This window comes from Kitasatospora xanthocidica (assembly GCF_014656195.1).
Taxonomy (GTDB): domain Bacteria; phylum Actinomycetota; class Actinomycetes; order Streptomycetales; family Streptomycetaceae; genus Kitasatospora; species Kitasatospora xanthocidica.
This window is the reverse complement of the sequence record NZ_BNBY01000043.1, coordinates 1-52,557: the sequence shown is the minus strand read 5'-3', so window position 1 is coordinate 52,557 and position 52,557 is coordinate 1. Positions and strand designations below refer to the sequence as shown.

Sequence of the window (52,557 nt, the reverse complement as noted above, 5' to 3'; positions counted from 1 at the left end):
GACGCCTCGACCAGCTCGGTCGCCGCGTCACCGTCACGACGGCCCCGCACCACACCGCCCTCCACCGAGACCTCCGACAGCAGCGTCACCTGCGGCACACCCAGACGCTCCGCCAGCAGCGCCGGCAGCACACCCATCGTGCCGTCCGTCGACGCCATACCACCGATCACCAGGTCGAACCCGGTCTTCTCCAGCGCCTTCGCCAGCACCGCCGACGTCCCGATCACATCCGAACCGTGGATGTCGTCGTCGTTCACGTGCACGGCCTTGTCCGCACCCATCGACAGCGCCTTGCGCAGCGCGTCCTTCGCGTCGTCCGGCCCCACCGTCAGCACCGTGACCTCGGAACCCTCGTTCGCCTCCGCGATCCGCAGCGCCTGCTCCACGCCGTACTCGTCCAGCTCCGACAGGAGGCCGTCCACGCCGTCCCGGTCGGTGGTGTGGTCGTCCGCGAAGCGACGGTCACCCGTCGCGTCCGGCACGTACTTCACACAGACGACGATCCTCAAGCTCATGAGCGGTTCTCCTGTCACGGGTGCACGGATGCACTGATCCATGGCCTCAGATCGTGCCGAGGGTACTGAGTGCCAAGTCCGGCCGGGCGCGACCCGCGCGCCGCGAGCGCCACCTGGACCGGCAGACCGTGTCGGCTCTCTTCGACTGGCGTCAGAGGCTCCACCGAGAGAATACGGCACTCAGTACCCCTCGTAAAGGAACTCAGTACCCTTCCCGGTGCCCCGGGGCCCGCGGGCCGCCCTCGCCCTGCGCCGCACCGCCCAGGGCGACCGCGGCCTCCCCGGTGTAGACCCGGAAGGTGAGGGACTCCTGCAGGTACAGCCGGACCGTCCCGGCGTCGTGGGAGAGGTAGCCGACGGAGACGTCCTGGCCGAGGAAGAGCTCGAAGTCGCCGCCGCGGGTGGACAGCAGGAAGGCGCCCTCGATCGCGGGGGCCCAGATGATGTCGCCGTCGAGGAGACGGGCCAGGTGGTTGTGCACGGGGTAGCCGTGGTCGCTGGTCTCGTTGACGGCGGTGAACGCGGCGGCGCCGAGGAGCAGCGAGTACGGGCCGCCGACACCGGCCAGGCGCAGCGCGGTGAGGGCGCGGCTGACCGCCTCGGGGTACTCGCGGACGTCCTCGGGCAGCGGGACCGGGGCGTTGGTGGAGGCGGCCCGGATGCCGTCGACGGCGGCGGCGCGGTAGCCCTCGAAGACCGCGCGGTCCTCGGCGAGGGCGAGGGTGCGGGCGGCGTCCTTGACCGGCTGCCAGTCGGAGTCCCGGGAGCCGCGCTCGACGTCGTCCACCGCGTCGCGGCCGACGGTGAAGGGGACGCGCAGCTCGACCACCGGCTGGGCGGCGCGGGCGTGCGCCCGGACCCCGTCCACCGGCGGCTCGATGCCGGTCAGGTGGCCGGTGCCGACGGCGGCGAGCTCGGCACCCGCGGGGCCGTTCAGGTCGACCACCCGGCGGCCGGCGATGTGCAGCTTGAAGGTCTGGCGGGCCTCCTCCTCGATCTCCTCCCAGGCGGCGGCGGAGACGGGGGCGAGCTCCCGGTGGAGGTTGTTCATGCGCGGGGTCCTGTTCGGGGCGGCGGTCAGGGGGTCTGCTTGAGGCTGCCGATGCCCAGCGAGCCGTCGGCGGCGGGCGCGGGGGTGCCGGGCGCACGGCTGCCGGGCGCGGGACTGCCGGGCCCGGGGGCGCCCGGCGCCGACGGCGGGGAGCCGAGGAAGTCGGCGGTCGGGACGAAGAACAGCGAGCCGGTGACGGCCGTGGAGAAGTCGAGCAGCCGGTCGGTGGTGCCGGGCGGGTCCCCGACGAACATGTTGCGCAGCATCTCCTCGGTCACCCCGGGGTCCCGCGCGTAGCCGATGAAGTAGGTGCCGTACTCGCCGCCGTGCGCGAAGGAGCCGAACGGCATGTTGAAGCGGACGATCTTCCGTTCCTCGCCGTCCGGTCCGGTGATCACGGTGAGCGCCACGTGCGAGTCGGCCGGTTTGACGTCGTCGGCCAGCTCGATGTCGGTGAGCTTGGTGCGGCCGACCGCGCCCTCCTGCTCCTCGACGCTCAGCGCGTTCCACTTGTCCAGCTGGTGCAGGTACTTCTGGACGACGACGTAGCTGCCGCCGGCGAAGTCCGGGTCCTCCGCGCCGACCAGCGCGGCGCCGACCGCGGCCCGGCCCTCGGGGTTCTCGGTGCCGTCGACGAAGCCGAGCAGGTCCCGGTCGTCGAAGTACCGGAAGCCCTGGACGGAGTCGACCACGGTGGCCGCCCCGGCGAGCCGGCCGGTGAGCTGCCCGGCCAGCTCGAAGCAGAGGTCCATCCGCTCGGCCCGCAGGTGCAGCAGCAGGTCGCCGGGGGTCGCGGGGGCCCGGTGCCGGGGGCCGGCCACCTCCCGGAAGGGGTGCAGCTCGGCCGGTCGGGGGCCGCCGAAGAGGCGGTCCCAGAGCTCGGAGCCGATGCCGGTGACGCAGGTGAGGCCGCCCTCGGGGGCCCGGAAGCCGACCGAGCGGCGCAGTCCGGCGAGGTCGGGCAGCAGCTCGCGGACGGCGTCCTCGCCGCCCGGGCCGACGGTGAGCACCAGGAAGACGGCCGCGCCGGTCAGCGGGGAGAGCACGGCCTGCGGTTCGGGGGCGGCCTGCGGGGAGAGCACGGCCTGCGGTTCGGGCTGGGATTCGGACGGCATGGGTTCGGGCCTCCTCGGGACGCCGGGGCCAGTACACCGCACGGTGGGCGATTCGGCGCGGCCGACGCTCATCCGGACGGCCCCGCCGGGCAGACCGGGCGGCCCCGTCGGACGGTGGGTCCGACAGGGCCGTTCGAGTGAGCGGCCGTCCCTTCGAGGGGACGTCAGGTGCGCCGAGCCGCGCCCGGTTCCGTCCGGCGACACGGCGGGGGCGGGTGCGCCTGGTCGCGCACCCGCCCCCGTCCCGCCGGGCCTGCCTCAGACCTTCAGCGCCGCCAGCTGCTGCGCGAACGGCACCACCTGCTGCGAGGCCGCCTGCGACGGCACCGCCGGCGCCGCCGGGCCGCGGCCGGACAGCAGCGCCGCCAGCTCGCCGGCCGCCCGGTCGATCCGGCGCGGCAGCCCGTCGGTGAGCCCGTCCCCGGCGCCGCCCCAGTCGTCGGTGGCCGCGTAGACGGCGGTCGGCAGCACCACCGCGCGCAGGTAGCTGAACAGCGGCCGGACGGCGTGCTCCAGGGCGAGCGAGTGCCGGGGGGTGCCGCCGGTGGCGGCGATCAGCACCGGCTTGCCGGTGAGCGCGTCGTTGTCGAGCACGTCGAAGAAGGACTTGAACAGACCGCTGTAGGAGGCCGTGAAGATCGGCGTCACCACGATCAGCCCGTCCGCCGCCGTGACCGCCTCGATCGCCTCGCGCAGCGCGGCGCCGGGGAAGCCGGTGACGAAGTTGTTCGCTATCTCCACCGCGAGGTCCCGCAGTTCGACCACGGTGACCTCCACCTCCCGCCCCTCCAAGGCGAGTCGGCGGACGGCCGAGTCGGCGAGCCGGTCCGCGAGCAGCCGCGTCGAGGACGGCTTGCTCAGCCCCGCGCTCACCACCACCAGCTTGTGGACGGTCACTTGGCCGCCACCTCCACCTTCTCCTCGTCGCGGGCCGCGACCAGCGCGGCGTGGGTCGGCCCTTCCGGCACCGCGGCCGGGCGGCCCTTGGCGAACTCCTCGCGCAGCACCGGCACGACCTCCTCGCCGAGCAGGTCCAGCTGCTCCAGCACGGTCTTCAGCGGCAGGCCGGCGTGGTCCATCAGGAACAGCTGGCGCTGGTAGTCGCCGAAGGTCTCGCGGAAGGTCAGCGTCTTCTCGATGACTTCCTGCGGGCTGCCGACGGTCAGCGGGGTCTGCTCGGTGAACTCCTCCAGCGAGGGCCCGTGCCCGTACACCGGCGCGTTGTCGAAGTACGGACGGAACTCGCGCACCGCGTCCTGCGAGTTCTTCCGCATGAACACCTGCCCGCCGAGGCCGACCATCGCCTGCTCGGGCGTGCCGTGGCCGTAGTGGGCGTAGCGCTCGCGGTAGAGGTTCACCAGCTTCTGGAAGTGCTCCTTGGGCCAGAAGATGTTGTTCGCGAAGAAGCCGTCCCCGTAGTAGGCGGCCTGCTCGGCGATCTCGGGGCTGCGGATCGAGCCGTGCCAGACGAACGGCGGGACGTCGTCCAGCGGGCGCGGGGTGGAGGTGAAGCCCTGCAGCGGGGTGCGGAAGCGGCCCTGCCAGTCGACGACCTCCTCGCGCCACAGCTGGTGCAGCAGCGCGTAGTTCTCGATCGCGAGCGGGATTCCCTGGCGGATGTCCTTGCCGAACCACGGGTAGACCGGGCCGGTGTTGCCGCGGCCCATCATGAGGTCGACCCGGCCTTCGGCCAGGTGCTGCAGCATCGCGAAGTCCTCGGCGATCTTCACCGGGTCGTTGGTCGTGATCAGGGTCGTCGAGGTGGACAGGATGATGCGCTCGGTCTGCGCCGCGATGTAGCCGAGCATGGTCGTCGGGGAGGACGGGACGAACGGCCGGTTGTGGTGCTCGCCGGTCGCGAAGACGTCCAGGCCGACCTCCTCGGCCTTGCGCGCGATCGCCACCATGGCCTTGATCCGCTCGTGCTCGGTCGGGGTGCGGCCGGTGGTGGGGTCGGTCGTCACGTCGCCGACGGAGAAGATTCCGAACTGCATGCTGCTCACCACGTCCCAGGTAGTCCAACTTTCAACCACCTTAGCAGCCGGGTGCGGATGGTTATTCCCGCCCACAATGGAAGGCGGGGCATCGGCAAGGGGACGGGGGGTCCCGGAAGGGCGACGGACGATGGCGCCGTACATCGCGGTGAGCGCGCTGAGCCACGAGGGCCTGGTGCGGGAACACAACGAGGACAGCCTCACGGTCGGGCCGTGGACACTCTGCGCCACCGTGACCGCCAACCCGCAGACCCTGCTCTTCCCGCTCGGCCCGCCCTGCGTGGTCGCGGTGGCCGACGGCCTGGGCGGCCACCCCGGCGGCGAGGTGGCCAGCGCCCTCGTCGCCCGCCGGCTCGCCGCCGACGGGGAAGCCCTGGACGGCGAGGAGGCCGTCCGGGAGGAGTTGGAGGAGTGCAACCGGGCCGTCTACGCGGCCGCCGCCGGGGACCCGGAGCTCGCCGCGATGGGCACCACCGTCGCCGGGCTGGTGCTGCTGCCCGAGCGGGCGGTGGCCTTCAACGTCGGCGACAGCCGGGTCTACCGGATCACCCCGGACGGGCTGCTCCGGGTGAGCGTGGACGACAGCCCGCCGCTGCCGCCCGGGCGGCGCACCACCTCGGTGGTCACCCAGACCCTCGGCGGCTCGCTCGGGCTCACCTTCGTCGAACCCCACGTCCGGACCGCCCCGCTGGCCCCCGGCGACCGCTACCTGGTGTGCAGCGACGGCCTGACCGACCCGGTGCCCGACGAGGAACTGGCCGCGCTGCTGGCCCGCTCCCCCGAGGACGGCGAGCGCTCCGACGGCAAGGCCGCGTTCGAGCTGTGGAAGGCCGCGATCGAGGCCGGCGGGCCGGACAACATCACGCTGGCCCTGATCCGGGTCGGCGGCTGAGGGCGCGCGGCCCCTCGGCCCGTCGGCCCCCGGCGCTGTGACCCCCGGCACGGACCCGCCCCGGCGGGGCGCCGAAGCGCTCCGCCGGGGCGGTCACCTGTCCGTTCGCCGTGTCCGGCTCACATCTCGCTCGTGACGGTCACCCCGCTGAAGCCCTGCTGGGCATAGAGGCTGAAGTAGACGTAACCCGCCGGCGGGTTCGTCACGGTCAGCGTCTCGGAGTTGTCCGGGCCGGCCGAGCGGGTGGCGTAGCTGCCGGTGTACGCCCAGCCGCTCGGGTTGTAGTAGAGGTCACCGTTGCCGGTGCCGCCACTGCTGGTGATCTTCACCTGCTTGGTACCGGCCGGCACCAGCAGGTAGAAGTGCGCGTAGTTGCCCGTGGTGGCCGCGACGTTGCTGCGGGCACAGCCGGCGTCCAGCACCCGGGTGTCGGCCGCCGTGCACTCCGGCACCTGCGGGACGGTCGGGGTGGTGGCGCAGGCGCCGTTCGCGCACCTGGTCAGCCAGCTGTCGAAGTCGGCGTCGTAGCGGGTGCCGATGGTGGTCTTCAGCAGGGTGCGGGCGCCGGCCCAGTCGCCGGTCCGGTACTTGGCGAGGACCGCGTCCATGTCGGAGCGGTGCTGCTCCAGCATGTAGCGCACGGCCAGGTAGCCCCAGCGGTAGACCCGGTCCTGGTCGCCGTAGGCGGTGTCGAAGAGGTCGCTCAGCTTGTAGGTGTGCCGGCCGGCGGCCGCGATGGCCGCGTCGTTGCTCACCTTCCGGTACGAGTAGGAGACGTACTCGGCGAAGCCCTCGACCCACCAGACGGTCGGGGTCGTCATGCCGGCGTTGAAGTCGCCGTACATGTCGAACCGGCCGTCGAGGTAGTGGGTGTACTCGTGGTTGAGGTTCCAGATCTGGAAGGCCGGCCGGGCCCACTCGGCCTCGTAGCAGAGGAAGCGCGGCTGGTTGCCGGCCTTCGCCGGGTCGCCCTCCAGGTACATGCCGCCGTTGTTGGTGTCGATGCCGTAGATGGCGGCGGCCAGCACCTGGTAGTCGAGCGAGGAGTGGAAGACCACGACCTCGATCGTGTTGTTGCCGTCGTCCTTGACCGGGCCCTTGTCCTTGGCCACCGAGTGGAAGTACGCGTCCTGGCCGGTCAGGCTGGTGCAGGCGGTGCCCAGCTGGGTGCCGTCCAGCGCCTGGGCGATCAGCTTGATGCTGGGGCTGCAGGTGTAGTTCACCGTCAGCACACCGGCCTTGAGCTGGTCGGCGGCGTTGCAGGTGCCGTAGTACGAACAGTTGGCGGCGTCGTAGTAGCCGACCGCCTCGGCGACCGCGGCCCACTGGAAGACGGTGCGGCCGTTCGGCGCCGCCCCGGCGACCAGCGCCTTGGCCAGCGGACGGACCTTGGCCTGGAGCGCCGGGTCCTTCAGGAAGCGGCCCAGCTCCTTGGTGGCGTTGTAGACCAGCACGCCGAAGTCGCCGCCGAGCAGGGCGTTGTTGCGGGTGGCGAAGGTGGAGAGGGTGTCCAGCAGGCTCGGGTCGGCCTCGACGGCCGCGTCGAAGCCGGCCACCTGGTGGCCGCGGAACAGCACGGTGAACACCGGGTTGACCGACCAGGCCATGCCGGCCGCGTTCCAGCTGGCGCTGTCGTAGTCGGTCAACAGCCGCTTGACCACCGGGAGGTAGCGGACGTTCTCCTGCGCGCTGTCGATCAGGGTGACGGCCTCGCTCAGGATCGGCGCGTTGCCCGCGGCGACGTCGCGCGAGTGGGCGCTGCCGTAGAACGCGTCCAGCCCGGAGCGGATCGCCGTCTGCAGGGCGGTGCCGTACGTACCGACGTCACCCGGGTGGTACCACTGCGCGAAGTAGCCGGCGCGCAGGAAGAGCACCAACTGCTCGACGGAGGTGGAGTTGTCGCCCGGGTAGCTGCCCGCCGCGTCGCGCAGCGCGTACGCCACCGTGGTCATCTGCTCCTCGCGGAACGCGCCGCGCGCGTCGCCGCCGGTGAGCTGGAAGAGGCTGTTGACGCACTGGATGTCGGCGGCCTTGATGTGCTGGACCAGGTCGCTGCCGGTGCGGCCGGTGAAGTCACCGATGGTGCAGGCCTGTTCGGCCGCCGCGCCGAGCCGGAAGGACGTGGCGGCCGGCCGGACCTCGGCGGGCCGGGTGTCCAGCGGCAGCGGGGCGCGCTGGTCGGCGGAGGCGAACTGCCCCTCGCCGTCGCCGCGTTCGGGGGTGGCGGTGCCGGTGGCGGGTTGCGGCGCCGGTCCGGCCGGGCTGGTGGGGGCGGGCGCGCCACCGGGAGCGGCGGCGGGCGCGGCCTGGCTCTGCGGCGCGAACAGGCCGACCGCCAGGAAGAGGGACAGGAACAGCGTCAGCAATCGTGCTGCCTGCGGGAGTCGCAGCAGCCGTGCGGGACTCACGTGGGGGCCTCCGGGCCGTCTTCGGCCGCGATTGGGGCGCGGCCGGTGGGGGTGGCGAGGACCGTTGGCGACGGCGCCGCGTGGGGGCGGTTCCGTCGGGGACACGGTGGGGAGTGTGACATGTACCATGGCACACATCACATGGCCTTGGGAACCCTGGCTGCCGTGCGCGATTCGCGGGGAAAACGCGCGGAGGCCGTGGTGACGGTTCGCCACCACGGCCTCCGGGCCGGTCTGTTGTCGGACCAGGGCGCCCTGAGCGCCCGGCCGGGCTACTTGCGCAGCAGCAGGATCACACCCGCCGTCACCAGGCCGACCACGACCGCGGCCACCCCGTACGCCAGCCGGTGCGCCCGCACCACGGGCAGGAAGCGGTCCACCGCGTAGCGGCCCGGACCGGTCAGCGCGAGCGCGGCGGCACCGGCCGTCAGCAGCAGCTCGTACTCGTTGCCCTTCGGCAGGAAGAAGCCGCCGCCCCAGGTCACGGCGATCGCGTTGACCATCGTGCCGACGATCGCGGCACCGGCCAGCGGGGTCAGCAGGCCGACGGCGAGGGCGAGTCCGCCCAGCGTCTCGGTGAGACCGGCCACCACGGCCATGACGTTGCCCGCCGGGTAGCCGCTCATGGTGAAGAACTGACCGGTGCCGTCGATCCCGCCGCCGCCGAACCAGCCGAACAGCTTCTGGCTGCCGTGCGCGGCCATGGTCAGGCCGAGGACCAGGCGCAGCAACAGGAGGCCCGCGTCATAGGCGTGCGGGGAGGTCGTCGCGGACCCGGCGGACTCCCGGGTCGGGCGGAGGGTGGGACTGGTGGCGGCGGTCGTGCTCGGGCTGCTGCTCGGCATGCGCGTCTCCATCGATCGAGGTCGGTCGTCGCCGGCGGGGCCGGCGTGAGGGGTGCGGGTGTGCGGCGGGCGGGGGTCGTCACCCCGGCGCCCATTGTTCAAATTTGAACCGCCACTCCCCCGACCGTACCTTGGAGTTCGAATTTGAACAACTGACACCCCGTGGGCGACTCGCGGCCCCCGCCCGCACCGGGGCAGGGTGGAGACATGGCTCAACGCAGGCAACACCAGCGGGAGACCCGCACCGGCACCCCGTACCCCGAGGCCCTGGCCGCCTTCGGCGAACGCGTCCGGCTGATCACCCCCGACCAGTGGGACTCCCCCACCCCGTGCAGCGACTGGACCGTCCGCGACCTGGTCAACCACCTCGTCGGCGAGCAGCTCTGGGTGCCCGAGCTGCTGATGGGCGCCACCGTCTCCGAGGTCGGCGGCCGCTTCGACGGCGACGTCCTCGGCGACGACCCCCTCGCCGCCTGGACCGACGCCGCCGAGGCCGCCCGACAGGCCTGGGCCGTCCCCGGCGCCACCGAACTGACCGTGCACCTCTCCTTCGGCGACGTCACCGGCCAGTACTACCTCGACCAGCTCACCACCGACCTCGTCATCCACACCTGGGACCTCGCCGAAGGCACCGGCCGGCTCACCCGGCTCCCGGCCGAACTCGTCGACTTCGCGCTCGGCGAGATCACCGGCTACGGCGACCTCTCCGCCAGCGGACTCTTCGACCCGCCGGTCCCGGTCGCCGACGACGCCTCCCCGCAGACCCGGCTGCTCGCCCTCACCGGGCGGCGCGACGGAGGGTGACCGAAGGCCCACCCCCGCGGGCCGGCCGACCGACCGGCCCGGCGCCGGATACTGGAAGGTAGGGGGCCAGTTTCCGTGCGAGAGGCGGACCCGCCATGAGCAGCAGGCCGGACATCCTCGGCGAATTCACCGCCGACCACCGGGCGGTCACCGAACTGCTCGACGCAGTCCAGGCCGCCCCGGCCGGCGGAACCGAGCGCGCCGACCGGCTGGCCCGGCTCACCGACCTGCTGTTCGCCCACTGCGCCGCCGAGGAGGAACACCTCTTCCCGGTGGTCCAGCACGACGTGCCCGACGGCGGGGCGCTGGTGTTCCGCAGCATCCACGACCACCTGGCGATCGGCCAGTACCTCTCCGACCTGCAGGCGGTCCGAGCCGACGACCCCGCCTTCGACACCCTGCTGCGCGGCCTCGCCGACACCCTCCGGCGCCACCTGCGCGGCGAGGAGAAGCAGCTCTTCCCCGCCGCCCGCAAAGCCCTGCCGGCCGCCGCCCGCACCGCGCTCGGCGACCGGCTGCGGGCGGAGCGCCAGGCGCTCGGCACACCCGACTGACCGGCTCCTCCGGCCCTCCTGCGGCTCAGCTCTTCGGGCCGGTCAGTTCTTCGGGCTGATCACCGCGAACCGGGCGCCCTCGCGGTCCCGCAGCCGGGCCACCCGCCCGTACGGGGAGTCGAAGACCGGGCCCAGCGCCACACCGCCCAGCTCGACCGCCCGGTCCAGCGCCAGGTCCGCGTCCGGGACGGCGAAGGACACCTCCCAGTGCGGCGGCATCCCCGCCGGGCCGCCCGCCTGCTCCTTGGCCAGCGCCGCGACGCTGTTCCCCTCCGCGCGCAGCACCACCCGGTCGTGCTCCCAGCGGACGTCGAAGCGCTGCGGGTCGCGGCCGTCCCAGCGGAACACCTCGCCGTAGAACATCGCCGCCGCGAACGGGTCAGGGGTGCGCAGCTCGATCCAGACCGGCGTGCCGGGCAGCTCCAGCTTCCGGGCCCGGCCCAGCGGCCCCTCCCAGATGCCGAACACCGCACCCGCCGGGTCCGCCGCGAAGGCCACCCGCCCGGCGTCGAAGGCCAGCGGGCCGACCGCCAGGGTCGCGCCGCGCTCACGCACCGCGTCGGCGGCGGCGTCGGCGCTCTCGGTGCCGAAGTAGCTGGTCCAGGCGAGCGGGATCGCCCCGCCGCCGGCGAGGCCGAGCCCGGCCACCGCCTCCCCGTCGACCACCGCGTGCACGTACGGCCCGAAACGGTCCGGCCCGGCCTCGAACTCCCAGCCGAGCAACGGCCCGTAGAAACCCTTCGCCCCCTCCAGGTCCCGGGCGATCAGGCTCACCCAGCACGGAACGGCCGCCACACAGCGCACCCTGGCGGTCTCACCGCTGCCCATCGCGAACCTCCTCGCCCACCCGGCCGCCGGGCCCCTCCCGACTCCCACGGCCCACCGGCCGCCCGGGACGCCCACAGCCTAGGCCGACCGCCGGACAACCCCCGGGAAGCCATGCCCGGGATCAGCGCACCCAGTCCTTCAGCGGCTCGGTGTCCAGCGAGATGCCGACCGGCTCGGGAAGGTGGACGGTCTTGCCGGACGGGAGGGCATGGGCGAGCTCGTACCGCACGCCGTTGGGGCGGCTGAACACGGTGACCTCGGCGGAGTCGCCGGTCGGCCGAGGCCTGACGCCCAGCCGCCCGCCGAGGAGCTCCAGTTCAAGGCCCTCGACCTCCCGAAAGGTGAGGCCGGAGAGTTCCTCGAACTCTTCGGGCAGCAGCTGTGGGCGGCCGGAGGCCGTGTTCATGGCGCTGCTCCTTCGACTGGACGCTCCTCCGTGCGAACGACCGGGCGATTGAGGTGGTCACGGCCGGAGCCGGGCCGCCGTCAGGCGTTGCCCACCGCCTCGCGGGCGAGCTTGAGGGTGGTCCGGATGGCCAGGAGGTAGCCGGCCTGCATGCGGTCGGCGGCGGCGTCCTCCGCCTCGCCTCCGCCGAGGTCGAGTTCGCCGGTGAAGGTGAGGGTGAGGCCCTGCTCGTCCTCGTCGATGTCGTTGTGGATCACCCAGCGGGCGGCCTCGTCGTCGCGGAAGAAGCTGACCCGGGTCTTGGGGTGGAAGACGATCTCCTCGCGGACCCGCTCGCCGTGGAAGACCACCTCGCGGACCAGGCCGTTCTCGGTGCGCTCCAGGACGGTGCACTCGTCCATCGCGGCGACGACGGGCACCGCGTTCTCGGCCTTGCGCTCCAGGGCGGCCCAGACGTCGTCCCGGGTGAGGAACACCTCGTCCGGGTCGGCGGGGTCGTTGACGCGCACGGTCCGGCTGATGACTCGCATGACTGGCTCCCCCAGTTACTTGTTCGGCCAAGCAATGTGCTTGCGCGGCCAAGTAAACGCCTCGGCCCCAGTCGGCGCAAGGCCCCGAGGCATACCGAACGAAAACTGCTTGCCCGTACAATCGGCCGCGTGCGTGACTCAAGGAACCAGCCCCTCGCCGAGGCGGGCGGCACCAGCCAGGCCATCGCCCGGGTCTCCCGGCTGCACCGGGCGAACGCCGAGCGCCTGCTGCGCCCGCACGGCCTGCACGCCGGCCAGGAGCTGCTGATGATGCTGCTCTGGGAACGCGGACCGCAGCCGCAGGCGGCTCTGATCGAGGAGCTCGGGGTGGACGCCTCCACCGTGACGCGGATGGTGCAGCGACTGGAGCAGGCGGGGTTCCTGCGGCGCCGGCGCAGCGAGACCGACCGGCGGGCCGTGGTGGTCGAGGCGACGGCGGCGGCCTGCGCGCTGCGCGATCAGGTCGCGCGGTCCTGGCGGGAGCTGGAGGCGATCACCCTGGCCGGTCTCGACGAGGAGGACCGCGCCACGCTGGCGCGCCTGCTGGAACGCCTGGAGCGCAACCTGGGCCCGACGGCCGGGACGGACGCCCCCGAGGTGTGATGCAGGTCACAGTCCGGAAGGAAATTGCGGGGACAGATTCCCCGTTTCTGAGTACGTTGGCCGAAGCGGGGAAAATTTCCCCGGTACTCTGAAGGAGCAGTCGTCGTGACCACCACCGCCGAGTCGGTCCGTCCCGCCGGGAGCGCCCGTACGCCGAAGCTGCGTGCGGACGCGAGCCGGAACCGGGAGCGGATCGTGCTGGCGGCCCGGGACGCGTTCGTCGAGCACGGTGCCGATGCGCCGCTGGACGAGATCGCGAAGCGGGCTGGGGTCGGCAACGCCACTCTCTACCGGAACTTCCCGGACCGGATGGCGCTGATCCAAGAGGTGGCGGTGCTCGTCAAGAACCGCATCCTGGCTCTCGCCGAGACGGCGACGGTGGAGGCGGACGCCGTCGACGGCGACGGCCCGTTCGACGCTCTGCAGCGGTTCGCGCACGCGACCGTCGCGGAGAAGGTCGGTGGTCTCTGCACCCTGTTCAGCAACCATGTCGACCCGCACGACCCGCAGTTGACCGAGATCCGGGAGCGCCTGCAGTCCGCCGTGGGCGGGCTGATGGAGCGCGCCCGGGCCGCGGGCGAGCTGCGGCCGGACGTCGCGCACGGTGACCTGTTCATCGCGCTGAGCCAACTGACCCGACCACTGCCGAACACCTCCTGCCTGATGCTCGACGACTTCGTCCACCGGCACCTGCAGATCTTCCTGGACGGCCTGCGCACGCCGGTCCGTTCGGTCCTGCCCGGCCGGGCGGCGACCTTCGAGGACCTCCAGCCCAAGAACTGACCGACGCACCAGACCTGATCCGAACCCTGATCCGACACCTGATCCGACCGGCGGCACCGGGCGGCCCGCGCTCCTGAGCCGCGGCTCGCCCCGGCCCGGACCGGCACGCCCCGAAGCACCCGAAGCACCTCTCCCCGTGCGGCAACCCTCCGTTCCCGTACGGGAGTCGACCGCGCCCGCACACCACGCACCGTGAAGTGAGTACCCCCATGTCTCAAACCGACGCCCGACCGGCGACGCTGCCCGATCCCCGGCGCTGGAAGGCGCTGATATTCATCGGCCTCGCCCAGCTGATGGTCGTCCTCGACGCGACCATCGTGAACATCGCCCTGCCCTCCGCCCAGCGGGACCTCGGCATCACCGACGGCAACCGCCAGTGGGTGATCACCGCCTACGCGCTGGCCTTCGGCGGCCTGCTGCTGTTCGGCGGCCGGATCGCGGACCTCTGGGGCCGCAAGCGGACCTTCACCGTCGGCCTGATCGGCTTCGCCCTCGCCTCCGCCCTGGGCGGCGCCGCGGTGAACACCTCGATGCTGCTCGGCGCCCGCGCCCTGCAGGGCGTGTTCGGCGCGCTGCTCGCCCCGGCCGCGCTCTCGCTGCTCGCGGTGACCTTCACCGAGGCCAAGGAGCGCGCCAAGGCGTTCGGCATCTACGGTGCGATCGCCGGTGGCGGTGGCGCCATCGGCCTGATCCTCGGCGGCCTGCTCACCGAGTACATGAACTGGCGCTGGACCTTCTTCGTCAACATCCCGTTCGCCATCGTGGCCGCCGCCGGCGCCGTGCTGGTGATCCGCGAGCCCGCCGAGGGCCGCAACCGCAACAAGCTGGACGTCCCCGGCGTGCTGCTGGTGACCACCGGTCTGGTCTCGCTGGTGTACGGCTTCACCCGGGCCGAGTCCGCCGGCTGGACGTCCGGCAGCACCCTGGGCCTGTTCGCCGCGGCCGCCGTGCTGCTGGCCGCCTTCGTGGTGGTGGAGCTCAAGGTCAAGGCCCCGCTGCTGCCGCTGCGCGTGGTGCTGGACCGCAACCGCGGCGGGGTGTACCTGTCGCTGGGCATGGCCGTGATCGGCATGTTCGGTCTGTTCCTCTTCCTGACCTACTACCTGCAGATCGTGCTCGGCTACAGCCCGGTGCTGACCGGCGTGGCCTTCCTGCCGATGGTGGCGGGCATGATCACCGGCTCGACCCAGATCGGCGCCCGGCTGATGACCCGGGTCCCGGCGCGCTACCTGATGGCGCCCGGCTTCCTGGTCGCCTCGGTCGGCATGTTCCTGCTGACCCACATCGGCCTGGACACCTCCTACCCGGCGCTGATCCTGCCGGGCCTGGTCCTGATGGGCCTCGGCATGGGCACCGCGTTCATGCCGGCCATGAGCCTCGCCACGCACGGCGTCCAGCCGCGCGACGCGGGCGTGGCCTCCGCCATGGTCAACACCTCGCAGCAGGTCGGCGGCGCCATCGGCACCGCGCTGCTGAACACGATCGCGGCCAGCGCGACCACCACCTGGCTGGCCTCGCACGCCACCGCCGCGGCCGCCGCCTCCCCGGAGGCCGCCAAGGCCCTGCAGTTCCAGGGCATGGTGCACGGGTTCTCGACCGCGATCTGGGTGTCCTTCGGGATCCTGGTGGCCGCCGGCGCCGTCGCCTTCACCTTCATCAACGCCGGCCGGCCCGACGCGGGTCCGGGTGCGGGCGCCGGTGCGGACGACGCGCAGAACGACGCGGTGCCGGTGCTGGTGCACTGACGCCCAAGGGGTGACTCGGGTGCGTACGCGGCCCGTCCGGTGTTCCACGACACCGGGCGGGCCGCTCGCCGTTTCCGGGCGGCCCGTGGCTTTGGGACCTCGAGGCCTCGAACGCACCCCCGACTGGAAGTGGGGATCACTCCCCGATTATGGTGGGGCCCAGTGCGAAGCGGGGACATCTCCCCGGTTCCGTTGGACCGAGGTGTGTGCACATGACCCGGAATCAGAGCCCAGGGCGGGGGCAGAAGGCCGCCGACTGGGCGGACGGCCGGCTGGGGATCTACACCCTGGCCAGGACCAACCTGCGCAAGGTCTTCCCGGACCACTGGTCCTTCATGCTGGGCGAGATCTGCCTCTACACCTTCCTGATCATCATCCTGACCGGCGTCTACCTGACCCTGTTCTTCAAGCCCAGCATGGGCGAGGTCGTCTACGACGGCTCCTACGTGCCGCTCAAGGGCATCGGGATGTCGGAGGCCTACGCCTCCACCGTGGACATCAGCTTCGAGGTCCGCGGCGGTCTGCTGATCCGGCAGATCCACCACTGGGCGGCGGTCGTCTTCGTCGCGGCCATGTTCGTGCACATGATGCGGGTGTTCTTCACCGGCGCCTTCCGCAAGCCGCGCGAGATCAACTGGCTCTTCGGCTTCCTGCTGCTCTTCCTCGGCATGCTGGACGGCTTCTTCGGCTACTCACTGCCGGACGACCTGCTGTCGGGCACCGGAATCCGGTTCATCGAGGGCGTGGTGCTGGCGGTGCCGCTGGTCGGCACGTACATCCAGATGTTCCTGTTCGGCGGGGAGTTCCCGGGCCACGACATCGTGCCGCGGTTCTTCACCGTCCACGTGCTGCTGGTCCCGGGCATCATGCTCGGACTCCTGGTGGCGCACCTGATCCTGGTCTTCCACCACAAGCACACCCAGTGGGCGGGCCCGGGCAGGACCGAGAAGAACGTGGTCGGCATGCCGCTGATGCCGGTCTACCTGGCCAAGGCCGGCGGGTTCTTCTTCCTGGTCTTCGGCGTCATCGCGCTGATGTCGGCGGTCGCCACGATCAACCCGATCTGGGCGTACGGCCCGTACCGTCCGGACCAGGTCTCCACCGACGCCCAGCCCGACTGGTACATGGGCTTCGCCGAGGGCCTGATCCGGGTGATGCCCGGCTGGGAGGTCGGCGTCCGGGGCGGCCACACCCTCAACCTCGGGGTGCTGATCCCGTTCCTGCTGTTCCCGGTGATCCTCTTCGCCATCGCCGCCTACCCGTTCGTCGAGAGCTGGGCGACCGACGACCGGCGCGAGCACCACCTGCTCGACCGGCCGCGCAACGCGCCCGTCCGCACCGCGTTCGGCGCCGCCTGGATCAGCCTCTACCTGGTGATGCTCGTGGGCGGCGGCAACGACCTGATCGCCACCCACTTCCACCTGTCGCTGAACACCATCACCTACGCCGTCCGGGCCGGGTTCTTCGTCGTCCCGGTGACCGTCTTCGTGATCACCAAGCGGTGGTGCCTCGGCCTGCAGCGCCGGGACCGCGACAAGGTGCTGCACGGCCGCGAGACGGGCGTCGTCAAGCGCCTGCCGCACGGCGAGTTCACCGAGGTGCACGCCGGGCTCACGCCCGCCGAGCTCCACCGGCTCACCGCACACGAGCAGCCCCGCCCCCTCGAACTGCCCGCCCCGGTGGACGAGAATGGAGTGGCCCGTCCGGCGGGGGCGCTCACCCGCACCCGGGCGCGGCTGTCCCGCGGGCTCCACGGCGAGGGCAGCCGGATCCCCAAGCCGACGGCCGAGGAGTACCGCGAGATCACCGACGGCCCCGGGCACTGACCCGCCGCCGACGCCGACGCCCCGACACGCCCGCCGCCGACGCCCCTGCCCCGACGCCAGAGGGAGGACATCGTGCACCACCGAACCGCCCCCCAGCTCGCCGACAGCAGATACCTCCTGCTCACCACCTTCGACGAGGACGGCACCCGGATCGAGTCCCAGCTCTGGGTGGTGCAGGACGGCACGGCGCTCGGCGTCTGGGCCCCCGCCCACTCGGGCGAGGCCGAACGGATCCGCCGCCGCCCCCGGGTGCTGATCGGCCCCTGCGACGCCCACGGTCGCCCGACCGGGCGCCCCGTCCCGGCCCGCGCCCGGCTCTGCGACGCGGACGCCACCGCGCGCTACCGCACCTCGCTGATCAACAAGTACGGCCTGACGGCGCTGGTCGCGCTCGCCCGCAGCCGGTTCCGGGTCGGACTGGCCGGGACGGTCGGGATCCGGATCACCCCGAACGAGCTGGAGCGGCGGCTGGTCGGGCCGGAGTGGCAGCTGCCAGGCAGCTACTGCGTCAACTGACGGCGGCGGCGGGGCGGCCGAGCCCGTACGTTCGCCGGGCCCGGGGGACGGGGGCCCGGCGAGCGTGCGGGCTCGGCGCTCGGCGCCTCCCGGTGCGCGGCGTCTCAGGCGTGCGGCGCTCGGCGCTCCCGGCGCTCGACGTTCCCGGCCCGGCTCCCTCGTCTCAGCCCTCGTCGTCCGGCGCCTGCGCCAGGTCCCCGGGCTCGCAGGCCTCCCGGCCGGTCCCGACGTGGACGACCTTGACCACCCGCCCCGGGCCACCGGGCACCACCTGCTGCTCGTGGCCGCAGCGCGGGCAGATCAGCGGGATCCGCGGGCGGGCCGGCTCCGATCCGGTGCCGCCGCCCGCGCGCGGGGCGGTCACGACAGCGGGTGGGTCGGGACCGGGCTGACCTCCTGGATCTCACCGTGGGCCTTGGTGAGCAGCTGGGAGGCGAGGTCGTTGAGCGCGCGGGCGCCCGCGACCTCTTCGCCGACCCGCAGCTGGTCCGGATCGGAGGGGTGGCGGCTGCTGTACCCGTGGGCACGCAGTTCCGTCCCGTCGCCGAGCCGGAGCAGGGCGGCGGCGCTGGTGCGCGGACCGTCCTCACGGAACTCCATCTCGATGTGCCAACCGACCAGAGTCTGCATGGCGGATCACCTCCATCGGTTACTCCTCCAGAGTGCGCCGCACCCAGCGTGAACACCAGGCCAGCCGGAACGGGGCCAGGTCAGGGCCGGGTCAGCGGCGGCCCCGGGCCTGGCCGGCGGCCGACCCCGAGCCAAGTTGAACGCGTTCAAGTCCGCGGCGTAGAGTCGGCGGCGAAGCTCATTTGAACGCGTTCAAGGAGGGTCTGTCCACCATGGGAAAGGGCACCACCGAACTGGTGGACCTGCTGGTCCTGCTCGGCATGGGCGCCGTCGTCCCGCTCGGCCTCGCCCTGGTCGACGAACCCGGGCTGGCCCGGATCCGCCGGCTCTGGCCGCTCGCCGCCGTACCCGGAGCGCTCTCGCTCTGGCTGCCGCGCGGCGGCCTCGCCACCGGCCCCGCCGTCGTCTACGCGCTGGGCACCCTGGTCATCGCCCTGCACGCGCCGCTGCGCCTGGCCCGCACCCGCTCGGTGGCACCCGCCGAGATCGCGGTGCTCACCGCGCTCGCCGCGCCCTCGGTGGCCGGGGTCGCACTGGTCGCCGAACGCTCCGGCTACCCGTTGTTCGGCTTCGAACCACACATCCTGGCACTGACCGTCCCGCACTTCCACTTCGCGGGTTTCACCGCGGCCCTGGTCGCCGGACTGGTCTGCCGCGCCGCCGCACCCGGCCCGGCCGCGACCGCGGCCCGCTGCGCGGCGCTCAGCGTCCCGGCCGGCACCCTGCTGGTGCTCGCCGGGTACTTCCTCGGCAACTGGTGGCAGTTCGCCGGCGCCCTGGTGCTGACCACCGGGATGTGGCTGGTGGGCCTGGTCACCTGGCGCGAGCTGCGCCCCCGCGGCGACGCCGTCACCGCCCGGCTGCTCGCCCTCTCCTCGGCCGTCCTCGCGCTCACCATGGTGCTCGCCCTCTGGTGGGCGCTCGGCCGGGCCGCCGGGCTCCCCCACCCCACCCTGGGCTGGATGGCCGCCACCCACGGCGTCGGCAACGCGCTCGGCTTCGCCCTCTGCGCCCTGCTCGCCTGGCGCCGGCTCACCGCCGACCGTCCCGCCCCCGACCGAACCCATGGCCGCCTCATCACCCCCGACCGTCCTACCCCCGCCCCGGAGGCCCGGCGATGAACGACTTCAGCTACCCCGAGACGGGCGCCAGCCGCACCGGCGACCTGCCGCCCGGCTACCACCACCTGCGTCACCAGGCGCTGATCGGCCGCGGCCGGCCCGCCCTGGAGGTCGCCGGCGCCGCCCTGCTCGGCTGGCGGATGCACCGTCTGGCGGGCGTCCGGATCGACGCCGGGGCGGAGCGGGCCGCCCCGGGCGTCGCCGTCCGCTGCGCGATCGGGGTCGGCCCGCTGCGGGCCGGCGCCCCCAACCGGGTGCTCCACACCGTCGAGGGCCCGGACCGCTACGGCTTCACCTACGGCACCCGGCACGGCCACCTGGCGCGCGGCGAGGAGACCTTCCTGGTCGAGCTGGGCCCGGACGGCGGCGTCCGGTTCACCGTCACCGCCTTCAGCCGCCCGGTCGTCTGGTGGGCCCGGCTGGCCGGCCCGCTGCTCCCGCTCGCCCAGCGCGCCTTCGCCCGGCACTGCGGGCGGGTGCTGGCCCGGATCGCGGCGGACGCGGCGTAATCGCTTGGCGGGGCGGGCGGGACGTCCGGCATGATCCCCCGATGATGTCGATGCAGCCCGTCCTGGAGATCTTCGCCCCCGAGGGCTTCACGTTCTGGCCGACGGGCGACCACAAGCCGTTCGACCACCTCGTGCTGAACGGGTCGCTGACGCCGGCCGAGGTCGGCACCGCGGTGTGGCGGCTGGCCGACGTCAACGACGTCGAGCTCGACCCCGAGGCGGACGCCGAGCGCGGCCCCCGCCCGGAGGACCCGCTGGACGGCTTCCTGCACGGGCTGCTCACCGACCCCGACCCGTACGCGCCCGGCGGCCTGCGGGTGACCGACTCCGCCACCGGCACCGTCTTCGTCCCGGGCTGCTGCACCGGCCTGGAGGAGTGGCGCGGCTGGCTGGGCGTGACCGACGGCGGCGGCGCGGCCTGGTTCGGCCACGACCCGGACGCCCGGGTCGAATGGGTCGGCCGGACCGTCAAGCTGACCCAGGACGCCGACGACGCCGACAGCCCGGTGATCGAGCTGCCGCCGGAGGAACTGCGCCGCCTGCTCGCCGGAGCCGAGCGCGACCTGCGCGGTTTCCTGGCCCTCGCCGCGGCCTGGGCCGAGCGGCAGTTGCCCGGCCACGCCGCCGCCCTCACCGCCGCACTCGCCCGCGCCCTCGATCTGGAACCCCCGGCATGACCAGCTTCCACACCCACCGGGCCCGGGTGCACGACCCTTCGCTCCCGGCCCACCGGCGGCACAGCGCGCTGCGGACCTGCCTGACCCTCTTCGCCCCGTACGGCCTGCGGGCGACCTACCACCACCTCACCGTCAGCGCCCGGATGCCCCGGCACCTGGAGACGGACCCGGAGGCGCTGGTCCGCGCGGTGGACGAGCTGCACGAGGCGCGGGAGCTGTGGCGGGCCCGGGCCGAGACGTACGCAGCGGACCGCCGGGCGGAGAAGCGGGCCGGACGGCGGCGGCCGTCGGTGACGCCCTGGTGGGACCGGTACCGGTGGGGGTCGCTGGACGCGGCCTGGCACCACGACCCCTTCCTGCACCCGCCGTTGAGCCTGCCCGACTACGTCCGGCGGCAGAACGCGCTGCTGGACGGGGCCGAGCTGCCCGGCTGCCCGGCCTGCGGTGAGGAGGGCCCGCCGGTGTCGCTCCCGGCCTGCGACGACCGGGCCGAGCTCTGCCGCTCCTGCGCGCGGGTGCTGACGCCGTGCCCGTGCGGGCGGTGGCACGTCTTCGAGCCGACGATCCGGGTCGGCTGGAGCCGCACGTGGCGGCGGGAGCACATGTCGGGCACCGGCGGGCCGGACCCGCACTGGCCGGGCCTGCGGGGCACGGCCAGGATCGAGCGGCTGACCGCGTACCTCTACCCGCACGGGCCGTACTGAGTCAGGCCCGGTGCGCGGGGACGGTGACCAGGAGGGCGCCGGTGTCCTGGACGCGCACCTCGAAGTGGTCGATGTCGCCGGGCTGGAGGGCCGCGCCGCCGGTGGTGCGCAGCACGCCCTCGTGGTCCCCGTAGCCGTTCGCCGGGACGGACCAGGTGGTCACCGTCTGCTGTGCCCCGCTGCGCGGTACGGCGATCAGGCTGCAGGTCAACGGGCCCTGGACGCCGCCGAGTTGCAGGCTGATCCGGCTGCCCCAGGTGGTGCCGTCGACGCCGACGGTGGCGTGCGCGCCGGTGGTCGGGTCGGTGGCGCTGAACTGCTCGGCCACGGCGACCACGGCCGGGGGGCCGTCGGCGCTGAGCACCGCCGCGGTGACGGCGGGGCCCGCCACCACCGCCGCGGTCGCGGCCAGGGCCACGGCCAGCCGCCGCACCCGGCCCCGCCGCCGGCGGGTGCCGACCTCGGCGACCAGCCGGTCCAGGAGCCGCGGGTCCGGGCGCGGAGCGGGGCCGGCCGGGTCGAGGCCGGCGGTCGTCGCGGCGTCCGCGTACTCGGCCAGCAGCGATTCCACGAAGCCGAGTTCGGCCACCTGCTCGGCGCACCACGGGCAGCCGGCGAGGTGCTGTTCGAAGGCGGCGTGCTCGGCCGGCTCCAGCAGGCCGAGCACGTAGGCGCCGGCGTCGACGTGCGGCGGGCCGCCGGGCGCCGGGTCCGGGCCGCCGGGCACGGGGGCTCCTCCGGGCACGGGGTCGGGGTGTTCGGTCACGATGTCACTCCCCGTTCCTCCAGCGCGAGCCTGAGCGAGCGCAGTGCGTAGAACACCCGCGACCGTACCGTCCCGGCCGGGACGCCGAGTTCGACGGCCGCCTCGTTGGCCGTGCGGCCCTTCAGATAGGTCTCGACGATGACCTCCCGGTGCGCCGGCGAGAGGTCGCCGAGCGCGTCCGCGACGGTCATCATCCGCAGTGCCCGGTCGAGTTCGTCCTCGGCGGGCAGCACCTCCAGGGCGGACGCGTCCACCTCGCGCGGCCGGGCCAGGGCGCTGCGGTGCCCGTCGATCACGATCCGCCGGGCGACCGTGACCAGCCAGGGCCGCAGCGAGCCCGCCGCCGGGTCGAGCCGGCCGATGTTGCGCCAGGCCCGGACCAGCGTCTCCTGGACGACGTCCTCGGCCCGCTGCCGGTCGCCGGCGACCAGGTGGAGCACGAAGCCGAACAGCGGAGCGGCGTGCTCGTGGTACAGGGCGCGCATCAACTCCTCGTCCGACGCCCCCGCTCCCTGACCGGCCGTGGCGCCGACGGGGTGCTCCTCGATCACCACTTCATCGTTGCGCACCCGGGCCTCCTGGTCGAGGGCGGTCGACACCGGTCAGTACCCCGGGATGCCGGGCATCGGCGTGGGGGTGGTGGGACGGGGGGTGGCGGGAGCGGGGGTCGCGGGGCTCGGCGTGGCCGGGCTCGGGGTGGTGCCCGGGCCGGTACCCGCCTTGCCGCCGCTCGGGGTCACCGCGAACCAGGTGCCACCCACGCCCTGGCCCTTGGTGTCGCCGGGCTTGGTGTCCGGCGAGTAGCGGTAGACCGGCCAGCCGTTGAGGGTGACCTGCTTGGTGCCGTCGGAGCGGGTGACGGTTCCGACCAGCTTGCTGTCGATGCCCTTCACCGTGACGTCGCCGTTGACGTGCTCGGGCGGCCAGATGACGGCGCAGCTGCCGTTGCAGGAGGACTCCGGCGGGTTGCTCCGGTCCTGGTCGAAGCGGTAGAGCGTGAACCCGGCACTGTCGGTGACGATCGTGCCCAGCTTGGGGTCGGTGGCCGTCCGCAGGGTCGCGCCCGCCGGGGCGCTCGGGCTGCTCGGGGTACTCGGGCTGCTCGGGGCACTCGGAGTACTCGGGGTGCTCGGCGAGGCGGAGGTGCCGCCCCCGGACGAGCCGCAGCCGGCGATCAGGGCGGCCACCGCGATGCCCGAGGCGGCCAGCACGGCGGCCCGGCGGGTGCGGGGTTCGGTGCGCATGGGGTTCCTCCCGTGGTCGGAGCGGACCGGACACCCTCCAGTACGGGCGGCGGCGGCCTGCCGCTCAACGCCGGACGCCCCGGAATACGCTGCCGAGCAGCACCGTTGTCGCGGGCACACGATCTGTACCGGAGCCTCCGGAAGGGAAGGAATCGCGAGATGAGCAGCACGGTCGAGCTGACCAAGGAGAACTTCGACGACATCGTCCCCGGCCCGGAGGGCAAGGACTTCGTCTTCATCGACTTCTGGGCCGGCTGGTGCGGTCCCTGCCGCCAGTTCGCCCCGGTGTACGAGAAGGCGGCCGAGCGCCACTCCGACCTGGTCTTCGCCAAGGTCGACACCGAGGCGCAGCAGGAGCTGGCCTCCGCGTTCGGCATCCAGTCGATCCCGACGCTGGCGATCATCCGTGAGGGCGTGCTCGTCTTCTCGCAGGCCGGCGCGCTGCCGGAGGCGGTCTTCGAGGACCTGATCGGCCAGGCCCGCGGCCTGGACATGGCCGAGGTGAAGCGCAAGGTCGCCGAGGAGCAGGCGGCCGACGGCCAGGCCTGAGCCCCACGCGCCCGCGGCACGACGCTCGTGCCGCGGGCGCGTATATCCGGCGACGCGTGCCTGTTCCACTCCTAGAGTCGTGGTGACAGCGGTCCCACCGACGAAGGAGCGATCCGCCATGAGCACGTTCGTACTGGTCCCGGGGTTCTGGCTCGGCGCCTGGGCCTGGGACGAGGTGGCCGCGCCGCTGCGCGCCGCCGGGCACGCCGTCCATCCGGTCACTCTGCCCGGGGTGGCCGAACGGGCGGGCGCGAGCGGCGAGTTCGGCCTGGCGGAGCACATCGACGACCTGGCCGACCTGCTGGTCCGCGAGGACCTGTGGGAGGTCCTCCTGGTCGCCCACAGCGGCGCCTGCGCCCCGGTGGGCGGGCTCGCGGACCGGATGCCGGAGCGGATCCGCCGGGTGGTCTACCTGGACAGCGGCCCGCTGGTCGACGGCGCCAGGCTCTTCGACCTCTGGTCGCCCGACTACCAGCGGACGGCCGAGGCGTCGGTGGTCGACGGCCGGCTCCCGATGCCGTCCTGGGAGTACCTGAACGGCCAGGGCGCCAGTGTGGAGGGGCTGGACGAGGCCACCCTGGCGCGGGTCCGTTCCCTCGCCACCCCGCACCCGGCCGGGGTGTACCGGGACGAACTGCGGCTGACCGGCGCGGGCGCGGCGCTGCCGCACGCCCTGGTGTCCTGTTCCTTCCCGCTCTCCCAGGTCCGCGAGCTGATCGCGGCCGGCCACCCGTACTTCGCGGGGATGGCCGGGGCCAACTGGGAGCTGCGCGAACTGCCCACCGGGCACTGGCCGATGTTCTCCCGCCCGGCCGACACCGCCGCGGTGCTCGGCGAGCTCGCCGCGCTCTGAGCCCGTCGGGGTACCGCCCGCGCACCGGCCCCGGCTGTCCCCTGCGCGCACCGGTGTGGCCTCTGCGCGTCCTGCGCGTGTCCGTCCGTCGCGCGGGCCCGCCCGGCCCGGCAGGATGGGCCCCACGCCGTAGCCGAGCGGAGAGCGGGATCCCGTGACCGAGCAGTCCAGCCGTACCGAACCGCCCGCCGCCGGGCCCGAGTTCCGGCGGGTCACCACCGCGCTGGTCACCGGGAGCGCCGCCGACGCGCCGTACCACGTGGACGTCAAGGCCGGCACCCACCCGCTGACCTCGGACGAGCCGGAGCGGCGCGGCGGTTCGGACAGCGGGCCGGAGCCGTTCGCGCTCCTGCTCGCCTCGCTCGGCTCCTGCACCGCGATCACCCTGCGGATGTACGCCGAACGCAAGAAGTGGCCGCTGGAGGCCGTCCGGGTCAGGCTCGGGTACGAGACGGACGGCAGCCGCGGCCGGATCTCCCGCCGGGTCGGCCTGACCGGCGACCTGGACGGGGACCAGCGCACCCGACTGCTCGCCATCTGCGAGCGCACACCCGTCACCCTCGCGCTGCGGGCCGGGGTGGCCATCGAGACGACGGAGGACCGGGCATGACCAGCACCGCCGAGGAGTACGACGTCATCGTCCTGGGGGCCGGCCCGACCGGCGAGAACGTGGCGGACCGGACGGTCGCCGCGGGCCTGCGCACGGTGATCGTGGAGGCCGAACTGGTCGGCGGCGAGTGCTCCTACTGGGCCTGCATGCCGAGCAAGGCGCTGCTGCGCCCGGTGGCCGCGCTGGCCGACGCCCGCGCGGTGGCCGGCTCCCGGGAGGCGGTCGGCGACGGCCGGCTGGACCCGGCCGCGGTGCTGGCCCGACGGGACTCCTTCGCCTCGCACTGGAGCGACGACGGCCAGGTGCGCTGGCTGCGGGACACCGGGATCGAGCTGGTCCGCGGTCACGGCCGGCTGGCCGGCGAGCGGACGGTGACGGTGGAGGCCGAGGACGGCACCGAGCGGGTGCTCACCGCCCGGCACGCCGTCGCGGTGTGCACCGGCAGCCGCCCGGTGCTGCCCGGGCACGTCCCCGGGCTGGCCGACGCCCACCCGTGGACCAACCGGGAGGCGACCGGCTCGCCGGCCGTCCCCGGGCGGCTGGCGGTGGTCGGCGGCGGCGTGGTCGGGGTGGAGATGGCCACCGCGTGGCGGGCGCTCGGCTCCGAGGTGGTGCTGCTGGTGCGCGGCGGGGCGCTGCTGCCGCGGATGGAGCCGTTCGCGGGCGAGCTGGTCGCCGAGGGGCTGCGGGAGGCCGGGGTGGACGTCCGCTTCGGCACCGAGGTCGGCTCGCTGGAGCGGGCGGACGGTTCCGGGCCGGTGACGCTCACCCTGGGGGACGGCTCGGTGCTGACCGTCGACGAGGTGCTGTACGCGACCGGCCGGGCCCCGCGCACCGCCGACATCGGGCTGGAGCAGGTCGGGCTGAAGCCTGGCGACTGGCTGGAGGTGGACGACAGCTGCACGGTGCTCGGCGTGGACGGCGGGTGGCTGTACGCCGCCGGGGACGTCAACCACCGGGCCCTGCTCACCCACCAGGGCAAGTACCAGGCCCGGATCACGGGCGCCGCGATCGCCGCCCGCGCCCAGGGGCGCCCGCTGGACACCGCGCGCTGGGGCGCGCACGCCGCGTCCGCGGACCTGGCGGGCGCGCCGCAGGTCGTCTTCACGCAACCGGAAGTCGCCGCCGTCGGCCTGACCCTGGCCGCCGCCGAGGAGGCCGGGCTGCGGGTCAAGGCCGTCGACCACGACCTCGGCGCCGTCGCCGGGGCCTCGCTGTACGGCGACGACTACCGCGGCCGGGCCCGGGTGGTCTTCGACCTGGACCGCGAGGTGCTGGTCGGCGCCTGTCTGGTCGGCCCCGGGGTCGCCGAACTGCTGCACTCGGCGACCGTCGCGGTGGTCGGCGAGGTGCCGATCGACCGGCTCTGGCACGCGGTGCCCGCGTACCCGACGATGAGCGAGGTCTGGCTGCGGCTGCTGGAGGGCTGCCGGGGGTAGCGCGGTGGGCCGGGGGCGCTGCGGGCCGGTGGGCCGGGGGCGGCACCCCCGGCCCGCGCGCACGGCCTCCCGGGTGAACGGCGCGGCGAGATGTGACCACTGGTGGACGGCGGGACACTGGCAGTCGGGGGCCGTCCCCGGGGGACCGTGCTCGTGACCAGGGTGGTGTGAGGCATGACCGAGGTGCTGTTGGCCGTCGGAACCGAGAAGGGCCTCTTTCTCGGCCGCAGCCGCGACCGGCTGACGTGGGATTTCAGCGGGCCGCACTTCCCGATGAACGCGATCTACTCCGTCTCCGTGGACCGCCGCGACGGCCGCACCAGGGTGCTGGTCGGCGCCGACAGCAGCCACTGGGGGCCCTCGGTCTGGCGCTCCGACGACCTCGGCACCACCTGGTACGAGCCGCCGCAGCCGGCCATCCGCTTCCCCGAGTCCACCGGCGCCTCGCTCACCCGGGTCTGGCAGCTGCAGCCCGCCGGGGCGGAGGCCCCCGGCGTCGTCTACGCGGGCACCGAACCGGCCGCGCTGTTCCGCTCCACCGACGGCGGCGAGACCTTCGCCCTGGTCGAACCGCTCTGGGAGCACCCGCAGCGGCCGCAGTGGGGCGCCGGCTACGGCGGCCAGGGCCTGCACACCATCCTCACCGACCCGCGCGACCCGCAGCGGCTGCTGGTCGCCGTCTCCAGCGGCGGCGTCTACCGCAGCAAGGACGGCGGCGACAGCTGGGAGCCCTCCAACACCGGGCTGCGCGCCGAGTTCCTCCCGGAGGAGAGCCAGTACCCCGAGTTCGGCCAGTGCGTGCACAAGATCGCCCCGGACCCGGTCCACCCCGACCGGCTCTACCTGCAGAACCACGGCGGCGTCTACCGCAGCGACGACTGGGGCGGCAGCTGGCGCTCGATCGTCGACGGGCTGCCCGCCGAGTTCGGCTTCGCCGTCGCCGCCCACCCCCGCCGGGGCGACACCGCCTACCTCTTCCCGCTCGGCGGCTCCGACGACCGCATCCCGCCCGGCCGCCGCTGCCGGGTCTTCCGCACCGCCGACGGCGGGACCAGCTGGCAGCAGCTCGCCGACGGCCTGCCCGGCGAGGACCACTACGGCATCGTGCTGCGCGACGCCCTGCGCACCGACGACGCCGACCCGGCCGGGATCTACTTCGGCAACCGCACCGGCGACGTCTACGGCAGCCGGGACGAGGGCGAGAGCTGGTCACTGCTGAAGTCCCACCTGCCGGACGTGCTGTGCGTCCGCGCGGCGGTGGTGCCCTGAGCCGCCCCGGGTCCCGCGGGAGCGGCCCCTCCGCCGGAAAACCGGTTGCCCGGGGGCCGGGTTCTGGTGAGCATGGGCCGCCGACGAACGAATCCCGTGCGAACACGTGAAGAGGGGTGGGGCCATGGCCGAGGCCGACCGGGTGGTCAGGTACGACGGCGACGGCACCGCGGTGCTGCGCTACCTGCCGGGCGAGCGGGACGGCCGCCCCTGGGCCGACCTGCTGGAGGTGCTGGACGACTCGGTGGACGCGGCCGCGTACATCCGGGCCGAGCTGCCCGGGTGGGCGGTCTCCGGCAGCCCCGAACTCGGGCAGCGGCTGGTGGCCGGCGGCGCGACGGTGCTGCGGCACGCCCACACCTTCCGGCGGGACCTGCGGGCCGACCCGCCGCCCGCCGACTGGGCCGGGGCGCCGCTGCGCGAGGGCCTGCGGGCGGTGCCCTGCGACCGGGCGCCGGAGGAGCTGTTCGAGGCCTGGCGGGCCGCCTTCGGGCCCGGGCACGTCGACCACTTCCCGGGCGACGACGCGGGGGCGCTCTCCGAGCGGCTCGGCCCGCTGCTCGCCGGGAAGATCATCGGCCCGGTCCTGCCGTCCAGCCTGCTCGCCGTGGACGCCGAGGACCGGGTGGTCGCCGGGGTGGTCCTGACCGACCGCGACGGCCGGCCCTGGGTCGCCGAGGTCTTCCGCCACCCCCGGCGCGGCTACCGCGGCCTCGGCGCCGACCTGCTGCGCGGGACGGTCGCGGACGCCGCCGTACGCGGGCTCGCCCACGTGCACCTGGTGGTCAGCGAGGGCAACCCGGCCCGCCGCCTGTACGAGTCGCTGGGCTTCCTGCCGCAGGAGACCTCGCTGACGGTGCTCGTACCCGACGCCGCCTGAGCCGAGGGCGCTACGGGCCGGGGCGCTACGGGCCGGGCGGGTGGCCGCCCTCGATCCGGGCGCCGTTCACCACCACCATGGTCAGGCCGACCGCGACCAGCAGCTCCGCCCAGAAGAACGCCGCGTAGTCCAGCAGCGAACCGATCGGCGGGCTGCCGGGCGCGGCGTTGCGCATGCCGACCAGGGCGAACAGGGTGGCCGCCATCCAGCCGAGGGCGGGCCAGACGATCCCGCGCCGCTGCCGGACGATCAGCCAGGCCGCCACCAGGACGGACAGCGCCAGCGCCCACATCGCCGCCATCATGAACCAGGCCAGGATGAAGGTGCTGCGCGAGCGGCTGATCCGCTCGGTGACCGCGACGGCACCGCCCTCGCTCACCTTGGCGCTCTGCTTGAAGGCGAAGAACGGGTCGGCCTCCTGGAGCCCGATCACCACCGGCACGGGCTGCCCGCCGACGCCGGCCTGGAAGCCGATCAGCGCGTGGTAGCGGTCGAACGGGTAGTCCGTGACCCGCCCGTCGAGCAGGTTGAACGTCACCGTGCTGGAGGCGATCTGCTGCCCGGCCGGGTACTTCAGCGAGGTCTGCTCCAGCGAGGTGGTCTCCAGCACGATGTCCCGGGCCGGCACCAGCGTGTCGTCGGCCGCCTCCAGCGCGCCGTGCGGCAGGACCAGGACCTTCGCGGTGAGCGTCTGCGCGGCCGCGTCCACCCGCTGGAGCGTCACGTCCACCTCCAGGAAGTCCGGTCCGGGCACGGTGCCGATGACCTGGGGGTGGCTGCGGCTGGAGCGTTCGTCGAGGTAGAGCAGCAGCCCGGCGACGACGGACAGCACGATCGCCACCAGCACGCCGTACGCGCGCCAGGGCCGGACCTTCGGCCTGGCCGCGCCCGCGGTACGGGCCCGGGCGGGGATGCGGACCCGCGGCCGGGTGGCGCGGCGCGGTGACCGGACGGCCCGGGGGTGCGGCTCCCGACCGTACGACTCTCGGCGGTGCGGCTCCCGGGGGTGCGGCTCCCGGCGCTGTGGCGGCGTGCTCATCGACCCGCTCCCACGGTCGGCGGCGGCCCCGAACGCCGCCCGTCCCGCAAGCGTCGGCAGGGTGCCACCCGCCCCGCAAGCCGGGGCGCCCGATCGGGGCCGGCCCGGCGGCTCGGGAAAGTCGCTGGTCGGAGGCGGTGTGTAGGCTCAACGGTCATGGCAAGGGTGACGCGGGACGATGTGGCGCGGGCGGCGGGGACGTCCACGGCGGTCGTGAGTTATGTGATCAACGACGGGCCGCGGCCGGTGGCGGCGGCGACCCGGGCGCGGGTGCTCGCGGCGGTCGAGGAGCTCGGCTACCGGCCCAACCGGGTCGCCCAGGCCATGGCACGGCGCCGGACCGACCTGCTCGGGATGGTCGTCCCGGACGCCCGGCAGCCGTTCTTCGCCGGGCTGGCGCACGCCGTCGAGCAGGCCGCCACCGAACACGGCAGGCTGCTGCTGATCGGCAACTCCGACTACGCCGACGAGCGCGAGGCCCACTACATCCGCGCCTTCCTCGGCATGCAGGTGGACGGCCTGATCCTGGTCACCCAGGACCCGGCCACCCCCGGGCTGACCGGCTTCGACGTGGCCGACGGCACCCCCGTCGTCCTGCTGCACCACCGTACGGAGAGCCCCGACGGCGTGGCCGTGGTCGCGGACGACGAGGGCGGCGCCCGCGAGGTGGTCCACCACCTGCTCGGGCACGGGCACCCCGAGGTGCACTGCTTCGGCGGCACCCTGGCGCTCAGCCCGCACGACCCGGTCACCGCGCGGACGGCCGGCTGGGCGGCCGCGCTGGAGGAGGCCGGGCTGGACACCGAGGGGCGGCTCACCCCGGCCCCGTTCGACCGCGTCCGGGCGCACGCCGAGGCGCACGCCCTGCTGGCCCGCCCCGACCGGCCGTCCGCCGTGTTCTGCGCGACCGACGACCAGGCGATCGGCCTGCTCCGGGCCGCCGACGACCTGGGGATCCGGGTGCCGGAGGACCTCGCGGTGGCGGGCTTCGACGACATCGCCGAGGCGGTGATCGCCGGGCCCGCGCTGACCACCGTCACCACCGCGCAGGACGAGATGGCCCGCGCGGCGCTGGAGCTCGTCCTCGGCGGGGCGGAGTTCCGCGCCGCCGGCGCCCGGACCTTCCCGGCCCGGCTGGTGGTGCGGCGCTCCTGCGGCTGCCCGGCCCCGGAACGGCCGGGCCGGGGCTGACGGTTCCGGGGGCTGCCGGTTGACGGCTGGCGCTGCCGGTTCCGGCGCCGCCGTCAGCCGTCGATCAGTTCCTCCGCGAGCAGGTCCATCAGCAGGTTGTCGTGCCAGGTGCCGTCCGACCCGCGCTCGTACTGGCGCATGGTGCCGACCGTGCGGAAGCCGACCTTGGTGTAGCAGCGGATCGCGGCGAGGTTGTCCGCGGCCGGGTCGATCACCAGCCGGTGGTAGTGGTGCTCGTGCACCAGGTACCGGGCCATGGTGCGCACCGCGTCGGTGCCCAGGCCCAGGCCGTGCACCGACGGTTCGAGGTAGAGGTCCATCCCGGCGTGCCGGTACTCGTCGTCGTTGTTCGCGTACCACTGGATGGCGCCGACGACCTGGCCGCCCAGGTCGATCGCGAAGGTCTCGGTGTCGGGCGATTCCAGGTCGTTGGCGACCTCCGCGGGCAGGTCGTCGCCGCCCCGCCAGCGGGCGAACACCTCGGGCGTCCCGCGGATGGCCGCCAGGGCCGGGATGTCGTCGGTGGTGGCCGGTCGGAGCGTCACCAGGGCCCCGTGCAGAATCGTCCCCATATGGGGCATGTTGGCACGGAAACCCGGCTCCGGCGAGCCTTTTCACCGCATCCGCCCCGCCCGTGACCGCGTTGCCCGCACCCGTCGCGGCCAGGGATGATGCTCGGCCGTGACATACCTCATCTTCGGCCTGCTGGGCATTCTCGCCTACGTCGCCGTCCTCAGGGTGCGAACGAACCGGGCCCGGAACTGGGCGCGCACCGAGTTCGACCCGCCCGCGTACGGTCTGGCCCCCCGCGACCGGCTCGACCCGGGCCGCGCCGGGCCGCCGCCGCCCCCGCACCGCCGCCAGGAGTCCCTGGCGACAGCCGAGGCGGCCCGGGCCGGGAACTGGAAGCCCGCCGCCGCGTACGTCGAGGCCGCCGCCGGGCAGGACTGGGACGAGCACTGGTCGCGGTTCGAACTGCTGACCTCCCTCGCCGAGCAGGACGCGGGCTGGCTCAGGGCCTGGCGCGCCGCCGACCCGGGCAACTGCGACGCGGCCGCCCTGGAGGCCGCCCTGATGGTGCACGAGGCCTGGGCGGTCCGCGGCACCGGGTACGCGCACGAGGTGCCCGAGGAAGCCATGCGGACCTTCCGGGCCATGCTGCCCGCGGCCATCGAGGCCGCGAAACGGGCCTCCCTGCTGGACCCGGCCAACCCGGCCCCCTGGGTGGTCATGGTGACCGCCGCCCGCGGCGCGCGGTGCTCGCACAAGCAGTTCGAGGAGCTGTGGCGCGGCCTGGTCGAGCGGGCGCCGTTCCACTACGAGGGCCACTGGCAGGGCATGCAGTACTGGTGCGCCAAGTGGTTCGGCTCGGACCAGAAGATGCTGGCCTTCGCCAAGCGGGCGCTCAAGCGGGCCCCGGCCGGCAGCCCGCTGCCCGGCCTCTACCTGCACGCACTGCACGAGCTGGAGCAGCGCGGGACCCTCGGCACGACCCTGGGCGGCGAGTTGGGCAGGCAGCCGGTCCGGAAGGTCGCGGCCGCCCTCGCCCAGGTCCGCCCCGACCACGAGCGGCTGCCGGTCCTGCGGCACCTGCTCGCCCACTTCGCGGCCAAGGCCGAGCTGCACCGCATCGCGCTGGAGCAGTTCCGGGCGATCGGACCGTGGTGCGGCTGTTACCCGTGGACCGGCCACGACGACCCGGTGGCCGCCTTCGAGCTCGCCCGCGGCGCCGCCGTACGGCTGTCGGGCGCGCGGCCACTGCCGCCGGAGCTGCGGCCCAAGGCGGCGCAGCAGTCGCGGTAGGGCGCAGCGGTCGCAGCGGCGGGTCGGGGGACCGCGGCGCTACCCGCCAAGGGGCGCCGGATCGCCGACGGGTGCCGGATCGCCGAGGGGGCCGAGCCAGACCGCGGTGACGGCGCTGACGTAGCGGGCGCCGCAGTGGTCGTCGGGTACGACGAGCTGCGGACCGACCGCGTCCAGCGGGGCACCGTCCATGCTGGTGGCCAGCAGGATCCGCCCGGCGCCGAACTCCGGGTCGATCTCGGCCCAGGAGACCACCGCCCGGTGGCCGTCGGCGCCGACCACGGAGAGCAGGAAACGCAGCCGCTGCTTGCGCCCGGAGAAGTCGATCCGGGGGCGGGCCGCGCGCAGCACGTCGAGCAGCGCCGGGCCCTCGTAGCCGTGGCGCTGCTCGCCCTCCGTCCGGCAGTCGAAGCTGACGTCGACCCGGTGGGCCGGGAGGGCGCGCAGCTGGTCGACGGTCAGCTCGGCGGGCCGGTCGAGGTGGCCGTGCAGCCGGACGGTGGGTCTCGCGGGGGTCATGGCGCTCCCTCCTCCCGGGCCGCTGCGCTGCGGCCCGGGAGGAGGACTACCCGGGGGAGCGCCCGGACATTCGCAGATACCAGCCCGAAGGGCCCTATTCATCCGCAGCTGCGATGAGGAAGACCGGGATCGACCGGGATCTGCGGACTCCTCGGCGCGGCCCGCCGGAATCGGCGGAAGATTTCTTCGCGGCGGGTGTCGAAACGGCGCCGGCCCGTTCGACGCAGGGGTGAGAGGTGGGGAGAGACCCCGCCCGACCTACCGAGGAGTCACCATGCCGCGCTACATGACGCTGATCCGGATCGACGAGCAGGCCAGTGCCGACTGGGAGCCGGACCCCGGTTTCGAACAGCGGATGGGAGCCCTGTTCGAGGAGATCACCAAGGCCGGGGTGATGCTGGAGACCGCCGGGCTGACCCCGACCGCCCAGGGCACCCGGCTGACCTGGAACGAGGGCAAGCTCGGCCACACCGACGGGCCGTTCACCGAGACCAAGGAGGTCATCGGCGGCTACGCCATCCTGCAGTGCAAGGACCGGGCCGAGGCCCTGGAGTGGACCCGTCGCTTCCTGCAGACCCACCCGGCGGGCTGGAGCGTCGGGGCTGAGGTCCGGCAGATCGACGAGCAGCCGCAGCTCCCGAAGTAGCAGTGGTCGCGGCGGTGTTTGCCTCCCTCTCCGTCGGCTGCTCTGATGGGTGGCCGTGACGGAGAGGGCAGCGGCGCACGACACCGCGACGAACGACCTGGCGGCGGACGGCACGACGGTGACCGGCGTGGCGGCGGACACGACAGCCGGCACGACGGTGACCGGCGTGGCGGCGGACACGACAGCCGGCACGACGGTGACCGGCGTGGCGGCGGACACGACAGCCGGCACGACGGCGGACGGCTCGGCGACCGAGGCCGTCGAGGCCGTGTTCCGGATCGAGTCCGCCCGGATCATCGCCGGGGTGACCCGGATCGTCCGGGACGTGGGGATAGCCGAAGAGCTGGCGCAGGACGCGCTGGTGGCCGCGCTGGAGCGGTGGCCGCGGGAGGGCGTCCCGGACAACCCGGGCGCCTGGCTGACGGCCACCGCCAAGCACCGGGCGATCGACCTGGTCCGCCGCCGGGAGGTGTACGCGCGCAAACTCGCCGAGGTGGGGCGCTCGTTGGAGGACGTGCCGGCGCCGGCGCCGGCCGAGCCGGACGACATCGACGACGACCTGCTGCGGCTGATCTTCACCGCCTGCCACCCGGTGCTGTCGGCGGAGGCGCGGATCGCGCTCACCCTCCGGCTGCTCGGCGGGCTGACCACCCCGGAGATCGCCCGCGCCTTCCTGGTCCCCGAGCCGACGGTGGCGCAGCGGATCGTCCGGGCGAAGCGGGCGCTGGCCGGGGCGGCGGTGCCGTTCGAGGTGCCGTACGGGGAGGACCGGGCGCAGCGGCTGTCGTCGGTGCTGGAGGTCATCTACCTGATCTTCAACGAGGGCTACTCGGCGACCGCGGGGGACGATCTGCTCCGCCCCGGGCTGTGCGAGGACGCGCTGCGGCTGGCCCGGGTGCTCGCCGCGCTGATGCCGGCCGAGCCGGAGGCGCACGGGCTGGCGGCGCTGCTGGAGTTCCAGGCCTCGCGCACGGCCGCCCGGACGGGGCCGGACGGCCGGCCGGTGCTGCTGGCGGACCAGAACCGGGCCCGCTGGGACGGGCTGCTGATCCGGCGCGGCTTCGACGCCCTGCAACGGGCGGGCACCGGGCCGTACTCGGTGCAGGCCGCGATCGCCGCCTGCCACGCGAAGGCGCGGCGCTACCCGGACACCGACTGGGCGACGATCGCCGCGTTGTACGAGCGGCTGCTGGTGCTGTCGCCGTCCCCGGTGGTGGCGTTGAACCGGGCGGTGGCCGTGTCGATGGCCCGGGGACCGGCTGCGGCGCTGGAACTGGTGGACGCGCTGGCGGCGGAACCGGCCCTGCGCGGCTACCACCTGCTGCCGAGCGTGCGGGGCGACCTGCTGGCCCGGCTGGGGCGGGCGGAGGAGGCCAGGGCGGAGTTCGAGCGGGCGGCGGAGCTGACCCGCAACGAGCGGGAGCGGGAGCTGCTGCGGGACCGGGCGGCGGGCCTCGCGGAGGGCTGGACGGAGGGCTGGACGGAGGGCTGGACGGAGGGCCAGGCAGACGACTAAGGCGTCTCGTCCAGCCGCAGTCGGGCGCTCACCGTGCCGAGGCTCTCGGCGAGGACGGCCAGCTGTTCGCGGGTGAGTACGTCGATCAGCAGCTCGCGGACCAGGGCGACGTGCCCGGGCGCGGCCTGGCGCAGCATCTCCCGCCCCTGGTCGGTGAGTTCGGCGAAGACGCCGCGCACGTCACTGGGACAGGAGCGGCGGGCGGCCAAGCCCATCCGCTCCAGCTGGGTGACCTGGTAGGTCAGGCCGCTCTTGGAGGTGACGAGCTTGTCGGCGAGTTCGGTCATCCGCAGCGAGTCGCCGGGGGCGGCGGAGAGGTGCACCAGGATCTCGTACTGCTGGTGCGAGAGGCCTGAGTCCTCCTTGAGCTGGCGTTCCAGCCGGCGGTTCAGCAGGTTGCTCGCGACGACGAAGCCCCGCCAGGCGGCCATCTCGTCCTGGTCCAGCCAACGGGGTTCGTTCAGTGAGGACATGGGTGAATCCTACTCCTGTTGTTCAAATTCGAACGAAGGTGTACCGTCGACCGGAGTAGACGTTCAAATTTGAACTACCATGAGGAGGACGCCATGAGCGCCGCGGCCCCCGAGCGCATGCCCACCCTGTACCTGTCGCACGGCGCTCCGCCGCTGGCCGACGACCCGGTCTGGCCGGGCGAGCTGGCCGCCTGGTCCGCCGACCTGCCCCGGCCCAAGGCCGTGCTGATGGTCTCCGCCCACTGGGAGGAGGCCCCGCTCGCCCTCGGCGCCGTCACCACGCTCCCGCTGGTCTACGACTTCTGGGGCTTCCCCGAGCACTACTACCGGGTCCAGTACGCCGCCCCCGGCGCTCCGGAGCTCGCCGAGCGCGTGCGCAAGCTGCTGCGCGCCCCCGGCACGCCCGTCCAGGACATCCCCGACCGAGGCCTCGACCACGGCGCCTACGTCCCGCTGGTGGAGATGTACCCCGAGGCCGACGTCCCGGTGCTGCAGGTCTCGCTGCCCACCCTCGACCCGCAGCGGCTGCTGGAGATCGGCCGCAAGCTCGCCCCACTGCGCGACGAGGGCGTGCTGATCGTCGGCAGCGGCTTCTTCACCCACAACCTGCGGGCGCTCAGCACCGACGGCCGGATCACCTCGGTGATGGCCGAGTTCGACGACTGGGGCCGGCGCGCCCTGGAGGCCCACGACCTGGACGCGCTGCTCGACTTCGAGCACAAGGCCCCCGCCGGACGCCTCGCCCACCCGCGCACCGAGCACTTCGCCCCGCTGTTCGTCACCCTCGGCGCCGGCGAGGCCGACCTGGACAGCCAGCGCAGCGTCATCGACGGGTTCTGGATGGGACTGGCCAAGCGCTCGATCCAGCTGGGCTGAGCCCGTCCGGCCCCTCAAGCCCGTCACCGGCCGCACCGCCCGCACCGCCCGCACCGCCTCACACCCTCACGCCCTCACAGCGAAGAGCAGGTGAAGCGCTCGCCGATGTGCTCGGGCTGCTCGATCTCGTCCACCAGGACGACCGCGTAGTCCGGCAGCGAGATCCGGCTGCGCCCCTCGGCGTCGGTGAGCAACTGCTCCAGGCCGGTGCGGTAGCGGCCGGTCCGCGCCCCCGGGCCGATCTCGGCGGCCGGGCTGAGCACCGTCCAGCGCAGATCGGCGACCGTCCGGTAGTAGTCCAGCGCCGCGCCGTGCGCGTGCATGATCTGCAGCACCGTCTCCGGCAGCCCCGGGGCGTCCCAGACCCGGACGCCCGGCGCCGTCTCCAGGCTGCCCGCCCCGCCCACCGCGATCAGCCGGGGCGCCGCGCCGTCGAGCCTGCGCAGGCCCTCGACCAGGGAGCGGGCGGCGGGCTCGATCAGCGCCAGGTGGCCCGGGCCGTCACCGCCGCCGACGGCGCTCACCAGGACGTCCCGGCCGGCCGCGACCCGGGCCACGTCCGCGGGGTCCAGCACGTCGCCGGGCTCCACGGCGGCGGCCCGGCCCCGGTAGCGGGCCGGGCCGCGGACCACCGCGGTGACCTCGTGCCCGCGCGCCACCGCCTCCGCGACGACCGCGCCGCCGATGCTGCCGTTGGCGCCGATCACGGCGATCCTGGCCATGGGTACCTGCCTGGTGGCTCGGTGGGGCTGGTTCTGGGCCGTAAGGGCACCGGACAGGTCGATTATCGGACGGGCTCCCGGCGGGGACCCGGGGGTTGGTCCTCCCGTGTGACGGCTTGCCCACGACCCGCCCTCCACTCCCTCCCCCGCAGACCCGCCCTCGACTCCCCCCACCCGACCTGCGCGGATCGCCGGGGCCGCGAGGGTGGGCGCGAACCGGAACGGCCGCCCGCGCAGGTCTCGTGGACCTGTGCGGGCGGCCGCGGGCGAGTGGCCGGACCGGGACCCGTTACTCGGCGCCGGTGGCGACGCGCTCGGCCTTGCTGCGCTCGACGCAGAACTCGTTGCCCTCCGGGTCGGCCAGGGTGATCCAGCCGGTGCCGTCCGGGCGGCGGTGGTCCCCCGCCACGGTGGCGCCCAGGGCCACCAGGCGCTCCGCCTCCTCGTCCCGGGTCCGGTCCTGCGGCTGCAGGTCGAGGTGCACCCGGTTCTTCACCGACTTGCCCTCGGGCACCCGGATGAACAGCAGCCCGGCGCCGGCCGACTCCACCAGGACCTCGTCGTCTCCCGGCTCGTCGCCCTCCCCCAGGGCGCCCTCCAGCGCCTCGACCCAGAAGCTCGCGAGGGCGTACGGGTCGGCGCAATCGATCGTCACATGTCGTACCAGAGAAGCCATGGGCCTACTCTGAGCCGCGTCGTTCGGTTCCGTCCAGCCATTTCCGGGTGTGCCGGTGGCCGTCCCGCGGGTAGGGCGGAAACGCCGGGACGATCTCCGTGAAGGCGTAGCCGCTCTTCTCCGCCACCCGGCAGGAGGCGTGGTTGTCGCCCTCGTGCAGCAGGTCGATCCGGCGCAGGCCGCCGGCGGCGAAGGTGTCGAAGGCCCAGGCGGTGAGGGCCTGCACCGCGCGCGGGGCCACCCCCCGGCCACGGGCCGGGCCCGCCGTCCAGTACCCCACCTCGGCCGTCCCACCGCCCGGGGTGCCGCGCTTCAGCACGACGTTGCCGACCAGTTCACCGGCGTCCAGGACGGCGAAGGCGTACCGGGTGCCGGCCGCCCACCCCTCGTACTGCAGCGCGAGCCAGTGGGCGGCCTGCTCGGGGTCGTCGACCGGGTTGCGGGTGAAGCGGCGCAGCGTCTCGTCCCGGTAGGCCTCGATCAGGGCCGGCCCGTCGGCGGCCTCGAAGGGGCGCAGTACCAGGCCGTCGGCCACCGGGTGCGCGATGACGGCCGGTTCCGCCGCACCGGTCACCGCCGTCCCGGTCACTGCGGTGCCGGTCACTTCTCCAGCCCCTCCCAGCTCCAGCGCGGGGTCGGGCCGGGGTCGCCGAGGTCGGTCCCGGCCGGGGAGGCGGAGACGTCCTCGGCGATCTTCGTGCCCCAGTCGAAGTACTCCAGCACCCGCCGGCGCAGCAGCTCGTCCTCCGGCAACTCCCGGCGGACGGCCCCGGCCATCAGCTCCATCCAGCGCAACCGCTGCTCCTCGGTGATCGCCAGGCCGAGGTGGGCGCGCAGCAGGGCCTGGTGGCCGCCGAGTTCGTCGGTGAAGGCGGTCGGGCCGTTGAACACCTCGGCCAGCCAGACGGCGACGTGCTCGATGTGGGTGGGGGTGAAGTCGGCGAAGACGGGCGCGAGCAGCGGGTCGGCGAGGACCCCCTGGTAGAAGGTGTTGCTGAGACGGCGCAGCGCCTCGATGCCGCCGACCGCTTCGTAGAGGCTGTCGGGCCGTTGGTCGCTCATGGCTGTGCTCCCCGTGGGTTCGTGGCCGTGCGTTGCGACCTTTCCTAGCAGGCGCGCGGCCCGGTGCCGGGGCCGAGGGCCCGCTGTTCGCGCCGGGCACAGCAAGCGGAGAGCGGCGCTCCTCATCCCGGCCGTCCCGGACCTCCCCGACCCCCGTCGGCCCCGTCCCGGCCCGTCGGCTTGACCCTGACGCTGACGGCAGGGTCGGAGGGTGGGCCTCATGAACACTGTGAACGCAGCAGAGGACCGGGTCGTGGTCGTCACCGGAGCCGGGACGGGGATCGGGCGGGCGACCGCGCTGGCCTTCGCGGCCGAGGGGGCGCGGGTGCTGGCGGTCGGGCGGCGGCCGGAGCCGCTGGCCGGGACGGCGGCCGGGTACCCGTCGCTGATCGAGCCGCTGGCCGCCGACCTCACCTCGCCGGACGCGCCGGAGGCGATCGTCGGGGCGGCGCTGGAGCGGTTCGGACGGCTGGACGTCCTGGTCAACAACGCCGGGATCGTCCAGAGCGGCCAGGGCCTCGGCGGCTACGACCGGGCGGGCATCGAGCGGCTGCTGGGCACCAACCTGATCGCCCCGGTCCTGCTCGGCCAGGCCGCGCTGCCCGCGCTGAGCGACAGCCGGGGCGTGATCGTCAACGTCAGCACCGCCGTCGGGCAGCGCGGCTGGCCGTCCAACGCGGTGTACGCGGCGAGCAAGGCCGCGCTGGAGACGGTCACCCGCAGCTGGGCGGTGGAGCTGGCACCGCGCGGGATCCGGGTGGCGGCGGTGGCACCCGGGGCGATCGACACCCCGATCGCCGACCACTCCGGGTACGGCCCCGAGCTGCGGGCGGCCGTCCGGAAGTGGCAGATCGAGCACACCCCGCTGGGCCGGATCGGCCGCCCCGGGGAGGTGGCCTGGGCGATCACGCAACTCGCCTCCCCGCAGGCCTCGTTCGTGACCGGCGTAGTGTTGTCGGTCGACGGGGGCGCGCTGGTGGGCTGAGGCGGCCGCCCCACGGGCGAGGCGGAGGGGACCGTACGGGTGCGGATCGGCGAGCTGGCGCGGGCCACCGGGGCGACGGTCCGGGCGCTGCGGCACTACGAGCAGGCCGGGCTGATCGGCTCCGAGCGCGAGCCCAACGGCTACCGCGACTACGGCGGGCCGGCGGTCGTCCGGGTCCGCAACATCCGTGCGCTGGTGGGCGCCGGGCTCACCCTGGACGACATCCGGCCGCTGCTGGGCTGCCTGGACGGGGACGTCCTGGCGGGCCGGCCGTCCGAACGGGTGCTGGCGATCGCCCGGGAGCGGCTGGCGGTGCTGGAGCGCCGGATCGCCGCCCAGACGGAGGCCAGGGACCGGCTGGCGGCGGCACTGGCGGCGGCCGGGGATGCCGGGCGCGCGGCGGCCGGGGGTGCTACGGAAGGGCACGCGGCGGCCGGGAGTGCTACGGAAGGGTGACACCCCCGATCGGGGGTGTGCAGGGGGCGGGCGGGGGAGGACAGTGGGCGCATGCAGATTCCACTCTCCGTGATGGACTTCCTCGACCGGGCCGAGCTGGTCTACGGCGACCGGGTCGGCATCGTCGACGAACCGGTCCAACCCGCCGAATCCTGGGGCGAGCTGAGCTACCGCCGGATCGCCGGACTCGCCCGGGCCCAGGCCGCCGGGCTGGACCGGCTGGGCGTCGGGCCCGGCGAACGGGTCGCGATCGTCTCGCACAACTCGGCACGGCTGCTCACCTCCTTCTTCGGGGTCAGCGGGTACGGCCGGGTGCTGGTGCCGGTGAACTTCAGACTGCGGGCCGAGGAGGTGTCGTACATCGTCGAGCAGAGCGGTGCCTCCGTCCTGCTGGTCGACCCCGAACTCGCCGACGCGCTGGACGGGGTGGTCGCCAAGCACAAGTTCGTGATCGGCGCGGACAGCGACGCCCTGCTCTACGACTCCGACAACTCCCCACGCCGGTACGCGATGTCCGAGAACGACACCGCCACCATCAACTACACCAGCGGAACCACCGCCCGCCCCAAGGGAGTCCAGCTCACCCACCGCAACATCTGGCTGAACGCGACCCTGATGGGCCTGCACTACGGCGCGAACGACCGGGACGTCTACCTGCACACCCTGCCGATGTTCCACGCCAACGGCTGGGGCCTGCCGTTCTCCCTCACCGGCCTCGGCGCCCGGCACATCGTGCTGCGCAAGGTGGACGGCGCGGAGATCCTGCGCCGGGTCGAGCGGCACGGGGTGACCTTCCTGTCGGGTGCGCCGGCCGTGGTCCAGATGGTGCTGGACGCGGCCGCCGACTGGGACGGCCCGGTGCCCGGCCGGGACCGGGTGCGGATGATCGTGGCCGGCGCACCGCCGCCGACCTCGGTGGTGCAGCAGGTCGAGGAGCAGCTGGGCTGGGAGTTCATGCAGCTCTACGGCCTGACCGAGACCTCCCCGGTCGTCACGGTGAACCGCTCGCGGGCCGAGTGGGACGCGCTGCCGGCCGCCGAGCGGGCCGAGAAGCTGGTGCAGGCCGGCGCACCCGCGCTCGGCACCCAGCTGCGGGTGGACGCCTCCGGCGAGGTGCTGGTGCGCTCCAACACCGTGCTGGAGGGCTACTGGCAGCAGCCGGAGGCGACCGCCGAGGCGCTGCGCGACGAGTGGTTCCACACCGGTGACGGCGGCACCCTGGTGGACGGCCAACTGGCCATCTCGGACCGCAAGAAGGACGTCATCATCAGCGGCGGGGAGAACGTCTCCTCGATCGAGGTGGAGGACTGCCTGTACAGCCACCCGGCGGTCGCCGAGGCGGCCGTGATCGGCGTGCCGCACGAGAAGTGGGGCGAGACGGTGAAGGCGCTGGTGGTCCTCCGGGACGGCCACGGGTCGGTCACCGAGGCCGAGTTGATCGCGCACTGCAAGCAGCGGCTGGCCGGCTACAAGTCGCCCACCACAGTAGAGTTCCGGGACGCGCTGCCGCGCACCGCCACCGGGAAGCTGCAGAAGTTCCGGCTGCGCGAGCCGTACTGGGCCGGGCGGGACCGCCAGGTCAACTGATCCGCCGGGGATCGGACCCGCCCTCGCGGCTCAGTCGACCAGGCCAGACTCCCGTGCCGCGAGGGCGAGTTCGGTCCGGTTGCGGACACCGAGCTTGTGCATCGCGGACTTGAGGTAGCCGGTCACGGTGTTGCAGGTCAGGCCCAGTCGGGCGGCGATCTCCGGGTTGGTCCGGCCGGTCGCCGCCCAGCGCAGCACCTCGTGCTCGCGCGGGGTCAACGGCCGGGTCGACGGCCGTACGGGGGCGGCTGGCCAGCCCTGCTCCGATCGGCCCTGCTCAGGGTGGGGTGCCGGTCGGCTCCAGGCGGCGGCCCCGGCGAGCGCCCGGGCGGCGGCCCGGGTCAGCGCGTCGACCGCGGAGATCCGGACGTCCCCGAACGGCACGACGTCCCGCACCGAGGCGTACACCACGCCGTGCACGGTGCGGCCGTCCATCAGCGGCACGGTCAGCATCGCGTACAGGTCCTCGGCGGCCACGGCCGGGTCGTAGTGGTGCGAAATGGTCGTCGCCGCCCGGTAGTCGGGCACCCAGGTGGGGGCGCGCTCGGCCAGCGCCCGGCCGCCGAGTCCGAGGCCGGCCGGGACGGCCACGTCGTGCAGCAGGTCCGACCGGGTACCGGCCCAGTGGCGCAGCACCATGCCCTCACCGTCCTCGCCGTGCCCGGGCAGCGGCTCCGGCACCCCGACCAGCCCGACGTCCGCACCGCACTCCGCCACCACCCGGCGCGCGAGGTCGCCGAGCACGGCGTCCCGCACCAGCTCGGCGGCCCGCGCGGCGACTTCGGCCTCGTCGGGCCCCGGGGCGGTCCGGCCGGGCTGCGGGGCGGTCCGGCCGACTCGCGGGGCGGGCCGGTCAGGTCGCGGGGCGTGGCCGGGTCGCAGGGCGTGGTCAGGTCGCGCGGCATCGGTGCGGGCTCGCGCAGCTTGGGGGGTGTCCGCGCTTTTCACCGCGCGATTGTCACACGCGGTGGAGCCCGTGGCGAGAGTCCTGACATGCGTGTTTCGCGGAGTGGCGAACACCGGTGGCGGGCCGGGCGTAGGGTGCGGCCGAGCGCTACCTGCGGGTAGCGGCTGCCGTGCTCGGAGGGGGAGAGAACCGATGACCGACCCGAACGCCCCGACGGACGTCCTGGGCGGGCTGCTGGCGGACCTGCGGGCCGAGAGCGCCGTCCTGGACGGGCTGGTGACCGGCCTGCCGGCGGAGGGTTGGACCCGGTCGACGCCCGCCGAGGGCTGGACGATCGCGCACCAGATCGCCCACCTCTCCTGGACCGACCACTGGACGGCACTGGCCGCGCGCGACGCGGAGGGCTTCGGCGCGGCGCTCGGCGACCGCTTCGGCGAGCTGCTGAAGGCCGGTGCCGACCCGGTCGAGGAGGGCGCGCGGGAGGGCGCGGCCGCCGATCCGGTGTCGCTGCTCGCCCGCTGGCGGGCCGGGCGGGAGGACGTGCTCACCGCCCTGGCCGCCGCACCGGCCGATGTGCGGCTGCCCTGGTTCGGCCCGCCGATGAAGCCCGCCTCGATGGCGACCGCCCGGCTGATGGAGACCTGGGCGCACGGCCAGGACGTCGCGGACGCGCTGGGCGTGACCCGCGAGCCCACCGACCGGCTGCGGCACATCGCCCACCTCGGGCTGCGCACCCTGGGCTTCGCCTTCGGCGCGCACGGCCTGCCCGCGCCGGAGCGTCCGGTCCGGCTCGAACTGACCGCCCCCGACGGCGGGACCTGGGCCCTCGGCCCGGCCGGCGCGGAGGACGTGGTGACCGGCCCGGCCCTGGACTTCTGCCTCCTGGTCACCCAGCGCCGCCACCGGGACGACCTCGCCCTCACCGCCACCGGCCCGGTCGCCACCGCCTGGCTCCCGATCGCCCAGGCCTTCGCCGGAGCGCCCGGCAAGGGGCGGCAGCCGGGCTCGGGCGCCTGAGCGCTCCCCGTCGGGCACGCGCATGGACTGCCATTCCGCCGAATGCGCATTCTGAAGGAGGCGCCGTGAGCTTCTACGAGCAGCACCGCGAATACGTCGAGGAGGTGCTCCGCACGGCCCCCGAAGGCGTCCGCGTCGAATGGTCCGGCGACACGCTGATCATGCGGGCGGCTCCCTCCGGCATTCACCAGCTGAACATCGGACTCGTCCAGCGGCAGTTCGAGCGCCATGCTCCGGACGGCTACATGTTCGGCAGCAACAGTGCGCTGACCACCCCTGATGTGACGAAGGAACGCACACCCGATCTGACCTATGTCCCGATCGCGTCCCTGGCCCAGGGGGGCAACACCTCTCCGGCCGAGGAAGCCCTCATCGCGGTCGAGGTGGTCTCACCGTCCAACCCCGGGAACGACTGGGTGGACAAGCTCCGTGACTACGCGGTCATGGGCATCCCGCTGTACCTGATCATCGATCCGCGGGAGGGGTCGGTCACGCTGTTCTCCGAGCCGAACCGCGACCGCTACCACGCTCGGCACGACCGGAAGTTCGGTGACAGCATGCGCGTCCCCGACCCCTTCGGCTTCGATCTGGACCTGAGCGGACTCTTCCGTTACCCCGACTGAGCAGCCCGGGGTTTCGACGTTCCCCGCTCAGAGGCCGATCCTGAGCGGGGTGAGCCGGGTGGCGATCAGGTTGGTGGCGCCCCGGTCGCGTTCGACGGTGCCGTGGACCAGCAGCCCGGCCCGGTCCAGGGCGGTGCGGCGCTGGGACTCCCAGACCGGGCGGTTGCAGATCACGTTGATCAGGCCGGTCTCGTCCTCCAGGCTGAGGAAGAGCACTCCGCCGGCCGTCGGCGGCCGCTGCCGGTGGGTGACCAGGCCGCCGACCACCACCGCCGTCCCCGGTGGCACGTCCGGGAGTCGGTCCGCGGAGAGCGCGCCACCGCGTTCCAGCCGGTCCCGCAGGTGCTGGAGCGGGTGGCTGGTGGCGGAGGTACCGGTGGCCCACAGGTCGGCGATGGTCTCCTCGACCGGGCTCATCCCGGGCAGCTCCGGCGCCTCGGTACCGGGCGTGGTGCCGGGGATCAGGTCGGCCGAGATCCCGGCGAACGCCCCTGCCGCCCACAGCGCCTGACGTCTCATCAATCCGAAGCAGTCGAAGGCCCCCGCGGTCGCCAGCGCCTCCAGGACGGGCCCGGGCAGACCGGTGCGCCGGGCGAAGTCCTCCAGGTCGGCGTACGGCTGTCCGGCCACGACCGCCTCGGCCTGCGGGGTGCCGATGCCGCGGACGGTCTCCAGGCCGAGCCGGATCGCCGGCTGCGGGCGCCCCGCGGTCAGCGGCGGCTTCGGGGTCGGCCCCCGGTACGGCTCCAGGGTGGGGCGCGCGCCGCTGGCGTTGACGTCCACCCCGCGCACCCGCACCCCGTGCCGCCGGACGTCCGCGACCAGGCTGAGCGGCGAGTAGAAGCCCATCGGCTGGTTGGCCAGCAGGGCGCAGGTGAAGGCCGCCGGGAAGTGGTACTTGAGCCAGGCGCTGGCGTACACCAGGTAGGCGAAGCTGATCGCGTGGCTCTCCGGGAAGCCGTAGTTGGAGAAGGCCTCGATCTTGCCGTAGACGTCCTCGGCGACCTCCGGCGGGATGCCGCGCTCGGCCATGCCGGTGAGCAGCCGGTCGCGCAGCCGGGCGACCCGCTCGTGCGAGCGCTTGGCGCCCATCGCCTGCCGCAGCCGGTCCGCCTCGGCCGGGCTGAACCCCGCGCAGTCGATGGCGAGTTGCATCATCTGTTCCTGGAACAGCGGCACCCCGAGGGTCTTGCCGAGGGCGTTCTCCATCAGCGGATGCGGGCAGCCCGCAGGTTCGACCCCGGCGCGCCGGCGCAGGTACGGGTGGACGGAACCGCCCTGGATCGGCCCGGGGCGGATCAGCGCGACCTCGACCACCAGGTCGTAGAAGTGGTCCGGCTTGAGCCGGGGCAGCGTCGCCATCTGCGCCCGGGACTCGACCTGGAACACCCCGACGGTGTCGGCCCGGCGCAGCATCGCGTAAACGCCCTTGTCGTCGTCCGGGATGGTGGCCAGGTCGTAGCGCAGGCCGTGGTGTTCGGCGACCAGCGCGCAGGCGTCGTGCAGCGCGGCGAGCATGCCGAGGCCGAGCAGGTCGATCTTCACCAGCCCGGCGCCCGCCGTGGACTCCTTGTCCCACTGCAGGACGGACCGCCCGGGCATCCGGGCCCACTCGGTCGGGCAGATCTCGCCGATCGGTTCCCTGGTGAGCACCATGCCGCCCGAGTGGATGCCCAAGTGCCTGGGCAAGCCGTGGAGTTGGGAGGCGAGCGAGAGCACGTCGGCCGGGATGACGGCGTCCGCGCCGGGGGCGGAGCGGAAGTCGGTCTGCCGGCTGAACGCGTCCACCTGTCCCTGCGGGTAGCCGAGCACCCGGGCGGCGTCGCGGATCGCCAGCCGGGGCCGGTAGGTGATCACATTGGCGACCTGGGCGGCGTGCTCGCGCCCGTAGCGGCCGTAGACGTACTGGATGACCTCCTCGCGGCGGCGGTTCTCGATGTCCAGGTCGATGTCGGGCGGCCCGTCCCGGGCGGTGGAGAGGAAGCGTTCGAACAGCAGCCTGTAGTGGACCGGGTCGACGGCGGTGATGCCCAGGGCGTAGCAGACCGCGGAGTTGGCGGCCGAACCGCGGCCCTGGCACCAGATGTCCTGGCTCCGGCAGAAGTCCACGATGTCGTGCACGATCAGGAAGTAGCCGGCCAGGTCGAGGTCCTCGATCACGTCCAGCTCCTTGGCGAGCTGACGGCGGGCGGCGGCGTTGCCGGGGCCGAACCGGGCCGGGCCGCCGGCCGCGACCAGCGCGCGCAGATGGCTGATCTCGGTCTCGCCCTCGGGCACGGGGAAGCCCGGCAGCTCCGGGTCCAGCTTGGCGAAGTCGAAGGCGCAGGCGCGGCCGAGCTCGGCGGTGGCCCGCCGCACACCCGGGAAGCGGGCCAGCCGGGCGGCCATCTCGCGGCCCGAGCGCAGGTGCGCGGCGCCGGCCGCCCGGGTCCAGCCCGCCGCCTCCTGCAGGGTGCGGCGGTCGTGCAGCGCGGCGAGGCTCTGCGCGAGGCGCCCCTGGGCGGGGCCGGCGTGGTGGGCGTTGGTGGAGGCGACGACGGGCAGGTCCGCCCCGGCGGCGAGGGCGGCGAGGGCGTCGTTGCGCCGGTCGTCGCCGGGCAGCCACTGGTCGATCAGCTCGACGTACACGTTCTCGCGCCCGAACGCCTCGGTGAGGGTGCGCAGCCGGTCCTCGGCCGTCCCGTCCGCGAGGCCCGCCGGGACCCGGCCGAGGCGGCACCCGGTGAGCACCGCCCAGTGGCCGCCGTGCGCCCCCGCCAACGCCGCGAAGTCGTACCGCGGACGCCCCTTCGCGCCGCCCGCCAGCTGGGCGGCGGCGATCGCGGCGGAGAGGCGGCGGTAGCCGGCCGGATCGCGGGCGAGGACCAACAGGTGCTCTGCGCCCCAGTCATGACGGAGCGTCAGTTCGGCGCCGAACACGGTGGCCACACCGGTACCCCGGGCCGCCTCGGCCAGCCGGACCGCGCCGTACAGACCGTCGTGGTCGGTGACCGCCAGGGTCTCCACGCCCAGCCGGGCCGCCTCGGCGACCAGGTCCTCCGGGTCGCTGGCGCCGTCCAGGAAGCTGAAGGCGGAGTGGACGTGCAGTTCGGCCCAGGGCACGGGGGCGGGGTCGGGCGTGGGGGCGGGGGCCGCAGGGTCGGCGGGGTCGGCGGGGTCGGGCGCGGGGGCGGGCCCCGGGGGCTCCTCGGCGGGACGGCGCAGCGGGACGACCGTACGGTCCGGCGCCGCGCCGGTCAGCCGTCGGTGCAGTTCGCTCCAGGGGAGGGTGGGGTGGCTGGTGAAGCCCATCGGGGGTTGCCTTCGTCGTTCTGGTGCTCGTCCTGCCCCCCTGTCTTGTGCGCGTCCCGCCTCCCTGCTCCGGGCACCGGGACCGCTAGTCGTAACCGGCCTCCAGGTACCACGCACCCCCCTCCACGGTGAGCAGCAGCGCCCGGCCGCCGCCCACCACGACCTGGAACCGGGCCCGGCGGCGGGCGAGCGACTGGTCCCACCAGTACTCGACCGCCGGCCAGGGCCCCGTCCAGCCGTCCACCGGCTCCTCCCGCCCCCGGACCACGACCAGGGCCGGCCGGGCCGACACCCCCGCCCGGCCGTCCACCGTCACCGGCCGCCCGGCCTCGTCCAGCACCCGCACCGGCGCGGGCTCCCGCAGCACCACGGCCGGCCACACCTCCGGCAGCCGCCCCGGCCAGGGCGCGTCGGCGGGCACCGCCGCCTCGTACGGCTCGCCCCACGGCACCCTGACCGCCTGCTCCCCCGGACCGCGCCCGCCGGCCGGCTCGATCCGGCGTAGCCCCGCGTGCCCGAGCACCGCCTGCACCCGGGCGACCGCCCGCTCCACCCGGTCGTCGGCGACGGCCTGGCCCCACAGCGCCAGCTGGCGGCCCTGGTCCGGGGAGAGGCCGTCGGGGGCCAGGCGGAGCAGGGTGAAACCTTCCTGCTCATCGGTGAAGGCGCCCATGCCCTGCCAGGCCTGCAACTGCCAGCGCACCCGCTCGGCCAACGCCGTCGCCGACAGCCGGCCCTCGTGCCGCCACAGCCGGGAGACCGTCCGGCCGTCCGCGCAGGCCACCTCGACGGCCACCCGTCGGCAGGTCAGCCCGGCCCCGGCCAGCCGCCGGTGCAGCGCCTCGGCCAGCGTGCGGGCGACGAACACCAGCGGCTCGGCCAGCGGCTCCGGCGGATCGAAACGCTGCTCGACGGCGAGGTCCGGCTCCTGGTCACGCGGCACCAGCGGACGCGGCTGCAGCCCCCGGGCCAGCCGGTGCGCGACCGTCCCGGACGGGCCGAAGCGGTCCGCGACCGCCTCCGCCGGCAGCGCGGCGAACGCCCCGACGGTCGGCAGGCCGAGCCGCCCGAGCAGCTCGGCCAGCCCCTCGTCGCCCAGCGCGCTCACCGGGTAGGGGGCGAGGAACTCCCCCGTCCGCCCGGCTGGGACCAGCACCCCGGCGCGGGCGGCCAGCACGGCGGCGAACAGGCCGTCGGCGACGCCGACCTGGGCGTGGGGGGTGGCGGGGGTGTTGGGGGTGTCGGGTCCTTCGGGGGCGTCGGGGGCGTCAGGGGCCTCGGGGCTTTCGGGCGTGGCGGGAGTTTCGGGGTTCACCGCGCCCGGGACGGCGTCCGGGACGGGCGGCCGCCCGAGCGCCTCCGCCACCGCCGTACGGACCTTGGCGGCCAGCGCCTCCTCGCCACCGAAGTAGCGGCCGGGGCCCTTCACCGGGATCGCGCACAGGCCGGGTCGGATCACCTCCACCCGGGGCGTGAACGCCTCCACCGCGGCGACCACCGGCTCGAAGCGTCGGGTCTCCGCCTCCGGGTCGCGGTCGCGCAGTTCCAGCTCCGGACAGAGCCGCTGGGCCAGCTTGAGCCGCTGCCCCTGCCGCACCCCGGCCGCCCGGGCACCCGCCGAACAGGCGAGGATCCGCCCGCCCTCGGTCACCGCCACCGGGTCGTCGCCGGTGACGGCCACCACCGGCCAGTCCGGGCACCAGACCACCAGCACCCGGGGGGTGCGGTCCTCGGCGGTGCCGGGCGTGCCGGGCTCGGATGTGCCGTTCCGGGGCGTGCCGGGCTCGGATGTGCCGTTCCGGGGCGTGCCGGGCTCGGATGTGCCGTTCCGGGGCGTGCCGGGCTCGGGTGTGCCGTTCCGGGGCGTGCCGCTGCCGGCCATCTCAGACCACCGCCGCGATGCGTGGTGCCACCGGTTCCGTCGCGGGTCGCGGCTGCTCCTGGGGCGGGCCCGCCCGGTCCGGGCGTTCCTGGAGCGGGCGTTCCTGGAGCGGGCGCACCTCGCCGCGCTCGTCCGGCAGCCAGAGGCGGGCCGTCCGGCCGCGCACCGCCGAGCCGCGCCCTTCGGCCACCACCTCCACCTGCCGGCCGGTGAGCTGCCCGTGGCCGTCGCCCAGCCCGAACCAGCGCCCGGACCGCACCCCCAGCCGCAGCGCCGCGCCCGGCCAGGGCCCGGCCACCAGCAGGACGCAGCCGCTGCGCCGCAGCACCGCCGCCAGTCGGGCGGCCAGCTTCGGCGGCACCGGGCCGTCCGGGCGCAGCATGACCAGTTCGACCGCGCCGGCCAGCACCGACACCACCTCGGCCCAGTGCGGCCCCGGGTCGTCGGCGACCAGCAGCCGGCGCAGGTCCAGTCCGTACCCCTCGGCGGCGGCCAGCCCCAGGTCCGGCAGCCCGACCGCCGCCGCCCAGCCGCCCTCGGTCTCCCGCACCCCGGCGGCGAGCGCCAGGAGCAGTCCGGTGTCCCCGCCCGCCACCGACACCGCGCTCCCGCGCCGCAGCCCGCCGTCCGGCAGGACCTCCCGCAGCGCGTTCGGCACCGGCAGCAGGCCCCGGGGCTCCGTCCGTCCGTCGCCCGGCTCCTCCGGCACGGCAGCCGGGAGCGCCACCGGTCGGAGCAGGGGGCGCGGGGGCTGCTCGACGGTGGATTCGAAAACAGATTCGAAAACGGGCACAGCCCCAGGATCGAACATCTGTTCGCAAAGATTCAAGTCCGACCCTGTAGCCCCACCCGTCACTCTCCGTGCCAGGTCACGGCAGGTGCGGCCGACGCACGGGCACGGAGCGCCCGACCGGACGGGTGACGGCGGTCGACCGAGTGGGTGGCCGCGCTCGGCCGAACGGACTACCGACAAGTCTTTTTTCCTTGACAAATTTTCTTGTCGGCTGGATCCTGGAGGAGTGCTGGACGTCGCTGTGATCGAAGACCCCGCGGCGGCCGAGGCGTCCCTGGATCCGATCCGGGCCCGCATCCTCGCCGCCCTGGCCGAGCCCGGCTCGGCCGCCATGCTGGCCGGCCGCCTGGACCTGCCCCGACAGAAGGTCAACTACCACCTGAAGGAACTGGAACGGCACGGACTCGTCGAACTCGCCGAGGAGCGGCGCAAGGGCAACGTCACCGAACGGGTCTACCGCGCCACCGCGGCCTCCTACGTGATCTCCCCCAGCGTCCTGGCCGCCGTCAGCCCCGACCCGGCCCGCTCGCCCGACCAGCTCTCCGCCCGCTGGCTGCTCGCCCTGGGCTCCCGGCTGGTGCAGGAGGTCGGGAGCCTGCTCACCGGCGCCGCGAAGGCCCGCCGACGGGTCGCCACCTTCGGCATCGACGCCCAGGTGCGGTTCGCCTCCGCGGCCGACCGGACGGCCTTCGCCGAGGAGCTGGCCCAGGCCGTGGCCACCCTCGTCAGCCGCTACCACGACGAGTCCGCCCCCGGGGGCCGCAGCCACCGGGTGGTCGTCGGACTCCACCAGATCCCCCAGACCCCCGGCGCGGCCCAGCCCGCAGCCGGGGCGGAACAGGCCGAGGCCGGGGCGGAAGAACCCGGCGCCGGGGCAGAACAGGCCGGAGCCGGGGCGGAACAGGCCGAGGCCGGAGCGAACCAGGAGAACCCACGATGACCCACCCGTTCGAGATCGAGCTGGAGACCTCCCTGCCCGCGAGCCCGGAGGAGGTCTGGGAGGCGATCGCCACCGGCCCCGGGATCGACTCCTGGTTCATGGGCCGCAACGAGCTGGACCCGCGCGAGGGCGGCACCGCCGTCATGGAGACCGGCGGCCACCGCGAGGAGGCGGTGATCACCGCCTACGAGCCCGGCAAGCGCCTGGCCACCCGTACGGCCACCACCGAGGACGGCCGGTTCATGGCCTTCGAGTACCTGATCGAGGGTCGGGACGGCGGCTCCACCGTGCTCCGCGTCGTCCACAGCGGCCTGCTCGGCGACGACTGGCAGGACGAGTACGACGCGCTGCGCCGCGGCTGGCCCTTCCACCTCCACACGCTCCGCGAGTACCTCGCCCACTTCCCCGGGCGCACCGCCGTCCCCGTCTTCGCCGCGGCCCCGGCCCCCGGGCGGACCCAGCCGGAGATCCGGACGGCCCTCGCCGACGCCCTGTCACTGCCCCTGCCGGTCACCCCGGGCGCACGGGCGTACGGCGAACCGGCCGGGCTGCCGCCGCTGGACGGCGAGGTGGTCTGGGCCGACGACGAACGCTTCGAGGTCCGCACCGCCGACGGGCTCTACACCTTCCACCACGGCTCCGGCGTGGTCCTGATGTTCCACCACCTCTTCGGCCCGATGACGGCCGGGGACGGGGCCGGAGCCGAGGCTGGGGTCGAGGCGGAGGCCGCCTGGCAGCGGTGGCTGACCGGGCTGCTCGGCTGAGCCCCCGAGCCTCCTGAGCCCCGAACCTCCGAACTTCCGAACACGTACGAGAACAAGGACAGAGGACCCGCAGATGCGCACCCTGATCAGCTCCGCTTTCATCTCCCTCGACGGCGTCGTCGA

At 74.3% G+C, this 52,557-nt stretch carries 57 protein-coding genes; 30 read left to right on the top strand and 27 right to left on the bottom strand.

Annotated elements, in window-relative coordinates:
• The 5 genes from IE332_RS37890 to IE332_RS37870 form a co-directional block, all read right to left on the bottom strand.
• Positions 1–515 (bottom strand): electron transfer flavoprotein subunit beta/FixA family protein (locus IE332_RS37890; protein WP_189925785.1); only part of this gene is annotated, 515 nt, incomplete at its 3' end.
• A gap of 202 nt (positions 516–717) precedes the next feature.
• Positions 718–1,566, bottom strand: coding sequence for a family 1 encapsulin nanocompartment shell protein (locus IE332_RS37885; protein ID WP_189925783.1), 849 nt, complete (start codon positions 1,564–1,566; stop codon positions 718–720).
• 26 nt (positions 1,567–1,592) lie between these two features.
• Complete coding sequence (locus tag IE332_RS37880) at positions 1,593–2,681, bottom strand: Dyp-type peroxidase (protein ID WP_189925781.1); 1,089 nt, start codon at positions 2,679–2,681, stop codon at positions 1,593–1,595.
• Positions 2,682–2,939: 258 nt separating this feature from the next.
• The gene (locus tag IE332_RS37875; protein WP_189925772.1) at positions 2,940–3,578 is read right to left on the bottom strand and encodes an FMN reductase; all 639 of its coding nucleotides are present in this window, start codon (positions 3,576–3,578) and stop codon (positions 2,940–2,942) included.
• Complete coding sequence (locus tag IE332_RS37870; RefSeq protein ID WP_189925770.1) at positions 3,575–4,675, bottom strand: LLM class flavin-dependent oxidoreductase; 1,101 nt, start codon at positions 4,673–4,675, stop codon at positions 3,575–3,577. The genes IE332_RS37875 and IE332_RS37870 overlap by 4 nt, the downstream gene beginning before the upstream one ends.
• A 130-nt stretch (positions 4,676–4,805) precedes the next feature.
• On the opposite strand from IE332_RS37870, the gene IE332_RS37865 reads away from it, so the two are divergent.
• The gene (locus IE332_RS37865; protein ID WP_189925768.1) at positions 4,806–5,567 is read left to right on the top strand and encodes a PP2C family protein-serine/threonine phosphatase; all 762 of its coding nucleotides are present in this window, start codon (positions 4,806–4,808) and stop codon (positions 5,565–5,567) included.
• A 119-nt stretch (positions 5,568–5,686) separates the two neighbouring features.
• Here the strand turns inward: IE332_RS37865 and IE332_RS37860 are convergent, their stop codons facing one another.
• Entirely contained in the window at positions 5,687–7,975 is a 2,289-nt protein-coding gene (locus tag IE332_RS37860; protein ID WP_229929235.1) for a M9 family metallopeptidase, read from the bottom strand.
• Between the two features lie 272 nt (positions 7,976–8,247).
• A complete protein-coding gene (locus tag IE332_RS37855; RefSeq protein WP_189925764.1) occupies positions 8,248–8,820 on the bottom strand; it encodes a DoxX family protein in 573 nt (190 codons plus the stop codon).
• 207 nt (positions 8,821–9,027) lie between these two features.
• Here IE332_RS37855 and IE332_RS37850 point away from each other — a divergent pair, with 207 nt between their 5' ends.
• Complete coding sequence (locus IE332_RS37850; protein WP_189925761.1) at positions 9,028–9,624, top strand: TIGR03086 family metal-binding protein; 597 nt, start codon at positions 9,028–9,030, stop codon at positions 9,622–9,624.
• Between the two features lie 95 nt (positions 9,625–9,719).
• Positions 9,720–10,178: a hemerythrin domain-containing protein gene (locus IE332_RS37845; RefSeq protein WP_189925759.1), complete on the top strand. Its 459-nt coding sequence runs from the start codon at positions 9,720–9,722 to the stop codon at positions 10,176–10,178.
• Positions 10,179–10,220: 42 nt separating this feature from the next.
• Here the strand turns inward: IE332_RS37845 and IE332_RS37840 are convergent, their stop codons facing one another.
• The 3 genes from IE332_RS37840 to IE332_RS37830 form a co-directional block, all read right to left on the bottom strand.
• Positions 10,221–11,006, bottom strand: coding sequence for a VOC family protein (locus IE332_RS37840; protein ID WP_189925757.1), 786 nt, complete (start codon positions 11,004–11,006; stop codon positions 10,221–10,223).
• Positions 11,007–11,127: 121 nt separating this feature from the next.
• A complete protein-coding gene (locus IE332_RS42305; RefSeq protein WP_189925755.1) occupies positions 11,128–11,412 on the bottom strand; it encodes a hypothetical protein in 285 nt (94 codons plus the stop codon).
• Positions 11,413–11,492: 80 nt separating this feature from the next.
• Positions 11,493–11,942 (bottom strand): SRPBCC family protein, encoded by a 450-nt coding sequence (locus IE332_RS37830; RefSeq protein ID WP_189925753.1) that lies wholly within the window; start codon positions 11,940–11,942, stop codon positions 11,493–11,495.
• A 129-nt stretch (positions 11,943–12,071) separates the two neighbouring features.
• Between IE332_RS37830 and IE332_RS37825 the strand changes: the two genes are divergently transcribed.
• The 5 genes from IE332_RS37825 (at position 12,072) to IE332_RS37805 (ending at position 17,415) form a co-directional block, all read left to right on the top strand.
• On the top strand, positions 12,072–12,545 hold the full coding sequence (locus tag IE332_RS37825; protein WP_229929234.1) for a MarR family winged helix-turn-helix transcriptional regulator: 474 nt from the start codon (positions 12,072–12,074) through the stop codon (positions 12,543–12,545).
• 105 nt (positions 12,546–12,650) lie between these two features.
• Complete coding sequence (locus tag IE332_RS37820; RefSeq protein ID WP_189925751.1) at positions 12,651–13,328, top strand: TetR/AcrR family transcriptional regulator; 678 nt, start codon at positions 12,651–12,653, stop codon at positions 13,326–13,328.
• A 209-nt stretch (positions 13,329–13,537) separates the two neighbouring features.
• Entirely contained in the window at positions 13,538–15,073 is a 1,536-nt protein-coding gene (locus tag IE332_RS37815; RefSeq protein WP_189925749.1) for an MFS transporter, read from the top strand.
• Between the two features lie 212 nt (positions 15,074–15,285).
• The gene (gene qcrB / locus IE332_RS37810) at positions 15,286–16,899 is read left to right on the top strand and encodes a cytochrome bc1 complex cytochrome b subunit (protein WP_189925747.1); all 1,614 of its coding nucleotides are present in this window, start codon (positions 15,286–15,288) and stop codon (positions 16,897–16,899) included.
• Between the two features lie 72 nt (positions 16,900–16,971).
• A complete protein-coding gene (locus IE332_RS37805; protein ID WP_189925745.1) occupies positions 16,972–17,415 on the top strand; it encodes a PPOX class F420-dependent oxidoreductase in 444 nt (147 codons plus the stop codon).
• Between the two features lie 163 nt (positions 17,416–17,578).
• Here IE332_RS37805 and IE332_RS37800 read toward each other — a convergent pair whose 3' ends face one another.
• Together IE332_RS37800 and IE332_RS37795 are read right to left on the bottom strand one after the other, a co-directional pair.
• Positions 17,579–17,779 carry a hypothetical protein gene (locus IE332_RS37800; RefSeq protein ID WP_189925743.1) on the bottom strand — a complete coding sequence of 67 codons (201 nt, stop codon included), beginning with the start codon at positions 17,777–17,779 and terminating at the stop codon, positions 17,579–17,581.
• Positions 17,776–18,045 (bottom strand): DUF1876 domain-containing protein, encoded by a 270-nt coding sequence (locus tag IE332_RS37795; protein ID WP_189925741.1) that lies wholly within the window; start codon positions 18,043–18,045, stop codon positions 17,776–17,778. The genes IE332_RS37800 and IE332_RS37795 overlap by 4 nt, the downstream gene beginning before the upstream one ends.
• 212 nt (positions 18,046–18,257) lie before the next feature.
• On the opposite strand from IE332_RS37795, the gene IE332_RS37790 reads away from it, so the two are divergent.
• Genes IE332_RS37790 through IE332_RS37775 form a run of 4 tightly spaced genes read left to right on the top strand, consistent with a single transcriptional unit; the run spans position 18,258 to position 21,056 of the window.
• Positions 18,258–19,166, top strand: a complete 909-nt coding sequence (locus IE332_RS37790) for a YndJ family protein (RefSeq protein WP_189925739.1) — start codon at positions 18,258–18,260, stop codon at positions 19,164–19,166.
• Positions 19,163–19,675, top strand: a complete 513-nt coding sequence (locus tag IE332_RS37785; protein ID WP_189925737.1) for a DUF1990 domain-containing protein — start codon at positions 19,163–19,165, stop codon at positions 19,673–19,675. Before IE332_RS37790 ends, IE332_RS37785 begins: the two co-directional genes overlap by 4 nt.
• Positions 19,676–19,716: 41 nt before the next feature.
• The gene (locus IE332_RS37780; protein ID WP_189925735.1) at positions 19,717–20,352 is read left to right on the top strand and encodes a hypothetical protein; all 636 of its coding nucleotides are present in this window, start codon (positions 19,717–19,719) and stop codon (positions 20,350–20,352) included.
• Positions 20,349–21,056, top strand: a complete 708-nt coding sequence (locus IE332_RS37775; RefSeq protein ID WP_229929233.1) for a hypothetical protein — start codon at positions 20,349–20,351, stop codon at positions 21,054–21,056. Before IE332_RS37780 ends, IE332_RS37775 begins: the two co-directional genes overlap by 4 nt.
• A gap of 1 nt (position 21,057) precedes the next feature.
• Here IE332_RS37775 and IE332_RS37770 read toward each other — a convergent pair whose 3' ends face one another.
• Genes IE332_RS37770 through IE332_RS37760 form a run of 3 tightly spaced genes read right to left on the bottom strand, consistent with a single transcriptional unit; the run spans position 21,058 to position 23,066 of the window.
• Entirely contained in the window at positions 21,058–21,822 is a 765-nt protein-coding gene (locus IE332_RS37770) for a zf-HC2 domain-containing protein (protein WP_189925732.1), read from the bottom strand.
• Positions 21,819–22,376: a sigma-70 family RNA polymerase sigma factor gene (locus IE332_RS37765; protein ID WP_268256663.1), complete on the bottom strand. Its 558-nt coding sequence runs from the start codon at positions 22,374–22,376 to the stop codon at positions 21,819–21,821. The genes IE332_RS37770 and IE332_RS37765 overlap by 4 nt, the downstream gene beginning before the upstream one ends.
• 48 nt (positions 22,377–22,424) lie before the next feature.
• On the bottom strand, positions 22,425–23,066 hold the full coding sequence (locus IE332_RS37760) for a hypothetical protein (RefSeq protein WP_189925728.1): 642 nt from the start codon (positions 23,064–23,066) through the stop codon (positions 22,425–22,427).
• 159 nt (positions 23,067–23,225) lie between these two features.
• Here IE332_RS37760 and IE332_RS37755 point away from each other — a divergent pair, with 159 nt between their 5' ends.
• The 6 genes from IE332_RS37755 to IE332_RS37730 all read left to right on the top strand — a co-directional run bounded on the left by IE332_RS37755 (position 23,226) and on the right by IE332_RS37730 (position 28,666).
• Positions 23,226–23,615, top strand: a complete 390-nt coding sequence (locus IE332_RS37755) for a thioredoxin family protein (RefSeq protein WP_189925726.1) — start codon at positions 23,226–23,228, stop codon at positions 23,613–23,615.
• A 118-nt stretch (positions 23,616–23,733) separates the two neighbouring features.
• Positions 23,734–24,468 carry an alpha/beta hydrolase gene (locus IE332_RS37750; RefSeq protein WP_189925724.1) on the top strand — a complete coding sequence of 245 codons (735 nt, stop codon included), beginning with the start codon at positions 23,734–23,736 and terminating at the stop codon, positions 24,466–24,468.
• A 154-nt stretch (positions 24,469–24,622) separates the two neighbouring features.
• On the top strand, positions 24,623–25,078 hold the full coding sequence (locus IE332_RS37745) for an OsmC family protein (protein WP_229929232.1): 456 nt from the start codon (positions 24,623–24,625) through the stop codon (positions 25,076–25,078).
• A complete protein-coding gene (locus IE332_RS37740) occupies positions 25,075–26,517 on the top strand; it encodes a dihydrolipoyl dehydrogenase family protein (RefSeq protein ID WP_189925722.1) in 1,443 nt (480 codons plus the stop codon). The genes IE332_RS37745 and IE332_RS37740 overlap by 4 nt, the downstream gene beginning before the upstream one ends.
• A 174-nt stretch (positions 26,518–26,691) precedes the next feature.
• Positions 26,692–27,786: a WD40/YVTN/BNR-like repeat-containing protein gene (locus IE332_RS37735; protein ID WP_189925719.1), complete on the top strand. Its 1,095-nt coding sequence runs from the start codon at positions 26,692–26,694 to the stop codon at positions 27,784–27,786.
• A 124-nt stretch (positions 27,787–27,910) separates the two neighbouring features.
• Positions 27,911–28,666, top strand: a complete 756-nt coding sequence (locus IE332_RS37730) for a GNAT family N-acetyltransferase (protein ID WP_189925717.1) — start codon at positions 27,911–27,913, stop codon at positions 28,664–28,666.
• A gap of 25 nt (positions 28,667–28,691) precedes the next feature.
• On the opposite strand, the gene IE332_RS37725 is transcribed toward IE332_RS37730, so the two are convergent.
• Positions 28,692–29,705 carry a DUF4436 family protein gene (locus IE332_RS37725; RefSeq protein ID WP_189925715.1) on the bottom strand — a complete coding sequence of 338 codons (1,014 nt, stop codon included), beginning with the start codon at positions 29,703–29,705 and terminating at the stop codon, positions 28,692–28,694.
• A 156-nt stretch (positions 29,706–29,861) separates the two neighbouring features.
• Here IE332_RS37725 and IE332_RS37720 point away from each other — a divergent pair, with 156 nt between their 5' ends.
• Complete coding sequence (locus IE332_RS37720) at positions 29,862–30,896, top strand: LacI family DNA-binding transcriptional regulator (protein ID WP_189925713.1); 1,035 nt, start codon at positions 29,862–29,864, stop codon at positions 30,894–30,896.
• Between the two features lie 53 nt (positions 30,897–30,949).
• On the opposite strand, the gene IE332_RS37715 is transcribed toward IE332_RS37720, so the two are convergent.
• Entirely contained in the window at positions 30,950–31,468 is a 519-nt protein-coding gene (locus IE332_RS37715; protein WP_189925711.1) for a GNAT family N-acetyltransferase, read from the bottom strand.
• A gap of 109 nt (positions 31,469–31,577) precedes the next feature.
• Between IE332_RS37715 and IE332_RS37710 the strand changes: the two genes are divergently transcribed.
• Entirely contained in the window at positions 31,578–32,699 is a 1,122-nt protein-coding gene (locus tag IE332_RS37710; RefSeq protein WP_189925709.1) for a hypothetical protein, read from the top strand.
• Between the two features lie 39 nt (positions 32,700–32,738).
• Here IE332_RS37710 and IE332_RS37705 read toward each other — a convergent pair whose 3' ends face one another.
• On the bottom strand, positions 32,739–33,218 hold the full coding sequence (locus tag IE332_RS37705; protein ID WP_189925707.1) for a molybdopterin-dependent oxidoreductase: 480 nt from the start codon (positions 33,216–33,218) through the stop codon (positions 32,739–32,741).
• 274 nt (positions 33,219–33,492) lie between these two features.
• On the opposite strand from IE332_RS37705, the gene IE332_RS37700 reads away from it, so the two are divergent.
• Both IE332_RS37700 and IE332_RS37695 read left to right on the top strand, forming a co-directional pair.
• The gene (locus IE332_RS37700; RefSeq protein WP_189925705.1) at positions 33,493–33,864 is read left to right on the top strand and encodes a YciI family protein; all 372 of its coding nucleotides are present in this window, start codon (positions 33,493–33,495) and stop codon (positions 33,862–33,864) included.
• Between the two features lie 205 nt (positions 33,865–34,069).
• A complete protein-coding gene (locus tag IE332_RS37695; protein WP_229929237.1) occupies positions 34,070–35,380 on the top strand; it encodes an RNA polymerase sigma factor in 1,311 nt (436 codons plus the stop codon).
• Here IE332_RS37695 and IE332_RS37690 read toward each other — a convergent pair.
• Positions 35,377–35,844 carry a MarR family winged helix-turn-helix transcriptional regulator gene (locus IE332_RS37690; protein WP_189925798.1) on the bottom strand — a complete coding sequence of 156 codons (468 nt, stop codon included), beginning with the start codon at positions 35,842–35,844 and terminating at the stop codon, positions 35,377–35,379. The two genes, IE332_RS37695 and IE332_RS37690, sit on opposite strands and share 4 nt — an antisense overlap.
• A 102-nt stretch (positions 35,845–35,946) precedes the next feature.
• Here IE332_RS37690 and IE332_RS37685 point away from each other — a divergent pair, with 102 nt between their 5' ends.
• Complete coding sequence (locus IE332_RS37685) at positions 35,947–36,729, top strand: dioxygenase family protein (RefSeq protein ID WP_189925703.1); 783 nt, start codon at positions 35,947–35,949, stop codon at positions 36,727–36,729.
• Positions 36,730–36,803: 74 nt separating this feature from the next.
• Here the strand turns inward: IE332_RS37685 and IE332_RS37680 are convergent, their stop codons facing one another.
• The 4 genes from IE332_RS37680 to IE332_RS37665 all read right to left on the bottom strand — a co-directional run bounded on the left by IE332_RS37680 (position 36,804) and on the right by IE332_RS37665 (position 39,189).
• Positions 36,804–37,451, bottom strand: coding sequence for an NAD(P)-dependent oxidoreductase (locus tag IE332_RS37680; protein ID WP_189925701.1), 648 nt, complete (start codon positions 37,449–37,451; stop codon positions 36,804–36,806).
• A gap of 289 nt (positions 37,452–37,740) precedes the next feature.
• Positions 37,741–38,127: a VOC family protein gene (locus IE332_RS37675; RefSeq protein WP_189925699.1), complete on the bottom strand. Its 387-nt coding sequence runs from the start codon at positions 38,125–38,127 to the stop codon at positions 37,741–37,743.
• 4 nt (positions 38,128–38,131) lie between these two features.
• The gene (locus tag IE332_RS37670; RefSeq protein ID WP_373313947.1) at positions 38,132–38,701 is read right to left on the bottom strand and encodes a GNAT family N-acetyltransferase; all 570 of its coding nucleotides are present in this window, start codon (positions 38,699–38,701) and stop codon (positions 38,132–38,134) included.
• A gap of 26 nt (positions 38,702–38,727) precedes the next feature.
• Complete coding sequence (locus IE332_RS37665; protein WP_189925696.1) at positions 38,728–39,189, bottom strand: group II truncated hemoglobin; 462 nt, start codon at positions 39,187–39,189, stop codon at positions 38,728–38,730.
• A gap of 220 nt (positions 39,190–39,409) precedes the next feature.
• Between IE332_RS37665 and IE332_RS37660 the strand changes: the two genes are divergently transcribed.
• The 3 genes from IE332_RS37660 to IE332_RS37650 are packed head-to-tail and all read left to right on the top strand — an operon-like array spanning position 39,410 to position 42,217.
• Positions 39,410–40,174 (top strand): SDR family NAD(P)-dependent oxidoreductase, encoded by a 765-nt coding sequence (locus tag IE332_RS37660; protein ID WP_189925694.1) that lies wholly within the window; start codon positions 39,410–39,412, stop codon positions 40,172–40,174.
• A 39-nt stretch (positions 40,175–40,213) separates the two neighbouring features.
• Positions 40,214–40,630, top strand: a complete 417-nt coding sequence (locus IE332_RS37655; RefSeq protein ID WP_189925692.1) for a MerR family transcriptional regulator — start codon at positions 40,214–40,216, stop codon at positions 40,628–40,630.
• 51 nt (positions 40,631–40,681) lie between these two features.
• Positions 40,682–42,217, top strand: coding sequence for an AMP-binding protein (locus tag IE332_RS37650; RefSeq protein ID WP_189925690.1), 1,536 nt, complete (start codon positions 40,682–40,684; stop codon positions 42,215–42,217).
• 30 nt (positions 42,218–42,247) lie between these two features.
• On the opposite strand, the gene IE332_RS37645 is transcribed toward IE332_RS37650, so the two are convergent.
• Positions 42,248–43,165 carry a helix-turn-helix transcriptional regulator gene (locus IE332_RS37645; RefSeq protein ID WP_189925687.1) on the bottom strand — a complete coding sequence of 306 codons (918 nt, stop codon included), beginning with the start codon at positions 43,163–43,165 and terminating at the stop codon, positions 42,248–42,250.
• Positions 43,166–43,316: 151 nt separating this feature from the next.
• Between IE332_RS37645 and IE332_RS37640 the strand changes: the two genes are divergently transcribed.
• Both IE332_RS37640 and IE332_RS37635 read left to right on the top strand, forming a co-directional pair.
• Positions 43,317–44,141 carry a TIGR03084 family metal-binding protein gene (locus IE332_RS37640; protein ID WP_189925685.1) on the top strand — a complete coding sequence of 275 codons (825 nt, stop codon included), beginning with the start codon at positions 43,317–43,319 and terminating at the stop codon, positions 44,139–44,141.
• 65 nt (positions 44,142–44,206) lie between these two features.
• Entirely contained in the window at positions 44,207–44,764 is a 558-nt protein-coding gene (locus IE332_RS37635; RefSeq protein ID WP_189925683.1) for a Uma2 family endonuclease, read from the top strand.
• Between the two features lie 27 nt (positions 44,765–44,791).
• Here IE332_RS37635 and IE332_RS37630 read toward each other — a convergent pair whose 3' ends face one another.
• From IE332_RS37630 to imuA', 3 genes are all read right to left on the bottom strand, one after another.
• Positions 44,792–48,055 (bottom strand): error-prone DNA polymerase, encoded by a 3,264-nt coding sequence (locus IE332_RS37630; protein ID WP_189925681.1) that lies wholly within the window; start codon positions 48,053–48,055, stop codon positions 44,792–44,794.
• Between the two features lie 85 nt (positions 48,056–48,140).
• Positions 48,141–49,937, bottom strand: a complete 1,797-nt coding sequence (locus IE332_RS42110; RefSeq protein ID WP_189925679.1) for a DNA polymerase Y family protein — start codon at positions 49,935–49,937, stop codon at positions 48,141–48,143.
• Position 49,938: 1 nt separating this feature from the next.
• Positions 49,939–50,730, bottom strand: a complete 792-nt coding sequence (gene imuA', locus IE332_RS37620; protein WP_229929231.1) for a DnaE2-dependent mutagenesis accessory factor ImuA' — start codon at positions 50,728–50,730, stop codon at positions 49,939–49,941.
• A 226-nt stretch (positions 50,731–50,956) separates the two neighbouring features.
• Between imuA' and IE332_RS37615 the strand changes: the two genes are divergently transcribed.
• Both IE332_RS37615 and IE332_RS37610 read left to right on the top strand, forming a co-directional pair.
• Entirely contained in the window at positions 50,957–51,670 is a 714-nt protein-coding gene (locus tag IE332_RS37615; RefSeq protein ID WP_189925676.1) for a helix-turn-helix domain-containing protein, read from the top strand.
• Positions 51,667–52,434, top strand: coding sequence for an SRPBCC family protein (locus tag IE332_RS37610; RefSeq protein WP_189925674.1), 768 nt, complete (start codon positions 51,667–51,669; stop codon positions 52,432–52,434). Before IE332_RS37615 ends, IE332_RS37610 begins: the two co-directional genes overlap by 4 nt.
• The last annotated feature ends 123 nt before the right edge of the window (positions 52,435–52,557 follow it).

What these genes read in the sequence shown, in the direction of transcription:
- IE332_RS37885 (WP_189925783.1), bottom strand. Translation starts at nt 1,566, where the DNA reads ATGAACAACCTCCACCGGGAGCTCGCCCCCGTCTCCGCCGCCGCCTGG.
- IE332_RS37880 (WP_189925781.1), bottom strand. Translation starts at nt 2,681, where the DNA reads ATGCCGTCCGAATCCCAGCCCGAACCGCAGGCCGTGCTCTCCCCGCAG.
- IE332_RS37870 (WP_189925770.1), bottom strand. Translation starts at nt 4,675, where the DNA reads ATGCAGTTCGGAATCTTCTCCGTCGGCGACGTGACGACCGACCCCACC.
- IE332_RS37865 (WP_189925768.1), top strand. Translation starts at nt 4,806, where the DNA reads ATGGCGCCGTACATCGCGGTGAGCGCGCTGAGCCACGAGGGCCTGGTG.
- IE332_RS37855 (WP_189925764.1), bottom strand. Translation starts at nt 8,820, where the DNA reads ATGCCGAGCAGCAGCCCGAGCACGACCGCCGCCACCAGTCCCACCCTC.
- IE332_RS37850 (WP_189925761.1), top strand. Translation starts at nt 9,028, where the DNA reads ATGGCTCAACGCAGGCAACACCAGCGGGAGACCCGCACCGGCACCCCG.
- IE332_RS37845 (WP_189925759.1), top strand. Translation starts at nt 9,720, where the DNA reads ATGAGCAGCAGGCCGGACATCCTCGGCGAATTCACCGCCGACCACCGG.
- IE332_RS37840 (WP_189925757.1), bottom strand. Translation starts at nt 11,006, where the DNA reads ATGGGCAGCGGTGAGACCGCCAGGGTGCGCTGTGTGGCGGCCGTTCCG.
- IE332_RS42305 (WP_189925755.1), bottom strand. Translation starts at nt 11,412, where the DNA reads ATGAACACGGCCTCCGGCCGCCCACAGCTGCTGCCCGAAGAGTTCGAG.
- IE332_RS37830 (WP_189925753.1), bottom strand. Translation starts at nt 11,942, where the DNA reads ATGCGAGTCATCAGCCGGACCGTGCGCGTCAACGACCCCGCCGACCCG.
- IE332_RS37815 (WP_189925749.1), top strand. Translation starts at nt 13,538, where the DNA reads ATGTCTCAAACCGACGCCCGACCGGCGACGCTGCCCGATCCCCGGCGC.
- qcrB (WP_189925747.1), top strand. Translation starts at nt 15,286, where the DNA reads ATGACCCGGAATCAGAGCCCAGGGCGGGGGCAGAAGGCCGCCGACTGG.
- IE332_RS37795 (WP_189925741.1), bottom strand. Translation starts at nt 18,045, where the DNA reads ATGCAGACTCTGGTCGGTTGGCACATCGAGATGGAGTTCCGTGAGGAC.
- IE332_RS37790 (WP_189925739.1), top strand. Translation starts at nt 18,258, where the DNA reads ATGGGAAAGGGCACCACCGAACTGGTGGACCTGCTGGTCCTGCTCGGC.
- IE332_RS37785 (WP_189925737.1), top strand. Translation starts at nt 19,163, where the DNA reads ATGAACGACTTCAGCTACCCCGAGACGGGCGCCAGCCGCACCGGCGAC.
- IE332_RS37780 (WP_189925735.1), top strand. Translation starts at nt 19,717, where the DNA reads ATGATGTCGATGCAGCCCGTCCTGGAGATCTTCGCCCCCGAGGGCTTC.
- IE332_RS37775 (WP_229929233.1), top strand. Translation starts at nt 20,349, where the DNA reads ATGACCAGCTTCCACACCCACCGGGCCCGGGTGCACGACCCTTCGCTC.
- IE332_RS37760 (WP_189925728.1), bottom strand. Translation starts at nt 23,066, where the DNA reads ATGCGCACCGAACCCCGCACCCGCCGGGCCGCCGTGCTGGCCGCCTCG.
- IE332_RS37755 (WP_189925726.1), top strand. Translation starts at nt 23,226, where the DNA reads ATGAGCAGCACGGTCGAGCTGACCAAGGAGAACTTCGACGACATCGTC.
- IE332_RS37750 (WP_189925724.1), top strand. Translation starts at nt 23,734, where the DNA reads ATGAGCACGTTCGTACTGGTCCCGGGGTTCTGGCTCGGCGCCTGGGCC.
- IE332_RS37740 (WP_189925722.1), top strand. Translation starts at nt 25,075, where the DNA reads ATGACCAGCACCGCCGAGGAGTACGACGTCATCGTCCTGGGGGCCGGC.
- IE332_RS37735 (WP_189925719.1), top strand. Translation starts at nt 26,692, where the DNA reads ATGACCGAGGTGCTGTTGGCCGTCGGAACCGAGAAGGGCCTCTTTCTC.
- IE332_RS37730 (WP_189925717.1), top strand. Translation starts at nt 27,911, where the DNA reads ATGGCCGAGGCCGACCGGGTGGTCAGGTACGACGGCGACGGCACCGCG.
- IE332_RS37725 (WP_189925715.1), bottom strand. Translation starts at nt 29,705, where the DNA reads ATGAGCACGCCGCCACAGCGCCGGGAGCCGCACCCCCGGGAGCCGCAC.
- IE332_RS37720 (WP_189925713.1), top strand. Translation starts at nt 29,862, where the DNA reads ATGGCAAGGGTGACGCGGGACGATGTGGCGCGGGCGGCGGGGACGTCC.
- IE332_RS37715 (WP_189925711.1), bottom strand. Translation starts at nt 31,468, where the DNA reads ATGGGGACGATTCTGCACGGGGCCCTGGTGACGCTCCGACCGGCCACC.
- IE332_RS37705 (WP_189925707.1), bottom strand. Translation starts at nt 33,218, where the DNA reads ATGACCCCCGCGAGACCCACCGTCCGGCTGCACGGCCACCTCGACCGG.
- IE332_RS37700 (WP_189925705.1), top strand. Translation starts at nt 33,493, where the DNA reads ATGCCGCGCTACATGACGCTGATCCGGATCGACGAGCAGGCCAGTGCC.
- IE332_RS37685 (WP_189925703.1), top strand. Translation starts at nt 35,947, where the DNA reads ATGAGCGCCGCGGCCCCCGAGCGCATGCCCACCCTGTACCTGTCGCAC.
- IE332_RS37680 (WP_189925701.1), bottom strand. Translation starts at nt 37,451, where the DNA reads ATGGCCAGGATCGCCGTGATCGGCGCCAACGGCAGCATCGGCGGCGCG.
- IE332_RS37675 (WP_189925699.1), bottom strand. Translation starts at nt 38,127, where the DNA reads ATGGCTTCTCTGGTACGACATGTGACGATCGATTGCGCCGACCCGTAC.
- IE332_RS37665 (WP_189925696.1), bottom strand. Translation starts at nt 39,189, where the DNA reads ATGAGCGACCAACGGCCCGACAGCCTCTACGAAGCGGTCGGCGGCATC.
- IE332_RS37660 (WP_189925694.1), top strand. Translation starts at nt 39,410, where the DNA reads ATGAACACTGTGAACGCAGCAGAGGACCGGGTCGTGGTCGTCACCGGA.
- IE332_RS37650 (WP_189925690.1), top strand. Translation starts at nt 40,682, where the DNA reads ATGCAGATTCCACTCTCCGTGATGGACTTCCTCGACCGGGCCGAGCTG.
- IE332_RS37640 (WP_189925685.1), top strand. Translation starts at nt 43,317, where the DNA reads ATGACCGACCCGAACGCCCCGACGGACGTCCTGGGCGGGCTGCTGGCG.
- IE332_RS37630 (WP_189925681.1), bottom strand. Translation starts at nt 48,055, where the DNA reads ATGGGCTTCACCAGCCACCCCACCCTCCCCTGGAGCGAACTGCACCGA.
- IE332_RS42110 (WP_189925679.1), bottom strand. Translation starts at nt 49,937, where the DNA reads ATGGCCGGCAGCGGCACGCCCCGGAACGGCACACCCGAGCCCGGCACG.
- IE332_RS37610 (WP_189925674.1), top strand. Translation starts at nt 51,667, where the DNA reads ATGACCCACCCGTTCGAGATCGAGCTGGAGACCTCCCTGCCCGCGAGC.